At 64.8% G+C, this 55,673-nt stretch carries 55 protein-coding genes and 2 pseudogenes (2 of these 57 running past the window's edge); 30 read left to right on the top strand and 27 right to left on the bottom strand.

Annotation, left to right across the window (positions count from 1 at the left end; genetic code table 11):
• The 5 genes in view from AC5RUU_RS12155 to AC5RUU_RS12135 are tightly spaced (each overlapping or abutting the next) and all read left to right on the top strand, a layout consistent with a single transcriptional unit that may run on beyond the window.
• A protein-coding gene (locus tag AC5RUU_RS12155) for an SWIM zinc finger family protein (RefSeq protein ID WP_493975453.1) crosses the window boundary here: on the top strand, positions 1-661 show its 3' portion. 641 nt of this gene lie to the left of the window's left edge; 661 of the gene's 1,302 nt are visible here — the last part of the coding sequence; its start codon lies off the left edge, out of view; it ends in the stop codon at positions 659-661.
• The gene (locus tag AC5RUU_RS12150) at positions 658-2,106 is read left to right on the top strand and encodes a DUF5691 domain-containing protein (RefSeq protein WP_493975452.1); all 1,449 of its coding nucleotides are present in this window, start codon (positions 658-660) and stop codon (positions 2,104-2,106) included. Before AC5RUU_RS12155 ends, AC5RUU_RS12150 begins: the two co-directional genes overlap by 4 nt.
• Complete coding sequence (locus AC5RUU_RS12145) at positions 2,103-3,215, top strand: ATP-binding protein (protein WP_493975451.1); 1,113 nt, start codon at positions 2,103-2,105, stop codon at positions 3,213-3,215. Before AC5RUU_RS12150 ends, AC5RUU_RS12145 begins: the two co-directional genes overlap by 4 nt.
• Positions 3,212-5,461, top strand: a complete 2,250-nt coding sequence (locus tag AC5RUU_RS12140) for a DUF5682 family protein (protein ID WP_493975450.1) — start codon at positions 3,212-3,214, stop codon at positions 5,459-5,461. Before AC5RUU_RS12145 ends, AC5RUU_RS12140 begins: the two co-directional genes overlap by 4 nt.
• On the top strand, positions 5,458-6,642 hold the full coding sequence (locus tag AC5RUU_RS12135; protein WP_493975449.1) for a VWA domain-containing protein: 1,185 nt from the start codon (positions 5,458-5,460) through the stop codon (positions 6,640-6,642). The genes AC5RUU_RS12140 and AC5RUU_RS12135 overlap by 4 nt, the downstream gene beginning before the upstream one ends.
• A 10-nt stretch (positions 6,643-6,652) precedes the next feature.
• On the opposite strand, the gene AC5RUU_RS12130 is transcribed toward AC5RUU_RS12135, so the two are convergent.
• Positions 6,653-7,288 carry a dihydrofolate reductase family protein gene (locus AC5RUU_RS12130; protein ID WP_493975448.1) on the bottom strand — a complete coding sequence of 212 codons (636 nt, stop codon included), beginning with the start codon at positions 7,286-7,288 and terminating at the stop codon, positions 6,653-6,655.
• A gap of 114 nt (positions 7,289-7,402) precedes the next feature.
• Here AC5RUU_RS12130 and AC5RUU_RS12125 point away from each other — a divergent pair, with 114 nt between their 5' ends.
• Complete coding sequence (locus AC5RUU_RS12125; RefSeq protein WP_493975447.1) at positions 7,403-9,550, top strand: amylo-alpha-1,6-glucosidase; 2,148 nt, start codon at positions 7,403-7,405, stop codon at positions 9,548-9,550.
• Between the two features lie 7 nt (positions 9,551-9,557).
• On the opposite strand, the gene AC5RUU_RS12120 is transcribed toward AC5RUU_RS12125, so the two are convergent.
• Together AC5RUU_RS12120 and AC5RUU_RS12115 are read right to left on the bottom strand one after the other, a co-directional pair.
• The gene (locus AC5RUU_RS12120) at positions 9,558-11,558 is read right to left on the bottom strand and encodes a vWA domain-containing protein (RefSeq protein WP_493975446.1); all 2,001 of its coding nucleotides are present in this window, start codon (positions 11,556-11,558) and stop codon (positions 9,558-9,560) included.
• A 14-nt stretch (positions 11,559-11,572) separates the two neighbouring features.
• A complete protein-coding gene (locus tag AC5RUU_RS12115) occupies positions 11,573-12,961 on the bottom strand; it encodes a sigma 54-interacting transcriptional regulator (RefSeq protein ID WP_493975445.1) in 1,389 nt (462 codons plus the stop codon).
• A gap of 110 nt (positions 12,962-13,071) precedes the next feature.
• Between AC5RUU_RS12115 and AC5RUU_RS12110 the strand changes: the two genes are divergently transcribed.
• Genes AC5RUU_RS12110 through AC5RUU_RS12100 form a run of 3 tightly spaced genes read left to right on the top strand, consistent with a single transcriptional unit; the run spans position 13,072 to position 14,873 of the window.
• Positions 13,072-13,704: an MSMEG_4193 family putative phosphomutase gene (locus AC5RUU_RS12110; RefSeq protein ID WP_493975444.1), complete on the top strand. Its 633-nt coding sequence runs from the start codon at positions 13,072-13,074 to the stop codon at positions 13,702-13,704.
• 10 nt (positions 13,705-13,714) lie between these two features.
• A complete protein-coding gene (locus AC5RUU_RS12105) occupies positions 13,715-14,416 on the top strand; it encodes an SCO1664 family protein (protein WP_493975476.1) in 702 nt (233 codons plus the stop codon).
• A gap of 55 nt (positions 14,417-14,471) precedes the next feature.
• On the top strand, positions 14,472-14,873 hold the full coding sequence (locus AC5RUU_RS12100; protein WP_493975443.1) for a RidA family protein: 402 nt from the start codon (positions 14,472-14,474) through the stop codon (positions 14,871-14,873).
• Between the two features lie 50 nt (positions 14,874-14,923).
• Here the strand turns inward: AC5RUU_RS12100 and AC5RUU_RS12095 are convergent, their stop codons facing one another.
• Positions 14,924-15,556 carry a dihydrofolate reductase family protein gene (locus tag AC5RUU_RS12095; RefSeq protein WP_493975442.1) on the bottom strand — a complete coding sequence of 211 codons (633 nt, stop codon included), beginning with the start codon at positions 15,554-15,556 and terminating at the stop codon, positions 14,924-14,926.
• 134 nt (positions 15,557-15,690) lie between these two features.
• Here AC5RUU_RS12095 and AC5RUU_RS12090 point away from each other — a divergent pair, with 134 nt between their 5' ends.
• Positions 15,691-16,518 (top strand): DNA/RNA non-specific endonuclease, encoded by an 828-nt coding sequence (locus AC5RUU_RS12090; RefSeq protein WP_493975441.1) that lies wholly within the window; start codon positions 15,691-15,693, stop codon positions 16,516-16,518.
• An 8-nt stretch (positions 16,519-16,526) separates the two neighbouring features.
• Here AC5RUU_RS12090 and AC5RUU_RS12085 read toward each other — a convergent pair whose 3' ends face one another.
• Complete coding sequence (locus AC5RUU_RS12085) at positions 16,527-18,110, bottom strand: esterase/lipase family protein (RefSeq protein WP_493975440.1); 1,584 nt, start codon at positions 18,108-18,110, stop codon at positions 16,527-16,529.
• Positions 18,111-18,353: 243 nt separating this feature from the next.
• On the opposite strand from AC5RUU_RS12085, the gene AC5RUU_RS12080 reads away from it, so the two are divergent.
• Positions 18,354-19,385, top strand: coding sequence for a M12 family metallopeptidase (locus tag AC5RUU_RS12080; RefSeq protein WP_493975439.1), 1,032 nt, complete (start codon positions 18,354-18,356; stop codon positions 19,383-19,385).
• A gap of 443 nt (positions 19,386-19,828) precedes the next feature.
• Here the strand turns inward: AC5RUU_RS12080 and AC5RUU_RS12075 are convergent, their stop codons facing one another.
• Entirely contained in the window at positions 19,829-20,578 is a 750-nt protein-coding gene (locus AC5RUU_RS12075; protein ID WP_493975438.1) for an AfsR/SARP family transcriptional regulator, read from the bottom strand.
• Between the two features lie 295 nt (positions 20,579-20,873).
• The gene (locus AC5RUU_RS12070) at positions 20,874-21,704 is read right to left on the bottom strand and encodes a CAP domain-containing protein (RefSeq protein WP_493975437.1); all 831 of its coding nucleotides are present in this window, start codon (positions 21,702-21,704) and stop codon (positions 20,874-20,876) included.
• Positions 21,705-21,837: 133 nt separating this feature from the next.
• Between AC5RUU_RS12070 and AC5RUU_RS12065 the strand changes: the two genes are divergently transcribed.
• Positions 21,838-23,040 (top strand): cation:proton antiporter, encoded by a 1,203-nt coding sequence (locus AC5RUU_RS12065; protein ID WP_493975436.1) that lies wholly within the window; start codon positions 21,838-21,840, stop codon positions 23,038-23,040.
• Between the two features lie 67 nt (positions 23,041-23,107).
• Positions 23,108-23,617, top strand: coding sequence for a hypothetical protein (locus tag AC5RUU_RS12060; protein WP_493975435.1), 510 nt, complete (start codon positions 23,108-23,110; stop codon positions 23,615-23,617).
• Between the two features lie 750 nt (positions 23,618-24,367).
• Here AC5RUU_RS12060 and AC5RUU_RS12055 read toward each other — a convergent pair.
• The 6 genes from AC5RUU_RS12055 to AC5RUU_RS12030 all read right to left on the bottom strand — a co-directional run bounded on the left by AC5RUU_RS12055 (position 24,368) and on the right by AC5RUU_RS12030 (position 30,485).
• Positions 24,368-25,519: an ROK family protein gene (locus AC5RUU_RS12055; RefSeq protein WP_493975434.1), complete on the bottom strand. Its 1,152-nt coding sequence runs from the start codon at positions 25,517-25,519 to the stop codon at positions 24,368-24,370.
• A 240-nt stretch (positions 25,520-25,759) separates the two neighbouring features.
• Positions 25,760-26,689: an ABC transporter substrate-binding protein gene (locus tag AC5RUU_RS12050; RefSeq protein WP_493975433.1), complete on the bottom strand. Its 930-nt coding sequence runs from the start codon at positions 26,687-26,689 to the stop codon at positions 25,760-25,762.
• 185 nt (positions 26,690-26,874) lie between these two features.
• Positions 26,875-28,230: an aspartate aminotransferase family protein gene (locus AC5RUU_RS12045; protein WP_493975432.1), complete on the bottom strand. Its 1,356-nt coding sequence runs from the start codon at positions 28,228-28,230 to the stop codon at positions 26,875-26,877.
• Between the two features lie 29 nt (positions 28,231-28,259).
• Positions 28,260-29,399: a phosphotransferase gene (locus AC5RUU_RS12040; protein ID WP_493975431.1), complete on the bottom strand. Its 1,140-nt coding sequence runs from the start codon at positions 29,397-29,399 to the stop codon at positions 28,260-28,262.
• A gap of 98 nt (positions 29,400-29,497) precedes the next feature.
• The gene (locus tag AC5RUU_RS12035) at positions 29,498-29,767 is read right to left on the bottom strand and encodes a hypothetical protein (RefSeq protein ID WP_493975430.1); all 270 of its coding nucleotides are present in this window, start codon (positions 29,765-29,767) and stop codon (positions 29,498-29,500) included.
• Positions 29,768-29,810: 43 nt separating this feature from the next.
• Positions 29,811-30,485: a haloacid dehalogenase type II gene (locus AC5RUU_RS12030; RefSeq protein WP_493975429.1), complete on the bottom strand. Its 675-nt coding sequence runs from the start codon at positions 30,483-30,485 to the stop codon at positions 29,811-29,813.
• A gap of 454 nt (positions 30,486-30,939) precedes the next feature.
• Between AC5RUU_RS12030 and AC5RUU_RS12025 the strand changes: the two genes are divergently transcribed.
• The 3 genes from AC5RUU_RS12025 (at position 30,940) to AC5RUU_RS12015 (ending at position 34,661) form a co-directional block, all read left to right on the top strand.
• Positions 30,940-32,229, top strand: a complete 1,290-nt coding sequence (locus AC5RUU_RS12025) for an MFS transporter (protein ID WP_493975428.1) — start codon at positions 30,940-30,942, stop codon at positions 32,227-32,229.
• 276 nt (positions 32,230-32,505) lie between these two features.
• Positions 32,506-33,705, top strand: a complete 1,200-nt coding sequence (locus tag AC5RUU_RS12020; RefSeq protein WP_493975427.1) for a pyridoxal phosphate-dependent aminotransferase — start codon at positions 32,506-32,508, stop codon at positions 33,703-33,705.
• A complete protein-coding gene (locus AC5RUU_RS12015) occupies positions 33,702-34,661 on the top strand; it encodes a 2-hydroxyacid dehydrogenase (RefSeq protein ID WP_493975426.1) in 960 nt (319 codons plus the stop codon). The genes AC5RUU_RS12020 and AC5RUU_RS12015 overlap by 4 nt, the downstream gene beginning before the upstream one ends.
• An 86-nt stretch (positions 34,662-34,747) precedes the next feature.
• Here AC5RUU_RS12015 and AC5RUU_RS12010 read toward each other — a convergent pair whose 3' ends face one another.
• Positions 34,748-35,104 carry a hypothetical protein gene (locus AC5RUU_RS12010; protein WP_493975425.1) on the bottom strand — a complete coding sequence of 119 codons (357 nt, stop codon included), beginning with the start codon at positions 35,102-35,104 and terminating at the stop codon, positions 34,748-34,750.
• A gap of 195 nt (positions 35,105-35,299) precedes the next feature.
• Positions 35,300-36,232, bottom strand: coding sequence for a LysR family transcriptional regulator (locus tag AC5RUU_RS12005; protein ID WP_493975424.1), 933 nt, complete (start codon positions 36,230-36,232; stop codon positions 35,300-35,302).
• Between the two features lie 161 nt (positions 36,233-36,393).
• Between AC5RUU_RS12005 and AC5RUU_RS12000 the strand changes: the two genes are divergently transcribed.
• Both AC5RUU_RS12000 and AC5RUU_RS11995 read left to right on the top strand, forming a co-directional pair.
• The gene (locus tag AC5RUU_RS12000) at positions 36,394-37,698 is read left to right on the top strand and encodes an aromatic ring-hydroxylating oxygenase subunit alpha (protein ID WP_493975423.1); all 1,305 of its coding nucleotides are present in this window, start codon (positions 36,394-36,396) and stop codon (positions 37,696-37,698) included.
• The gene (locus AC5RUU_RS11995) at positions 37,695-39,107 is read left to right on the top strand and encodes a ferredoxin reductase (protein WP_493975422.1); all 1,413 of its coding nucleotides are present in this window, start codon (positions 37,695-37,697) and stop codon (positions 39,105-39,107) included. The genes AC5RUU_RS12000 and AC5RUU_RS11995 overlap by 4 nt, the downstream gene beginning before the upstream one ends.
• 15 nt (positions 39,108-39,122) lie before the next feature.
• On the opposite strand, the gene AC5RUU_RS11990 is transcribed toward AC5RUU_RS11995, so the two are convergent.
• The 6 genes and pseudogenes from AC5RUU_RS11990 to AC5RUU_RS11965 all read right to left on the bottom strand — a co-directional run bounded on the left by AC5RUU_RS11990 (position 39,123) and on the right by AC5RUU_RS11965 (position 42,186).
• The gene (locus AC5RUU_RS11990) at positions 39,123-39,281 is read right to left on the bottom strand and encodes a hypothetical protein (RefSeq protein WP_493975475.1); all 159 of its coding nucleotides are present in this window, start codon (positions 39,279-39,281) and stop codon (positions 39,123-39,125) included.
• A gap of 77 nt (positions 39,282-39,358) precedes the next feature.
• Positions 39,359-39,445: pseudogene (locus AC5RUU_RS11985) on the bottom strand (Na+/H+ antiporter NhaA); the annotation flags it as partial.
• A gap of 50 nt (positions 39,446-39,495) precedes the next feature.
• Positions 39,496-39,864, bottom strand: a pseudogene (locus AC5RUU_RS11980) (Na+/H+ antiporter NhaA); the annotation flags it as partial.
• A 71-nt stretch (positions 39,865-39,935) separates the two neighbouring features.
• Positions 39,936-40,325 carry a CBS domain-containing protein gene (locus AC5RUU_RS11975; RefSeq protein WP_493975421.1) on the bottom strand — a complete coding sequence of 130 codons (390 nt, stop codon included), beginning with the start codon at positions 40,323-40,325 and terminating at the stop codon, positions 39,936-39,938.
• A 29-nt stretch (positions 40,326-40,354) separates the two neighbouring features.
• On the bottom strand, positions 40,355-40,705 hold the full coding sequence (locus AC5RUU_RS11970; RefSeq protein WP_493975420.1) for a P-II family nitrogen regulator: 351 nt from the start codon (positions 40,703-40,705) through the stop codon (positions 40,355-40,357).
• Positions 40,702-42,186 (bottom strand): DUF1538 domain-containing protein, encoded by a 1,485-nt coding sequence (locus tag AC5RUU_RS11965; protein WP_493975419.1) that lies wholly within the window; start codon positions 42,184-42,186, stop codon positions 40,702-40,704. The genes AC5RUU_RS11970 and AC5RUU_RS11965 overlap by 4 nt, the downstream gene beginning before the upstream one ends.
• A 419-nt stretch (positions 42,187-42,605) precedes the next feature.
• On the opposite strand from AC5RUU_RS11965, the gene AC5RUU_RS11960 reads away from it, so the two are divergent.
• From AC5RUU_RS11960 to AC5RUU_RS11945, 4 genes are all read left to right on the top strand, one after another.
• Entirely contained in the window at positions 42,606-43,625 is a 1,020-nt protein-coding gene (locus AC5RUU_RS11960) for a HAMP domain-containing sensor histidine kinase (protein ID WP_493975418.1), read from the top strand.
• Between the two features lie 4 nt (positions 43,626-43,629).
• Complete coding sequence (locus tag AC5RUU_RS11955) at positions 43,630-44,283, top strand: response regulator (RefSeq protein WP_493975417.1); 654 nt, start codon at positions 43,630-43,632, stop codon at positions 44,281-44,283.
• A gap of 210 nt (positions 44,284-44,493) precedes the next feature.
• Complete coding sequence (locus tag AC5RUU_RS11950; RefSeq protein WP_493975416.1) at positions 44,494-45,855, top strand: hemolysin family protein; 1,362 nt, start codon at positions 44,494-44,496, stop codon at positions 45,853-45,855.
• On the top strand, positions 45,848-46,888 hold the full coding sequence (locus tag AC5RUU_RS11945) for a hemolysin family protein (RefSeq protein ID WP_493975415.1): 1,041 nt from the start codon (positions 45,848-45,850) through the stop codon (positions 46,886-46,888). The genes AC5RUU_RS11950 and AC5RUU_RS11945 overlap by 8 nt, the downstream gene beginning before the upstream one ends.
• Before the next feature lie 498 nt (positions 46,889-47,386).
• On the opposite strand, the gene AC5RUU_RS11940 is transcribed toward AC5RUU_RS11945, so the two are convergent.
• A complete protein-coding gene (locus tag AC5RUU_RS11940) occupies positions 47,387-47,494 on the bottom strand; it encodes an SDR family oxidoreductase (RefSeq protein ID WP_493975474.1) in 108 nt (35 codons plus the stop codon).
• 7 nt (positions 47,495-47,501) lie between these two features.
• Here AC5RUU_RS11940 and AC5RUU_RS11935 point away from each other — a divergent pair, with 7 nt between their 5' ends.
• Positions 47,502-47,870 (top strand): hypothetical protein, encoded by a 369-nt coding sequence (locus tag AC5RUU_RS11935; protein WP_493975414.1) that lies wholly within the window; start codon positions 47,502-47,504, stop codon positions 47,868-47,870.
• Here AC5RUU_RS11935 and AC5RUU_RS11930 read toward each other — a convergent pair.
• From AC5RUU_RS11930 to AC5RUU_RS11920, 3 genes are read right to left on the bottom strand one after another with little or no spacing between them, the layout of a single operon-like run.
• The gene (locus AC5RUU_RS11930) at positions 47,840-48,736 is read right to left on the bottom strand and encodes a ferredoxin family protein (RefSeq protein WP_493975413.1); all 897 of its coding nucleotides are present in this window, start codon (positions 48,734-48,736) and stop codon (positions 47,840-47,842) included. The genes AC5RUU_RS11935 and AC5RUU_RS11930 overlap by 31 nt on opposite strands.
• 22 nt (positions 48,737-48,758) lie before the next feature.
• On the bottom strand, positions 48,759-49,964 hold the full coding sequence (locus tag AC5RUU_RS11925) for a cupin domain-containing protein (RefSeq protein WP_493975412.1): 1,206 nt from the start codon (positions 49,962-49,964) through the stop codon (positions 48,759-48,761).
• A 3-nt stretch (positions 49,965-49,967) separates the two neighbouring features.
• On the bottom strand, positions 49,968-50,207 hold the full coding sequence (locus AC5RUU_RS11920; RefSeq protein WP_493975411.1) for a BatC protein: 240 nt from the start codon (positions 50,205-50,207) through the stop codon (positions 49,968-49,970).
• A 673-nt stretch (positions 50,208-50,880) separates the two neighbouring features.
• Between AC5RUU_RS11920 and AC5RUU_RS11915 the strand changes: the two genes are divergently transcribed.
• From AC5RUU_RS11915 to AC5RUU_RS11900, 4 genes are all read left to right on the top strand, one after another.
• Positions 50,881-51,186, top strand: a complete 306-nt coding sequence (locus AC5RUU_RS11915; protein WP_493975410.1) for a hypothetical protein — start codon at positions 50,881-50,883, stop codon at positions 51,184-51,186.
• Positions 51,187-51,312: 126 nt separating this feature from the next.
• Complete coding sequence (locus AC5RUU_RS11910) at positions 51,313-52,005, top strand: DUF4386 domain-containing protein (protein ID WP_493975409.1); 693 nt, start codon at positions 51,313-51,315, stop codon at positions 52,003-52,005.
• A 78-nt stretch (positions 52,006-52,083) separates the two neighbouring features.
• Positions 52,084-52,575 (top strand): cupin domain-containing protein, encoded by a 492-nt coding sequence (locus AC5RUU_RS11905; RefSeq protein ID WP_493975408.1) that lies wholly within the window; start codon positions 52,084-52,086, stop codon positions 52,573-52,575.
• Between the two features lie 419 nt (positions 52,576-52,994).
• Positions 52,995-53,543 carry an AMIN-like domain-containing (lipo)protein gene (locus AC5RUU_RS11900; protein ID WP_493975407.1) on the top strand — a complete coding sequence of 183 codons (549 nt, stop codon included), beginning with the start codon at positions 52,995-52,997 and terminating at the stop codon, positions 53,541-53,543.
• Between the two features lie 73 nt (positions 53,544-53,616).
• On the opposite strand, the gene AC5RUU_RS11895 is transcribed toward AC5RUU_RS11900, so the two are convergent.
• Positions 53,617-53,901, bottom strand: coding sequence for a hypothetical protein (locus AC5RUU_RS11895; RefSeq protein ID WP_493975406.1), 285 nt, complete (start codon positions 53,899-53,901; stop codon positions 53,617-53,619).
• Positions 53,902-54,403: 502 nt separating this feature from the next.
• Between AC5RUU_RS11895 and AC5RUU_RS11890 the strand changes: the two genes are divergently transcribed.
• The 3 genes from AC5RUU_RS11890 (at position 54,404) to AC5RUU_RS11880 (ending at position 55,242) form a co-directional block, all read left to right on the top strand.
• Positions 54,404-54,712, top strand: coding sequence for a hypothetical protein (locus tag AC5RUU_RS11890; protein ID WP_493975405.1), 309 nt, complete (start codon positions 54,404-54,406; stop codon positions 54,710-54,712).
• Complete coding sequence (locus AC5RUU_RS11885; RefSeq protein WP_493975404.1) at positions 54,709-54,885, top strand: hypothetical protein; 177 nt, start codon at positions 54,709-54,711, stop codon at positions 54,883-54,885. The genes AC5RUU_RS11890 and AC5RUU_RS11885 overlap by 4 nt, the downstream gene beginning before the upstream one ends.
• Positions 54,886-55,062: 177 nt before the next feature.
• Entirely contained in the window at positions 55,063-55,242 is a 180-nt protein-coding gene (locus AC5RUU_RS11880) for a hypothetical protein (protein ID WP_493975403.1), read from the top strand.
• A gap of 189 nt (positions 55,243-55,431) precedes the next feature.
• Here AC5RUU_RS11880 and AC5RUU_RS11875 read toward each other — a convergent pair whose 3' ends face one another.
• Positions 55,432-55,673, bottom strand: the 3' portion of a protein-coding gene (locus AC5RUU_RS11875) for a hypothetical protein (RefSeq protein ID WP_493975402.1). 94 nt of this gene lie beyond the right edge of the window; only the last 242 of its 336 coding nucleotides appear in the window; its start codon lies beyond the right edge, outside the window — the gene reads right to left on this strand; its stop codon occupies positions 55,432-55,434.

The raw sequence follows: 55,673 nt of genomic DNA, 5'->3' as shown, positions 1-55,673 counted from the left end.
GTGGGCACTTGCCAAGGCCTGGACGCAGCGGGACCGGCTTGCGCCCCATGAGCTGGCAGATCTTAGGGCGGCTGTGGGATGGCCCGTCCCGTCCGCCGAGGTGCAGGGATCCGAGGCGCTGCCCGGCCCCTGGCTGGTGCTCGGCGCCCACCGCAGCGACGACGGACGCCTCCAGCAGCAGCGCACGTGGCTGCGGGGGCCAGACGGCACGGTGGTGGTGATCCTCGATTTCGCCGCCCGCGGCGAAGCGTTCGCCATGCCCCAGCTGGCAGGGGCAATGTTGGACGGATATGTTGCCCGCTATCCCGGCACGCCGCCCCAGCGGGCTTTGTTCAACGCGCCGGCCGTACCGCAGGGTGTGGCCGAAGGGCTTGGTGCAGGCTGCAGCGTCGACCAGGCGCTGGAATCAGAGTCGGCCGCCGTTGCGGTCTCACCATGGCGGGAGCGGCACCCGGTGCTGCTGGCCGGGGTCCGGATCAACCCTATGGACCAAGGCTGGGTGCAGGACGGATCCGGCCACGGCTTGCCCCTGGTCGACGCGCGCCTCGACTATCTGCTGGCATTAACGGGCGGACACGCCGTCGATCTTTTCGGGGAACTGGAGGACGGGCACCTGCGGCCCCTGTCGGTCGTCGTCGGCGGGGCGGTGGTGGCCGCGTGAGGTGGCTCGCCGAGCTTCGATCGTCCGCGCTCGTGGGTACGGGACGCCACCCGGCCCCTGCACCGCCACCGGAACTCAACCTTCGGGTCCCCGCCGGCCTCTCCCCCGAGGAATCGCTGCTCGACCAGGCGGCGCTTGCCGATGTGGCCACGCGCGCGGCCCGGACTGCGATGCCCGTCCCAGGCGGTGAACTGCCCGTTGCACCGCCGGATGACGCCCCGCAGGCTGCGGGAGACGCGGCCCGGCTGCTGGAGCTGGTCCTCAGCCAGCCGCCCGTGGGGCCGGAGCTGAGAACCCGGCTGGTGGCCGACTGGCTTGAGTTGGCGGCGGGTTCGGGCCGGCGCGTTCCGCACCGCCTCTTGCCTTCGTTGTTCGCCCTGGCGGATTCGCAATCCCAGGTGGCAGGTCGGCTGGTCCCGGCCATTGGCGCCCGCGGCCGGTGGCTTCAGGACCTTCGTCGGGCTGGAACCGGCGGCAGCCTCCCCAAGGCGGCTCCTGAAGCCGAGGATACTGGTGCCAGTGCCGCGGCCCACCTGAAGCTGTTGCGGGGCACCGACCCGGCCGCCGCCGTCGGACAGCTCAGCGCGGACTGGCACAACTGCGGTGCGCGCGAACGCGCCAGCCTCCTGGCATTGCTCTCCACGAACCTCGGGCCCGGCGACGAACCGCTGCTGGAACGCGCCCTGGATGACAAGGCCAAAAGCGTGCGGGAGGTGGCGGCCGGCCTCCTTGACCGGCTGCCGGACAGTGCCCGGGCACACCGCATGGCTGCAAGGCTGCGGCCACTGCTGGGCACCAGGGGAATGCTGCGCAAACGGCTGGATATCGAGACGCCGCCCGAACCCGACGCTGCCGCCGTGCGGGACGGCTTATCCCCGGCGCCCCGCGCCGGCGAACCGGACCGGTTCCGGTGGCTGGAAACAATCGTCCGTGGCGCGCCCCTGGACGTATGGACGACGGCGGCAGGCCGGGACCCGGCGGGCACGCTCGCCCTGCTGAACGGGGAACCGCGCGTCATCGACGCCATCCTCGCCACCGCCGTACTCCGCGCCGACCGGAACTGGGTGCGCGCCCTGCTGGACATCCGTACCGACGCGCGGCTCCTGGACTGCCTGCCGGCAGAGGAACGTGAGGGATGGATCGTGCAGCACCTCCGAACCGGCGGCATCCAGCCGGCGGCGCTGGTTCCGCTCCTCCGCGACCTTCCAACGCCATGGGCACCCCCGCTGGCCGGTGCGGTCCTTGAGGTCATCGCGCGCAAGGAGAACGGCTACCTCGCGTCCATGCTGGCCTCCACCCTGCCGGCAGCGCTGCCGCCCGTGGCTGCGGACGAGTGCCGCCGCCTGCTCGCCCGCCCCGACGACGACGCTTCACGGCGGCGCGTACTGCGCGACGCCGTCCAGTACCTTTCGTTCCGACAATCACTGACGGAGGCTTTTCAATGACAGATGCCCACGGATCCGCAGGCATTGTCCGCGCCCACGCCGAGGAAGCCTACGCCGGGGAACTCGACGCCCTGGCCGCCGTCGACGACCGGCCCCGCCCGCCGAGCTGGCGGCTGTCCCCCTGGGCCGTCACCACGTACATCCTTGGCGGCACCCTGCCCAACGGCGTGGACATCACTCCCAAGTACCTGGGCTCGGCGCGTCTGGTGGAGATCGCCGTGGCATCCCTGGCCACGGACCGTGCCCTGCTGTTGCTGGGCGTGCCCGGCACGGCAAAGACCTGGCTGGGCGAGCACCTCTCGGCCGCCGTTTCCGGGTCCTCCACCCTGGTGGTCCAGGGAACCGCAGGCACGCAGGAGGAAGCCCTTCGGTACGGCTGGAACTATGCGCGGCTGCTCGCCGACGGCCCGTCCCGGGCAGCACTCGTGCCCGGGCCGGTCATGCGGGGCATGGAGTCCGGAAGCCTGGTCCGGGTCGAGGAGCTGACGAGGATCCCCTCGGACGTGCAGGATTCCCTGATCTCCATCCTTAGCGAGAAGACGCTCCCCATCCCCGAACTGAACACCGAAGTGCAGGCGCGGAAGGGCTTCAACATCATTGCCACAGCCAACAACCGCGACAAGGGCGTCAACGACCTCTCGTCCGCGCTGCGGCGGCGCTTCAACACGGTGGTGCTTCCGCTTCCCGACACGATCGACCAGGAGGTGGAGATTGTTACCGCACGGGTGCGCTCGCTGGGCAGCGCGCTGGAGCTGCCGGCGGATCTGTCAGCCCTCTCCGAGATCCGCCGGGTGGTCACGGTGATGCGGGAACTCCGGGCCGGCGTCACGCAGGACCAGCGCACCACCATCAAGTCACCGTCCGCGACGCTGTCAACGGCTGAGGCCATCTCCGTAATGACGAACGGCCTGTCCCTGGCTGCCCATTTCGGTGACGGCACCGTGCGGGCCGGGGACGTGGCCGCAAGCCTCGTGGGTGCCATCATCAAGGATCCTGTCCAGGACCGCGTCATCTGGCAGGAGTACCTGGAAACCGTGGTCCGGAACCGCCCCGACTGGAAGGACCTCTACCGTGCCTGCCGAGACCTCGAATCGCCAACTGGCCGATGACAGAAGTCCATGTCCTGGGGATCCGGCACCACGGTCCAGGGTCCGCGCGGTCCGTCGCCGAGGGACTGGCAGAGCTCCGGCCCGGCCTGGTCCTTGTGGAAGGTCCCCCGGAACTTGACCAGGTCCTGCCGCTGCTCGGCGACGCGGAGATGGTGCCTCCCGTGGCCGGGCTGATCTACGCAGTGGACGAGCCGGGGCTGGCCTCGTTCTACCCCCTGGCCGGATTCTCCCCCGAATGGGTGGCCATCCGCTGGGCCCTGTCCACCGGGGCGGCAGTGCGGGCCATCGACCTGCCGGCTGCCAACACGTTCGCGCTGCGCCGCGCGGCCGGGTCTGCGGGCCCTCTGGTCCCTTCCCACGAGCCGTACCGGCCGGATGCGATCGGAATGCTCGCCGGGGCGGCAGGGTACAGCGACGCCGAGCGGTGGTGGGAAGACGCTGTGGAACACCGGAACGGCGGCCCCCTGGACAGGTTCCTGGCCATCACCGATGCCATCGCTGAGATCAGGGCCGGGGACCCGAGGCCGGCCGACCACCCGGATATCGTCGAAAACAACCTGCGGGAGGCTGCCATGCGGCGTCTGCTCCGTTCCGCCCTCAGCGAGGGCCACCAAAGCGTCGCGGTCGTGTGCGGCGCCTACCATGCTCCCGCGCTGGTGCCGGCCAACTTCCCCCCGGCAACGGCGGACAACAAGGTCCTCGCCAATTTACCCAAGTCCAAGGTCACGGCCACCTGGGTGCCCTGGACGTCGGACCGCCTCAGCTTCCGCAGCGGATACGGTGCCGGTGTCACCGCCCCCGGCTGGTACCAGCACCTATACAACCACTGGAGGGTGAAGGACAGCGGCAGTGACGTGGCCACCACGTGGCTGGTCCGGGTGGCGCACGCCCTCCGCCGGGAGAACCTCGGCGCCTCCACCGCCTCCGTGGTGGAGGCAAGCCGGCTCGCCGCCGCCCTTGCCGCCGTGCGGGGACGGCCAAGTCCCGGTCTGGCGGAGCTCGACGACGCCGCGCAGGCCGTGCTGTGCGACGGCTCTCCCCTGCCACTGTCCGTGGTGCACCGCGAGCTCACCGTGGGTCGGGAGCTCGGCACTGTGCCGGACTCCGTGCCTACGCTTCCGTTGGCCGCCGACCTCGCCGCTGCCCAGCGCCGCCTCCGCTGGAAGCCGGGCGCCATAGAGGAAGTCCTCATCCTTGACCTGCGCAAACCGAACCAGCTGGCACGGTCCGTGCTGCTGCACCGGCTGCAGCTGCTCGGGGTGGACTGGGGTGTCCCAACCGAAACCGGGCGCACCACCGGGACCTTCAAGGAAGCCTGGACGCTCCGCTGGAAACCGGAACTCAGCGTGGCGGTGGTGGAGGCCAGCCGTTACGGAACCACCGTCGCCTCGGCTGCCGCAGCCGCCGCAGCCGAGCAGGCGGCGCAGGCCGGGAGCCTCGCCGACCTCAGCGAACTGCTGTCGTGGTGCCTGCTGGCCGATCTCCCCGACGCGATCAGCGCCGTGGTATCGGCCCTTGCCGAGCGCACCGCCCTCCAGCAGGACGTCGCTCCCCTGCTGGAATCTGTCGCGCCGCTGGCCCGGACGTGCAGGTACGGCAACGTCCGCGGCGTGGACGTCAGCGGCGTGCGGACGATCCTCGATGCGACGGTGGTGCGGGCCTGCGTAGGCCTGCCCACGGCCTGTGCGGGGCTGGATGACGAAGCGGCCGCAGCCATGCGCCATGCGATCGACACAGCCAATGACGGCCTGTCGCTGCTTCCCGACCTGCCACTCGACGACTGGCGGCAGGCACTGTCCGCCGTTGCCGGTTCGGACCGCATCCACGGAGCCGTCGGGGGCCGGGCCACCAGGCTGCTCCTGGACGCCGGATCCCTCGACGGCGGGAATGTGGCGGACAGCCTCAGCCGGCGCCTTTCGCTTGCCACGCCGGCGCCTGCAGCTGCCGCCTGGCTTGACGGTTTACTCTCCGGCGACGCATCCCTGCTGGTGTATGACCCGCGCCTCCTGGCAATTGTGGACGGCTGGATCAGCGGCGTGGGCGGGGAGGTGTTCGAGGACGTGCTGCCGCTCCTGCGCAGAACTTTTTCGGCTTTCAGCAAGGCAGAGCGGCGGGAAATCGGTGAACAAATCAGCCGTGCCGGCGGCGCCGAATTCGCTGCCGGTCCGGATGCGCTGGACTTTGCGCCGGCTGTCCCGGCGCTCCGGACCATGGCACGGTACCTGGGATGGGAGGAAAAAGCGTGACAGCCGCAGACCCGGAACGTAACCGGCTGGGCCGCTGGCGCCTGGTGCTCGGCGCGCACGAAGCCGACGGCATCACCACCCCCGACGGCGGCGCAGTGGTGCTTTCCGCCGACGACGCCCGCCGGGACCAGGCCCTGGAGGAGCTGTACGACAGGGAACGGAGCGCCCGCGGAGGCCTGGGCGGGTCCAGCCCGCGGGTGGCACGGTGGCTTGGTGATATCCGCGGCTACTTCCCGTCCTCCGTTGTCCAGGTGATGCAGGCCGATGCCATGGAGCGGCTCGGCCTGCGGCAGCTGCTTCTCGAACCGGAGATGCTGCGCACCGTGCAGCCCGACGTCGGACTGGTCAGCACGCTTCTCGGGCTCGGGCGGGTCATCCCTGAGCACTCCCGCGAGAGCGCCCGGGCAGTGGTGCGCCAGGTGACAGCGCAACTCGAGGAGCGGCTGAGGGCACGGACGGTCCAGGCGGTTTCCGGGGCGTTGAACAGGGCGGCCCGGACGCGGCGGCCCCGGCACCGGGACATCGACTGGAACCGGACCATTGCCGCAAACCTCAAAAACTACCAGCCCGGGTACCGCACCGTGGTGCCGGAGCGCCTGGTGGGCCATGCCCGGCGCAGCACCGAGATCCAGCGCGAGATCATCCTCTGCATCGACCAGTCCGGGTCGATGGCAGAGTCGGTGGTGTATTCAAGCGTGTTCGGGGCCGTCCTGAGCTCACTGCGCTCCGTCCGCACCCGGATGGTGGTTTTCGACACCGAGGTTGTTGACCTGACTGATGAGCTGGACGACCCCGTGGATGTCCTGTTCGGTGTGCAGCTCGGCGGCGGCACCGACATCAACCGCGCCCTGGCGTACTGCCAGGGCCAGATGTCCCGGCCGGACGAGACAATCCTGGTGCTGATCAGTGATCTCTACGAGGGCGGGATAGCGGAGGAGATGCTGCGGCGGGCCGCCTCACTTGTGGGCTCGGGCGCCACCATGATCGCCCTGCTGGCTTTGAGTGACAGCGGGCATCCCACGTTCGATGCCGGCCATGCCGCAGCGCTCGCCGGGATCGGGGTCCCCACTTTTGCCTGCACCCCGGATCTGTTCCCCGACCTCATGGCGGCGGCAATCGAACGCCGCGACGTCAGCGAATGGGCAGCCTCACACGACATACCCACCAGCCACGGGGACTGACTGTCCTTTGTCACGTGCGGCTCGTGCCGGGCGGCCCGCTGAGCACGGTAGGCACGTACTCAAGGAGCTGGAGCCGGCCGTCGAAGGTCCTGCTCTCCACCATCTCAAGGGTGACGTCCGGATACCCGTCGTAGATCCGCTCCTGTCCTGTGCGGCCTGTGATCACCGGGAAGACCACCACACGGAAACGGTCCACCAGGCCCGCGGTCAGCAGTGACCGGCAGAGGCTAAGGCTGCCCAGCGTGCTCAACGGTTGGGTCCCTGACTGTTTCATCTCCCGCACCGCCTCACCTGCGTCCCCGCGGACCAGCTCGGAGTTCGGCCAGGTCAGGGGTTCCTGCAGGGTGGAGGAGAAAACTACTTTGGGCACGGCGGCAAGCCCGGTCAGCGAGGCGCCCTCCTCGGCGGAGAATCCGGAGCCGCCGGCAGACGCTTCCTCGGACATGCCGGACATCAGCCGGTAAGTGTTGGCCCCCAGGAGGAAGGTGTAGTTCTTCTCCGCCTCCTGGTCCAGCCAGGCAAGGTACTCCGGCCCCTCCAGGCCCCACCAGCCCGGCCACCCCTCAGCGGATGCGTACCCGTCCAGGGAGATGATCAAGTCCACCATCAATTGTGCTGGTGACGCCTCCGCCGCTGTTCCGCCCATGGCCCGCTCCTCGATCCGATCGGCGCTGGTGTGGCGGCAATGCTATGCCCGGAGGTGTGCAGGTTCAAGGCCGTGCCCCTTTTATCCGGTCCGGCCCAGGCGTAGCGTCATTCCATGGCTGGATGGAATGCCGACACCGCTGCGGGGCCCCTGGGGGCCGGAACCGTCACCTTGGTGGAGGGCTCGTGCTTCTGCATCTCCTCTGCCAACGGTGACATCCATCCGGAACATCCCCACGGCGTCTTCCACGAGGACACCCGGATCCTGTCGCGCTGGAACCTTACTGTCAACGGGCAGTCCCTCGAGCCGCTGACTGCGGAGACGAAGGAACCCTACCGCGCACTCTTCATCGGCCGCGTTCCCCGTTCGGACGGGTATGCCGACAGCCCCCTGATCGTGGAGCGCCTCCGGGAGGTGGCCGCAGGCGTTGCCGAGGAAATCACCATCAGGAACTACTCATCCGACCCGGCAGAATGCCGTGTGTCAGTGGCCGTGGAGTCCGATTTCGCCGATCTCTTCGAGGTGAAGGAGGCAAGGGTCCATCGGCGTTGGGAGGAATCCCGGGGCATCGACGGCGATTCCCTCACCATCAGCGCAGCCTGGCACGGCGTCCGGAAGGCCGTACTGGTCCGGGGCGGCGGCGCCGCTGCCATCCCGGACGCCCTCACCTATCTGGCGGTGGTCCCGCCGCGCGGACAGTGGAGCACGCACGTGAGTGTGGTGCCCTCCGGCAACGGTGCGGCCCTGCCCGTCCGTCCGCCCGGGGGCGGGATTTCGCCGAGCGACCGCCGGCGCCAGGAATGGATGGCCAAGATCCCCCGGCTGCACATGACAAACCGCTCCATCGAGCGGACGCTCCGGCGCAGCTACGACGACCTGGGTGCCCTGCGGATCGAAGATCCCGCGCATCCGGAGCGGATCGTCGTGGCCGCGGGCGCTCCGTGGTTCATGACACTGTTCGGGCGCGACTCCCTGTGGGCCTCGGAAATGGCGCTTCCGGTAGACCCGTCCCTGGCGCTTGGCACGCTGCAGACGCTGGCCGACCGCCAGGGCAAAGTGGTGGATCCGATGAGCGAGGAGGAGCCCGGGAAGATCCTGCACGAGGTCAGGCTGGGGGTTTCCAGCGGACTGGCACTGGGCGGTAAGTCGGTCTACTACGGCAGCGTGGACGCCACTCCCCAGTTCGTCATGGCACTGGGCTCGGTCAGCCGCTGGGGCTTCGCCAAGGACACCATCGCTTCCCTCCTGCCCCACGCCGACCGCGCGCTGGACTGGGTACGGACATACGGCGACAAGGACGGCGACGGCTTTGTCGAGTACTCCCGCCTCAACGAACAGGGCCTTCTCAACCAGGGCTGGAAGGACTCCTGGGACGGCATCAATTTCGCCGACGGAACGCTGGCCGAGCCACCCATTGCCCTTTGCGAAGTGCAGGCTTTGGTCTACTCCGCGCTGCTGTCCCGGGCGTGGATGGCATACGACGCCGGGGACGCACCGATGGCAGCGCAGCTCACCGCGGAGGCGGCCAGGCTGAAGAAGAAGTTCAACGACGAGTTCTGGCTGCCTGACCGTGGCTGGTACGCGGTCGCCTTGGACGGCAACAAAAGGCCGGTGGACGCGTGCGCGTCGAACATGGGGCAATGCCTGTGGCACGGCATCGTGGACGATGACAAGGCTCCGCTCGTGGCCGAGCGGCTGATGTCGCCCGAAATGTTCAGCGGCTGGGGTGTCCGGACCCTTGCCAGCGATATGGGTGCCTACAACCCCGCCAGCTACCACAACGGATCGGTCTGGCCCCATGACAACGCGATCATCGCGGCCGGCCTGATGCGCTACGGCTTCGTGGAGGAGGCGCAGCGGATCGCTACGGCACTGCTGGAAGCGGCCGATTTTTCGAACGGCAGGCTGCCGGAACTCTTCTGCGGGTTCAGCCGCGACCAGGTTGCCGAGCCCGTGCCGTATCCCACCGCCTGCTCGCCGCAGGCCTGGGCGGCCACCACGCCCATCATGCTGATCACCAGCCTGATGCGGTATGACGCCCACGTTTCCCGCGGCGGGTTCTGGATGGACCCCGCCCTGCCGGCCTCCTACGGCGACCTGCATATCACCAACGCGCCCATGGCCGGCGGCCGGATGACCATCGACATCACCGGCTCCGAGCCCCGGGTGCAGGGCCTGCCGGAGGACCTGAAATTCCACCGTGGACACCGCCCGTGGCTCACCGAGCTCGTGGCGGAGGCAGGCCTGGGAAGCGAAGGCTAGGAAGCCCCTAGAGCGCCCAGTCGGCGTCGCCGTAGGAACTGCGGACGTGGGCGCGCAGGTACTCCCCCACCACAGCGGCACCAAGGCCACCCACGTCAGGCGCAACCACCCGCCCGTCAATCCGGCGGGCCATGCGCTGGACGAACCGTTCCAGCCCGGGATCCCCGCCCAAACGGAAGAACGTGGCCTGCACTCCCGCGCGCCCCAGGCGGTCGAGTTCGGTGACCGTGACCCGGATGGTTTCCCTGTCCGGCGGCCAGCAGAACCACGAGTCGCCGTCGGCCAGCAGGTGTGCGGTCGGTTCGCCGTCCGTCACCACCAGGAGGACATGCTGCATCGACGGGTGCTGGCGGAAGAAGCGGCCGGCCAGCAGCAGGCCGTGGTGGAGGTTGGTGCCCTGCTCCCGCAGCGCCGGCAGGGCGGTCAGCTGGGAAATGTCCATGGACTGGGCATACCGGCCGAACGTGACCAGCTGCAGCCGGTCACCGCGGAACCGGGTGGAGACGAGGTGGTGCAGGGCGAGCGCGGTGCGCTTCATGGGCACCCAGCGTCCCTCCGCCGCCATCGAGAAGGACACGTCCACGAGCAGGACGACGGCGGCCTGGGTCCGAGCCTCCGTTTCAGTTACTTCGATGTCCCCCACCCCCAGACGGAAGCCGCGGCCGGGATCTTCGCCGCCGGCCACTGTGCGGCGGATCGCGTTGGTCATGGTTCGCGTGACGTCCCATGGCCCGGCGTCCCCGAACTCCCACTGCCGGCTGGAGCCGGTCTGGTCGCCCGCAGCACCGGCGGCCCGGGTGTCCCGGCGCCCCTGCCGGCCGGACAGCTGCTTCGCGGTGTCCCGCAACAGCGACTTACCCAGCCTCCGCATGGCCTGCGGGGATAGCCGGAGGTCCCCGTCGGCACCCCGCCGCAGGTAGCCGCCGTCGTGCATGGCCCGCTCAATCTCGGCAAGGGTCCGCGCGGTCACGGCCGCGTCCTGCCCCAGTTGGCGGGCCAGCGCGTCCAGGTCAAGATCGTCCAGGTGCGATCCGCTGTAGGACTGGGAGAGCTGCTCGGCCAGGGTGTCGAGTTCGGCGACGTCCTGCAACACCCCGGTGCCGTCGCCCAGTCCCAGCCCCTCCTGGCCCTCAAAACGCTCGGATCCCGTCCAGTCCTCGCCGGGGCGCAGCGCCCGGAGGTTCGAGTCGAGCTGGTCGAGCTGGCCCATCAGTTCCGGCGACCCGAATGCCTGCGCGGACAGCCGCAGCAGTTCGTCGCGCTGCTCGGGCGTCATGGATTGCAGGAGCCGCTGGGCCGCCGCCGCCCGCTTCGCCAGGGCGTCGATCAGCTCCTCGACCGATTGCGGGTTCTCCGGGAAGAAGTGGCCGTGCGGTGCCATGAACTCCCGGAAGCCGGCGTCGGTGTCTTCGCCGCGGCGGTGCTTGTCGAGCAGTTCGTTGAGGTCGCGCAGCATCCCGTTGACAGCCTCGCGGTCCTCGTCCATGGCGTTCTCGAGCGCCTGCTTCATCCCGGCAAAGCGCTGGTCCAGGACTTCCCGGCCCAGCAAGTCCTTGATCCTTTCGTACGCTTCCCCGGCGGCACCGGACTGCCAGTCGTAGGAGGCCAGTTCGTTGACTGCCGCTGCTGTGGAGGCCGGGAGGTTCTGCAGCAGCATTTCCCGGAAGGCACGGTCCGTGTTGTCCATCATGGCGTCCCGGGCGAGCTGCTTGCGTTCCTCCAGCACCGCGGTGTCCAGCAGCTTCCGCACCTCGTCGAGGGTGCCGTCCAGCCGGTGGCGACCCAGCAAGTCCTTCCTGCGCTGCTGGACGCGGGCAGCCAGGTCGTCCAGACCATCCCGGTGGCTGCCGCCGCGGCGAAGGAACTCCTGCAGGGCGTGCCGGGGCGAGTAGCCGGCCATGACGTCCTCGGCCACCGCCTCCAGCACCTCGGCCAGGTCCACCGGCGGGGCAAGCGGGTCCGGCCCGCCGGCGTACCTGCCGTACCTGGAGCGGTGGTGCAGCGCCATGATGCCTCCTGCAGCTAGCCGTAGACCGTTGCCTCGTCGTCGGACTCCTTGGAAATCCGCCTGGCAAGGTAGAGCCCCTCCAGTGCCAGTTCGACGGCGGCTGCCCGCTGGCCGTCGTTCTCTGCACCCAGGCGCCCGCTGATTTCGTCATAAAGGCCGGACCCGTTGAGCGGAGGCAGGTTCCGGAGGAACTCCCCGGCGGTGACCTGGTCGCCGGTGGTCACGGTGGTGTGGCCGTCCAGCGCCGCCACCAGCGGCCCCATGTCGATGCCCTGGAAGTGCGCCCGGACGGCGTCGGCAGTGGCTGTGCGCAGGAGGTGGTCAAGGACGCCCTGCTCCCGCCCTTCCTCACCCGACTCGAACTCGATCTTCCCGGTCAGGACCTCCGCCGCGGGTTCCAGGTCGATGATCCTTGCCACCGCCTGGTCCTCGCCGCACACGCTCGCGCGGCGCAGGGCGGCGGCGGCCACTGTCTCAGCACCCGCGATGGCAAACCGGGCGGAAACTCCGGAGGTCTGTTTGATGGCCGGGGACTGCCGCAGCGCCCGGGTGTAGCGGGCCAGGATCTCAAGGATGACCGGCGGGACGTCCGCCACCAGCCGGCCCTCCTGCCGGATGACGGCCACCTCGTCCTCCAGCTCGATGGGGTAATGGGTGCGGATCTCGGCGCCGAAGCGGTCCTTTAGCGGGGTAATGATCCGGCCGCGGTTGGTGTAGTCCTCCGGGTTGGCGGAGGCGACCACCAGCACGTCAAGGGGCAGCCGCAGCACGTAGCCGCGGATCTGGATGTCGCGTTCCTCCATCACGTTGAGCATGGCCACCTGGATCCGCTCCGCGAGGTCCGGCAGCTCATTGATGGCGATGATCCCGCGGTTGGAACGCGGGACCAGGCCGTAATGGATGGTCTCCGGGTCTCCCAGCCGGCGGCCCTCGGCGACGCGCATGGGGTCCACGTCGCCAATGAGGTCGGCCACGGAGGTGTCCGGCGTGGCAAGCTTCTCAACGTAGCGTTCCGAGCGGTGGCGCCACGCCACCCGCAGCCGGTCCCCCTCGGTGAGCGCCCGTGCCCGGGACTGCTCGGTGATGGGCTGGTACGGGTGTTCGTTGAGTTCGGAGTCCTCGATCACCGGCGACCACTCATCCAGCATCCCGGCCAGGGTGCGCAGCAGGCGCGTCTTGCCCTGTCCCCTTTCCCCAAGCAGGACCACGTCGTGGCCGGCGATCAGGGCCCGCTCCAACTGGGGCAGGACAGTGCGGCTGAACCCGTACAAGCCTGGCCACGGATCCCGGCCGGCCGCGAGCGCGGCAAGCAGGTTGTCGCGGATCTCGTGCCTTAGGTCCTTGTGGAGATGGCCGGCAGCACGCAGCTCGCCGACGGTGAAGATATCGGGACGCTCACTCACCCCTCTACGGTAAGCCCGTCCTGCCGGGAGATCGAGGAAACTCCCACAATTCCCCGGTTCTGCCCCTGACCGGGCTTACCCTGGATGCCGCCACCGCTACGCTTAGCGTGATGGATGCGAAGAGCACACTTCTGCTGCTGGTGCGCCACGGCGAAACACCCACTACGGGAACCCTGCTGCCTGGCCGGGCGCCGGGCCTGCACCTGTCCGACCGGGGGCGTGGGCAGGCGGAACACGTGGCGGAACGGCTCACGGGCCTTCCCGTGGATGCGGTGTACTCCTCGCCGCTGGAGCGGGCCTGCGAAACGGCGGAGCCCACGGCACTGCGTGCCGGATTGAAGGTGCAGCCGGACGCCGGCCTGGTCGAATGTGACTTCGGGGACTGGACCGGGGCTGCGCTCGCGGAGCTGGCCGGCTTGCCCGAGTGGCAAGCAGTGCAGCACCACCCGTCCGCCTTCAGGTTCCCCAACGGGGAAAGCTTCCGGCAGATGCAGGCCCGGATGGTGGAGGCACTGGAGGTGCTCAGCGCAGCCAACCCGGGAGGCGTCGTCGCTTGTTTCTCCCATGCCGACCCCATCAAGGCCGCGGTGGCCCACGCACTGGGCACGCACCTGGACCTCTTCCAGCGGATCGTCATCAGCACCGGGTCCGTGTCGGCGGTCTCCTATTCCCCGGGGCGTGCGCCGGCCGTGCTCATGGTGAACTCGACGACCGAATCCCTGCGCGGACTGAGGGAGCCGTGACATGGGACGGGTGCCGGCACAGGAGCTGACGCTGCTCGGCATGGGCAGCGTCCAACTGCTGGGACGGATGCCGCGCAGCAGCAACGCCACTTTCCTGGTCCAGGTGGCCTGCGGGGAAGACGCCGCCCGGGCCATCTACAAGCCAGAGGCGGGCGAGCGGCCGCTGTCCGACTTCGAGCCCGGACTGTACAAGCGGGAATGCGCGGCGTACCAGCTCAGTGAATACCTGCAGTGGGGCATCGTGCCGCCCACGGTGGTCCGGACGGAAGCGCCGCTGGGGATCGGGTCCCTTCAGTGGTTTGTGGAGTGCGACTTCCGCGAGCATTACTTCACGCTGTACGCTGACGCTCCGGAAACCCACCCCAGCCTGGTGCAGATTGCCTTGTTCGACTACGTCGCCAACAACACGGACCGGAAAAGCGGGCACGTGCTGCGGGGCCATGACGGACGGGTGTGGGGCATCGACCATGGCCTGTGCTTCTCGGCCCTGTTCAAGCTGCGCACGGTCATCTGGGACTTCGCGGGTACGCCGATCCCGGATGCCCTGCTGGAGGACATCGCTCCCCTGGCGGAGGCGGTGCCTCCCGGGGTGGCCGGCTTCCTGGACCGGGGTGAGGCTGCCGCCCTGCAAAGGCGGGTCCAAGGCCTGCTCCTCGAACCGGTGTTGCCGCATGACCCTACCGGCATGCGCTACCCGTGGCCGCTGGTGTGAGCGACCGGCGGCGCGGCCTTCCCCGGCAGTCGCCGAGGGGTGGGACCATGATCGCATGGCATCCATCCAGCGCATTCGTCCCCAAGGCCTCGTTGTAAGCCCGGCGTTTAGCCACGTCGCAGTTGTTCCGCCCGGCGCAACCACCATCTACGTGGGCGGCCAGAACGCAGTGGACGCCAGCGGCGCCCTAGTCGGGCAGGGCGATGTGGCTGCGCAGTCGGCACGCGCCCTTGAAAACGCAAGGACTGCGCTCGCAGCGGCCGGCGCTACCCTCGGTGACGTCGTGCAATGGACAGTGCTCTTCGTGGAGGGCGCCGATATCGCGGCCGGGTACGGCGCCATCGCTGCGGTGTTGGCCTCCGATGAACCGGCCCTGGTGACCGCCGCGTTTGTCTCCGGTCTGGGGGTGTCCGGCGCTCTGGTCGAGATCAGTGCGGTTGCCGCGGTGATGCGGTAACAGGCCACTCTGTCGTCGGAAGGGCGCCGCTGGGGTCTAAACGGGCAGGCTCAGCCGGCCTGGTGCGGCAGCACCCTGTAGGTCACGTGCGTGACCTGGCGGGCGGCCCGGGAACTTATCTGTTCCAGGTTGAGGGGCGGGACGCCGTCGAACAGCCGCGTACCGGCGCCAAGCGTAAGGGGCGCTATATGCAGGCGCAGCTCGTCGATCAGCCCCGCGGCCAGGTACTGGTTGGCGGTGGTGGCACCGCCCTGGACCGCGACGTCCCCGCCGCCGGCCGCGGCGCGTGCTTGCGCCAGGGCCGACCCGATTCCGTCCGTGACGAAGTGGAAGGTGGTGCCGCCTTCCATTGGCTGCGGATCGCGTGCATGGTGCGTGAGCACGAAGACCGGGGCGTGGAACGGCGGGTTGGTGCCCCACCAGCCGTTCCACTGCCAGTTCCATCCGCCGCGCACGGGGCCAAACATGTTGCGGCCCATGATGAATGCCTTGGCGGCCCCGATCTGTTCGATCTCGGCACGGTTCTCGTCGGGGGTTTCGAACATCCATGCGTGCAGCCGGTCCCCCGAACCGTCACTGCCGTCGTCGCCGAAGGGACGCTGCTCCGTTTGGTTGGGCCCGGCAGAGTATCCGTCTGCTGTGATGGTGATGTCGCAGACCACCCGGCCGGTAGCTGTTGTCATGGCACTGTCCTCCTCGTGGCGGCCTGGCCGCCTCCCGCTGTGAACTTGTCCGCAGGCATCAGCTTACGGTCCGCCCGCCGTCCCGGCGAGCGCTGTAACGTCGGGATAACGTCCGCGGAACTAGTGTCCGCGACATGGCTGAGCAGCAGAATCTCCAGAACGGCGGCTACGCTTCAGGGTTCCTGGGCAATGAGTTGGAGCCGCCCGCGATCGATGCCGCCCTGCTGGACGACACGGTCCAGCTCAACGGTTCAGCCGTCATCCCCTATACCCACTTCTCCCTCGCGGTCAGCAAGTCACGGCGGTTCGCGCGCTGGGTGGCCTGGAATATCGACGGCGGCAGCATCAAGAGGGTGAGCCGGAAGGGCATCCCTTTCGTTAAGGACTCCCGGATTCCGGGGCAGTTCCAGAACGGCGACGAGCTTTACGGCGGCAACCGCCTGGACCGCGGTCACATTGCCCGCCGCGCAGACCTGCTGTGGGGCCCGCTGCCCGAGGCAAAGAGGGCCAATGACGATTCGTTCTTCTTCACCAACATCGCACCCCAGATGGACGACTTCAACCAAAGCGGGAAGGACGGTATTTGGGGACGGCTGGAAGAAGCCGTCTTTGCCGACGTGGAGGTCCAGGACCTGAAGGTCACGGCGTTCGGCGGACCCATCTTCCGCGACAATGACCGCGAGTACCGGGGCGTCCGGCTGCCACGGGAGTACTGGAAGATCCTCGCGTATATGGAGAAGGGTGAGTTTCGAAGCACGGCGTTCCTGCTCACGCAGAACCTGAATCCCCTGGAGGCGTTGGATTTGGACGAGTTCCGGGCCTACCAGGTCAGCATTCCTGAACTGGAGGAGCGCACCCACCTGCGGTTTGCGGGGCCGCTGCGGGGTGAGGACGGCCGTACCGCCCTGCTGGCAGCTGACGACCGGATGCCTTTGGGAAGTCTCACCGACATCCGATGGTGACAGCCGGATTATAGAGGCAGGGCCCTCGGTGTCACGCTGATCTGCAGTCCGGCGTTCCTGCCGAGAAGAGGCTTCATCACCTCCGGAACTTCGATGCGTCCGCTCCACCTGTTGGGTGTCCCGTCCCTGTCCAGCAGCCGGTCCCTGTCCCCCGGGTTCCAGTCCCGCAGGGCCATCGGGATGGTGCTGTTCCAGGCAGCCCAGGCCTTTGGCAGGGGCTGACCTGCGGACGGCGGTTCTATGTCCACCACCAGCGTGTCCTGCCAGTCCTCCGTCTGCTCCATGTGATCGTCGAAGAAGAAGCGGCCCTGCTTCTCGGCGATGGACAGCAGCCGCAGCATCAGCGCGTGCCGCAGCCTGGGCACCGTCCGTCCACCGACCAGCGGCCGGGGTGCCTGCGACGAGAGGAACGTGGTGAGCAGCGGCTGCGGTGAATCGATGGGATCGCCTTCCTTCCAGCGCTCGATATGCACCGGGCAGAAATGTGCGGCACTTTGCTCGTGGACCAGGACAGGCAGCCCGCGGATCGCCACGCCCACATCCAGCTGGAACTCGACCTCGTCCGGGGCGTCCCGGCCGACGGCGAAGCCGACCAGCTCAATCTGGATCTTCAGGTCTCCGAAGAGGAACCGTTGAAGGTTCTGGTAACCCTCTTCCGAGTTGACGATGCCGTACCGCCCGCTGTGGCTACGATGGACGATGGCCAGGGGCGCGCCACGGACGGCGGCATTGTCAATCTGCACCAAGCCGTCGCTGCGTGCACCGACGGCTTTGGAGGACAGCCCGAAGGCAACGTCATAGTCTTCGGGATTGGAGCCAACCAGGCAGAAGAGTTCGGAAACCGGGAACCCGTCGTCGGGCATTTCCGTACCCTTGAAACTTTCGCGCCGAAGGGTCCGCCTGCGCGCTGCGGGAGTGAGGTAGTCATACATGCGGTCAGGTCCGAAGATATCGGCACCCTGGATGCCCGTTGCGTCCCTGATCCGTTCCAGGAGCCCGTACCCGATGGCGAAGCTGATGCCGCCGTGGGGTGTGGCGTAGGTGAACACCCTTGCGACGTACTTTGCCCCGGCTGCGGGGTCGATTGTGCCGTCCGGATCCGCGAGTTCCTCGGGGATTACGCGTTGCAGGAGGGACCGGCAGACCAGCCCGCCCATGGAGTGCGCAACCAGGAAGACTTTGGGGGCTCCCGTCCTGTCGAGTACCAGCTTGATCAGCTTGAAGAGATCGCGGGCGGCCGCTTCGAAAGAGAAGCTTTCCGGGTCCTGGTCGAAGGTATCTGCGGAGTTGTCGTAGAAGCGGTGTATCCATACGGAGGCGGGATTGACGGCGCCCGGTTCCACGCCCTGCAGGAATGCCCATTGGTCTCCGTGGACGGGTACTTCATATTTGTGGTCGGTGATGAGGCGCAGCATTGGGGATTCGAACTGATGGAACTGGGCCCTGCCATGGCTGTCCGAGCGGACATGCACTGACCCCTGGCTGAAGCCGTAGAAGGGATCGTCCACCGCGCTGTTAATGGCGCTGCCGTTTCCGGCATACCCTCTCACATAGATGAGGGGCAGCCTGCCGTCGTCACCTGGATTGCCCACTGTCTGTCCCCTTTCCGGAGCTTCGGGTCCCGTCCGCGGACATGGTGGTCCGCGTGCGGTGCGGGCAGTTGAGCATGCGGGCCGTTACGACGGCGTTACACGCACCTGCCTGCCCTGCCGGGCCGGCCGGAAAGCGGTAATGCGGCAGTAACGCCGCAGCGTTCTACTGGGAGGAGACCGTCCTGCAATCCGTCTCCGGGGCAGCGGTTGGTTTACCAAGGATCACCAGCAAAGGGGGCAGACATGACCGCCGCAGAAACTGTCCGGCCGCACTGTGACACCAAACCACAAACACGCGCGGTGCTCCGGCCCGACCTGGAACCAGGCAGGGAGCGGCTCATCCGCCGACTTCGGGGGAAGTGGGTGAACGGCACGGTCCTTCACTACTGGTTCTTTGACGGGCCGGCGCCGCAGAAGGCGGCCGTGCGGAGAGCCTTCCAGGAATGGAAGGACCTGGGCATCGGCCTGAAGTTTTCCGAGGTGGCGGACAGGAGCGAGGCGGAGGTCCGGATTGCCTTTGATCAAAGTGATGGCTCCTGGTCCTATGTGGGGCGCGACGTTCTGGAGATCAACGCCACCGAGCCAACCATGAACTTCGGCTGGGACCTCACGGACGAGTACGGCCGGACCACGGCGCTGCACGAGATAGGCCACACGCTGGGCATGCCCCACGAACACCAGAACCCGTTCGCCGGCATCGTCTGGGATGAACCCAAGGTCTACGAATACTTTGGTGGCGCACCAAACCACTGGCCGCCGGAACAAACACTCCACAATGTGTTGCGGAAGATCGACGCAAACGAGGTGGAAGGCTCGGCCTGGGACCCCGATTCCGTCATGGAATATTGGTTTCCTGCGGGACTCATCAGGGAACCTGCGAGGTTTCAGGCAGGGTTGAATCCTCCCGGTGGCCTGTCGGAAGCGGACAGGGAATGGGTGCTGAAGTTTTTCCCGCCGATCAAGGCCGAAGTTCCCCTCCTTGAACCGTTCAAATCCGTGCCGCTCTCTTTGAGCCCAGCAGAGCAGGCGGATTTCGCGCTGGAGCCCGCTGCCTCACGGACGTACGAAATTGGCACCTTTGGGACGGCGGACACTGTGCTGGTGCTTTTCGAGAGCGTGGACGGCGAGCTGCGTTTCGTAGCCGGCGACGACGACAGCGGCGAGGAGCGTAATTCGCGTCTTTCGGCCAAGCTCTTCCAGGGACGGCACTACGTGGTGCGGGTAAGGCTGTATTGGGCCGGTGAGTCGGGCCAGACGGCCCTCATGTGTTGGTGAGCCCTCATCCATGCAGGTGCGGAGCCGGTTGTGGCACCACCTCAAGGCCATGCCGCGGCGCGTTGCTCAAGTTTGTCTGAATCTTTGATAAAGGGATCCGGCGACCGATCTGTTCTGGGGCAGGATGAGAGCAGTTCGGTTCAGTGCCCTGCATTTCCTGGAAGCACCGCGGCCGGCAGGACGGGTTGACGGCAGTCAGCCCGTCCCTTTAAGCGGGAACGGTCCCGGCGGAGAGTGGGGAGACGATGCGAGCGGACGACGTTGCGGCAGCACCCGGTAACGGGCAGGAACCTATTCAAGACGTTTCGGACGCCGGTACCTTGGTGATCCGCACCTGGCATGAGCATGCCGGACAGCCAGCCGGATTTCGGGCCAGGATCACCTACGGCCCTGCACTTGGCCACGAGCACACCACTGTTTCCGCTGCCGACCCGGACAAGGTCCTACACATTGTGCAACAGTGGCTGCGGTCCCAAACTGCCGCCCCAGGTGGGAAGTAGCTGCTCGGCTGCCCCTCGGGCCTGGGGTTTGACGACTTCGCTGATCAGTTGTTTGAGGGCCTCGGAGGGCTCGACGCCCATATCCTTCCGCAGTTGCTCCTGGTACTTCTCGTACGTGATCAGGGCGGAGGCGAGGTTTCCCTGGGCCAGTTCTGCCGCGACCAGGAACCGGACGGCACTTTCGTAGAGCGGTTCGATTTCCAGTGCTGCGCTCGCCGCTTCCGCAGCCGAACCATGATCACCCTGGCTGGAAAACTGCCCTGAAAGCAGTGTGAGGACGCGGAGCTGGTCGTGCCGCAGCCGCCCCTGCTCGAACAGCACCCAGTCCTCATACCAGCCGGGCAGGAATTCCAGGTCCCGCAAGTCCTGCAGCTGGGCTGCCGCCACAGCCCCGGCCGACAGAGCAGCCGCTTTCAGAAGGGCCCGGACCTTGTGGAGGTCAACCTCAACCCGTGCGTCCAGGGACAGCAAGGCTCCGTCTTTGACGAGCAGGCCCGGCAGTTGCCGCGTGACCAGGTGAACTGTAACCCGCAGGCTTTCCAGGGCTTTATCGTCCGGGTATTCGGGCCAGAGCATGCCGGCGACGTAGTTTCGGAGGCTGGCACCGCGGACCGCCAGTGCGGCGATGAGCCGCTGTTGGCGTGCTGCGACGTGAACAACTTCCCCGTCCCGGCGGAGCTGCCAGGACCGCATGAGGTCTAACTCAAAAACTCCATCATCGTCATTGCCCATGGCTACCCGATCTGAGCAGGGTTATTGCACTGAGTTTGTAAAATTGAGGATCCTCACGTTGAAAAAGAAAGTCAATCAACAAACCCCTAATTGTTTAGGGAGATGCGTCTCTCACACTCCTGCCGCTGCCGCGAGCCCCCAATGAGGTTTCCTTAAACAAGGAACGACGGCGGCCGCCGTCGTTCCTTGCGCCTGTACAGGACCTGCCCCCTGGACTCCCTGGACCAGGCTTGCCCGTAGGTTCGGGCGAAGGGGGCTACTTCGCGTAGGTGGCGAAATTCTGTGTGGCCACCAGCTGCGCCCCGTACGGCGAACCCCCGGAAAGCCGGGCGGCGCCGAAGCCGAAGTCCGTCAGTTTCGGGTTGAGCATGTTGGCGTTGTGGCCCGGGGAGGCCTTCCAGGCCGCGAAGAGGGCATCAGCGTCGGCGTTGACGGCGATGTTCTCCGCACAGCTGGTCCAGCCGGACGGGATCTGCGTACTTGCGTCCGGGTTGTGCCTGAAGCCGGCGCTGCCGGATGCGTTGATGTCATTCATCATGGTGTTTGACCAGTTCTGCGCCACGGTTTCGAGCCCGGTGTTGTAGCGCAGCGGAGTGAGGCCGTTGGCCGTCCTGTACTGGTTGATGAGCTCGAAAGAGCGCTGGGCAACCGCGTTCGACGCAGAGCCGGTGGCAGCGGCCGGCGCCGGGGCGGGCGCCGGCGCCGTTGGGGCGGCGGGAGCCGGGGCGGGAACAGCCTGTGCGGGAACAGCCTGTGCGGGTGCCGGAGACGAGGCAGCGGGAACGGCGGCGGCGGGTGCCGGGGCGGAATCGGACAGTGCCGGGGCGGGAGACGACGTAGCCGGCGCAGGTTCGGGAGACGCCGTCGTCGGAGCGCTGGGGGCTGACTCTACAGGGGCTGGTGACCGGGTCACGGAAGCGGAAGCGGTGCCGGCGGGTGCCGGGGACTGAACGCTGGCGCTGGTCCAGGCGGGCCAATCGAAGGGCCACGGAAAGGCGCCGGCGGAAGCGGAACCGGCGGTCAGCAGACCGCCGGACAGGACGAGGATGGACAGGGAGGCAGCGATGTGTTTCTTGTCTTTTCGCATCCGAAGACCGTACCCGTTGGTCCTGCCCGAGTGCACATTGCGTGACGGACGGTATATGGCGCCGGTACTGGCGTAGGCGGTAGCTTTGATGCACTCTTCCTTCACAGCAGCCGAGGTACCGGAGGTACCGCCGATGCATGGCTTGTCTACGTCACTGGTTTTGATTGCCGTGCTGGCTATCGTGGCTCCGCTCGCTGCCCGCTTCCTCGACCGTGTGGTCAAGGTGCCGATCGTTGTGTTCGAGATTGTCCTTGGAATCCTGCTCGGCCCCAGCCTGCTGGGTTGGATTCAACCCACAGAGTTCATCGACACACTCGCCCAGTTCGGGCTCGCCATGCTCTTCTTCGTTGCCGGCAACGAAATAGATTTCGCCCTGATCCGCGGACGGCCCGCCCGCCGCGCCTCTGCCGGCTGGGCAATCTCACTGGCGGCAGGCATTGGCGCCGGCTTTGTCCTCGCACCGTCCCCGGCGGCAGCGGTGATCATCGGCGTCGCCTTGTGCTCTACGGCGCTGGGCGCACTGCTGCCCATCCTTCGTGATGCCGGCGAATCGAAGTCCCCGCTCGGCGTCGCGGTCACTGCACTGGGTGCGGCGGGTGAGTTCGGTCCCCTGGTTGCCATCTCGCTCTTCTTCAGCGGCAGGCAGTTGGGGCCGGCAACAGCGGTCCTTCTCGGGTTTGTCCTCCTCACCGGGCTGGCAATTTTCCTCGCTTCCCGGGCACGGCATACCTTGCTCCATTCCCAGGTCACCCGGACCCTGCACACGAGTGGCCAGTTCGCCGTCAGGTCCATCATGTTCATCCTTACCGTGCTCGTGGTGCTCAGCATGGTGCTGGGGCTGGACATGCTGCTGGGCGCATTCGCCGCCGGAGTCCTCTGGAAGGTGGCTATCGCGCGCGCCCCCGGGCATGACCGCCACGTGATCGAGATGAAGCTCGACGCCATCGCTTTCGGCTTCCTGGTTCCCATCTTCTTCATCGACACCGGCATCGACTTCGACTTGCGCGCGCTCACAGCCAGCCCGGCCGCACTCGCCCTGGTCCCGCTGTTCCTGGTCCTCCTGCTGATCATCCGCGGTCTGCCGTCGCTGCTCGCGGCACCGGCGCGTTCCACGGCCGCCCTCAAACGCTCCATCGTCCTGTTTGGTGCCACGGGACTGCCGATCATCGTGGCTGTGACCGCCATCGGACGGGACGAGGGGCTGATCCCGAGCGGAATCTCGGCCGCCCTGGTGGGAGCGGGAATGCTCTCGGTACTCCTGTTTCCCCTGCTCGCACTCCGTCAGCGCCCACGTAAACCAGCGCTGAAGCCAACGGCGGACGCGGAGACGGGGTAGTGCCCTCTTCTATTCGAACACCAGGCCTATTTCGAACACCTGGCTGGCAAAGAAAGGGGTGGCAGCAATGCCTGCCATAGAAACGACCCACGGAAAGCAGACGCGCCTTCGGACGGGAGCGGCTCTCATGGCGCTGGCAGGGCTGGCATTCGTGGCGTACGCCGCAGTCTTCCTGATAGTCAACTTCACGGGGGCATTCCTTGAGCTGGGCATCGGTCCCGGCGAAGTGGACAAGGGAAAGACGGAAGTGGAGGCGTTCAGCCCGCAGCTGTCCCACTACATCAGCCACCTGCATATCGCGCTCAGCGGCTTCATCGCTGCCACCGGACTCGCCATCTCCGGCCTGGCCTGGTACGGCGTGCGGCGGGGAGAACGCTGGGCCCTCACTACCGCCGTAGTCGTCACGGTCGTCGCGCTCGGAGTGTCGGTCCCCGCGCACTACCCGTGGGGACTGGCCACGCCCGGCCACCTCGGCCCGGTGTATGTGGCCGTCGTCATTTTTCTGGCCGGGGTTGCTGCTGCCTACAGCGGGTTGCGGGCGCCACGATCGGCCGCCATTGACACAGGCGGGGGTTAAAGGGGTTTCCTCCGTGTGAAGGCTGGGGGTGAAGCGACTAAGAGTGGGCGTTCCTTCCGCCTACTTTGGTCAGCCTCACAACGGCAAAAGCCTGAAGGAACGCCCCCTTTTCTGACCTGCTGCTGGGTGACCAGCTTTCTGACGATGCCAAGGCCAGCACTTCGACGGGCGTTCTGGCATGAGGCGGCCAGCTCTGGATAGATCTGAACACGTCACGATTATGAACAGATAACGACACCGCCACGGGCCCTTCAATCACGAGTGAGTAACCCTTAGTCAGCGCATGGAGCATCCACCTCGCCACGCACCTAAACTTAGCCATGAGCACGACCGCGTCGTTGATCCTGATCTTCTGTGCTGCTTCGGCCTGGATCGGTTTGACGGTCCTCGTGCTAGTACGGCTGCGCCGTCGCCGGAACGGGTCGTCGCTGGTAGCTTCGGCTCAGCCTCCCGGCAAGCCCGTCAGCAACCTCCCTTACAGGCCCTGGCGCCGCGTCCGCCCTGTCACAAGTCAGACGTCGGCTGGCAAGCGCGGGAGTCAGACGTCAGCTGGCAAGCGCAGGCTGCGGCTCAGGAAAGTCCGCGGTTGACTCTACTCGCACAGCGGTCCGCCAGGTCCACGACAGGTCCCGGATGACGGATGCGAGGGAACGCTTCCTGCCCTCTTCGTACGGCGACGTCCGCAACCCGGTTCCTGGCCTTTCGCCAACGCCTTACCCAACCGGCGGTCTGTCAGGCAGCAGGCGCCTGCTACAGGCCTTGGTCCTCGCGCCGGGCCTCAAGCACCGATTCCCGGAGCCGGCACTTGGCCAGGGCAAGGGCGGCATACGCCGCTCCCCGGGCCACCGATAGTCCCAGCTCTTGCGACACGAGCCTGATCTCCGGGACGATGGGAAGGCTTTGCGCCAGTCGCTCCCGTGCTTCGGGAAGGACTTCGTCCACGAGCGGACTCAAGCGGCCGACAAAGTACACGGACTGCGGGTCCAGCGTCACCGCGACGGCACCGACGGCGGTTACTATCGCCGTCGTAAAAGCCTCCACTACTTCCGCGCGGGCCGACGCTTCCTGTGGCTGGGACCAGAGTGCTTCGATACCCTCCAAGTCCAGTCCCCGCATCCGGGCGAATTGGAGGAGACCCTTTGTGCTCAACAGCCCGTCAAGCGTCTCGTTCCCAACGCCGGAGAAGAGAACACGACCAAGATCGCCGAAAGCAGGGGTCCGCCCGTGGGCGATCTCATGGTCAGTACAACTGGCGAAGCTCAACACCGTACTAAGCATGAACAAAGCAGCATTCCCTATGCTCGCATCGTCCTTCAGGATCCCCCGCAGGGACGCACTGGCATCGCTCTCGAGGATCACGGGAGCCTTCAGTCGATCTTCAATAGTCTTCTGGAGCAGAGGATCCACAAAAATCTTCATTGATTCTTGTGTCCCGGACCGTCTAGTTCCATTCCGGACCCGGCCGGGCAGCGCGGCGACGATTTGGCGCAATGGCCCCTCTGCTGAATCGCTGGTCTCCAGAATCAAGTCGACCAGCCATTCGGCAGTGGTTCCGGCATCGCTTCCCTGGAGGCTCGGAACAATTACGTGCCTAACCTCGCGACCCCTCAGATCTGATACCAGGACGCAAGTGGTTTGCGCCCCGGAAGCGATACCGACAATGTGCCCCGCCGTGCCCGGTACATCCAGATATGTGGAGGGCCGACCACGGCGCACAACCAAATTGACTCCCTGCTCGACGACGAGACCCTCAAGACGAAGCTCATCCACCTTCCGGGACACCGTAGCCTGGCTCAAACGCGTCAGTTCGATCAGTCTGTTCCGCGTCAAAGGTGCCTCTGAGAGGACCGCATCAAGGACCGACGCCTTGCTGTAGTCACGCGCCGTGGGGCTGCTGCTCATAGCACAACCCTAAAGTCATTGAACCGGGAACAGGTACATGATGGCGATGCTCCGGTTTCGCCGATAGGGGCTAGATCTGTCCAACCGTCCGCCGGCCCCGGCAGAACAACAAAACTGCCGGGGCGTACTGGTCGGTCGGTCCGGAGGCCCATTACGGGCTCGGCCTGGGTACCGGATAGATGCTGCCTGGCGCGCTCAACTCCCAGGGAATCGTACGGAGTATTCACGCATCGATTGGTACTAGCGCATCTTGGCTTCAGTGATGGCTGATTCTTCCAGGCCCCAGTATTCCAAGGAGTCCTTGTATTCCGGGGTTTCCAGGACGGACTGGATCGCTGCCTGGAGTGCCGGTGTCAGCGGTGATCCTTTCTTCACACCCATGGCGACGTTGGTGTCCGTGCGCGTATCCATCCTCGGCTCCAGGATGGTGAAGTGGTTGGGCTGCTGTTCGTTGGCCCAGGCCAAGGCGCTGGCGTCGTAGAAGACGCCGTCGATCCGCTTGGAGTCCAGCTGCGTCAGTGCCTCCTGGACGTTGGGCAGCGTGATGGCGTTGATGGCCGGCTGGCCCTTTTCCTCGCAGGTCCACTTCGAAACGTTCGGCAGGTGCTTCAACTGCTGGGTGGAACCCTTGGTCACGCCAATGTTCTTGCCGCACAGAGTCTCGTTGGTCAGATTGAGCGGGTTGCCGTGGGGCACGGCCACCGCCGAGCCGCCCTTGAGGTAGTTGATCATGTCCAGCACCTTCAGCCGCTCCTCGGTGGCGGACATGGTGGTAGCGGTGAAATCGTACCGGCCGCCGTCGATACCTGGAATAATCGTGTCGAACGCCGTGTTCTCGAACTTCAGCTTCAGCCCCAGCTTCTTAGCCACCAAACGGGCGAGGTCCGGGTTCACCCCAATCGGGGTGGTGTTGTCCTCCGCCAGGAACGTCATCGGCGGGGAACTCAGATCCATCGCAACCGTCAGTTCACCCCGGGCCTTATACGACTCGGGCAACAGTGCCACCGCCGCCGCGTCCGGCTGGACACCCTCAGAGACGTCACGAGTGTTCTGCGTCTTGGGGATGTCCGTGTCCTGGGTGCTCGTTGCTGCCGTGCCGCCACAGGCAGTCAGGGTAAGCAGGACAGCAAGCCCTGCAGCCGCAGTCTGGATTTTGTTTCTGGTCTTCATGGTGCTTCCCTTCAAATGCTTTCAACTGAAGTAATCCGCTGATTGAATGAGATTTTTTGGTACATTGACGTTCGTACTCCTGCCGGGACAGGGGCCGACACTGCGTTGGCCCATCGCGTTTGTGGGCACCTACTCTCTTTGTGCTCCGTGTTTCACTGGTTATCAAGGACCAGCGGATCCTGGCCTTAGCGCAGTGGTTTGAAAGCACGGCCCATTCCTTCGAGCAGGCGATCGGCGTCGTCACTGGAAAAGGGCATTGGCGGGCGGAGCTTCAGGACGTTGCCTTGGGCGCCACAGGCAGAGATGAGAATCCGGTCTTGCCGGAGGGCATTTACGATGCCAGCGGCAGCCTCCCCGTCGGGTGTAAGTGTGGATCGATCAGTCACGAGGTCTACACCGACGAAGAAGCCCGTTCCGCGAACTTCTGCAACCCGGTCCATGCCCTCGGTAAGGTCTTTCAGTCCAGTGAGGATCTTTTCGCCCACCTTCAGGGCGTTTTCCATCAGTGATTCCTCGCGGATAGCGTCCAGGACGGCCTGGGCAGCGGCGATGGCGACGGAGTTTCCGCCGAAGGTGTTGAAGTAGCGGATGTTCTTCCCGAACTCCACCAGCAGTCCGGGCTTGAAGATGGCTGCCGCAACGGGAATGCCGTTACCCATGGGTTTGCCGATGGTCACGATGTCCGGAACGATTCCGTGGCGTTGGAAGCCCCACCATTCCTGGCCGGTACGGCCGAAGCCAGGCTGTACTTCATCTGCGATGTAGAGGCCGCCTGCGGCATGAACCTCTTCGATGATCGGGCTGAGGAAGCCCGTTGGGCCTGCGAAGATACCGTCGGAAGAGAAGATGCTGTCAGCGATAAAGGCCGCCAGTCCGATGCCGTGCCGGTGAAGATCAGCGATGGCGGCACGCACCTGATTCCGCAGGTGGTCCTCCAGGGATACTCGATCCGATGAGTATCGCAGGGCGTCCGGCGCGTCGATGACCCGCACATTTGTGCCCAGGGGCACACCGGCGCCCAAGGACGGCGAGAATGATGCTACCTCGGCGGTCAAACCGTGATATGCCCCGGACGTGACGATGATGCCCTGGTTTCCGGTTGCGTATTTAGCCACGCGCATGGCGAGGTCATTGGCTTCGGAGCCGGTGCAGGTGAACATGACATGGCCCAGCTCGGCCGGGAACGTGGACAGGAGCTGCTCGGAGTAGTCCAGGATCGATTCCTGCACATAACGGGTATTGGTGTTCAGCGTCTGCATTTGCTCGTGGACAGCGGCTATGACCCGCGGGTGTGCGTGGCCGACAGAGGGGACGTTGTTGTAGACGTCGAGATACTCATTTCCGTCCCGGTCGAACAACGTGACGCCCTTGCCGCGTACTACCTCCACGGGGGTGTCATAGAAGAGCCGGTAACCGGGTCCGAGGCTCTTGTCCCGGCGCAGGATGTTCTTCTGCATCTGGTCTGGGAGCTCGCCGAGGCGCTTGGGATCAAAGCCGTTGATCGTGGCTTTGGACGGCTTGCGAATTTGGGAAGTATCCATGGATTCTCCTGAAGGCTTGTTGGTCGGGTTCAGAATGTGAAAGGCAGCTTTGGTGCAGGGGCTGCGACTGTGAAGGCGAGCCGGTCCCAGTCCGGTTTTGAGTGGGAGAGGAGGTAATCGCGCCTTTGAGGCAGTTGGCTTGCCCGCCATTGGGTTATCAGGGCCCGCAGGAGGAGGCGGGCCTGGGCCGAGATGATCAGGGCCTCCAACTCCTGGGCGGGCAGCGGCCGGACGCTCCAATAGCCTTCCATGACGTCAAGTGCATGCTCCCAGGGCCTGGCGGGGTTTGCGCCCAGCAGGTTGGCCATGGTGACGCTGAGGTCGAAGATCACCGGGGTTCGCACGACGTCTCCGAAGTCGATAATCCCAGCCACATACTCCTGCCTGTCCGGGTCGACAAGGACATTGAACGGGCTGAAATCCCCGTGCACGACCTGCGAGGTCAGGGAATGGAGAAGCGGAACCACCGTCTGGTCGAACTGGTCGAATATGTGCTCTGCCATGGCGCGTTTTTGCTGCCCATCCACAAAGTCAAGGAACGGCCGCATCCGGTAAAAGTGCTTGAGGTCCCAGAGGAGCAGGCGGTCGGCTCGAGGATGGTCGAAGTCCTCCAACGCAAGGGCCAGACGGGCGAGGCTTGAGCCCACCAGCTGAAGCTGAACCGCCGAGGCCTGGTGATGGGCCAGCAAATCACCCGGCATGAAGCGCATCACCCGAAGTACCCGGTCAAAGGGTCCGTCAGGCGCCGGGATGAGGACCTGTGGATCTCCGCCAAGGCTCCTGACAAGACGCTGGACGGGAAGATCCGTGGCAGTCCGCTCCAAATGCTCCATGCATGCCGTCTGAAGGTGGACGATCACCGGATCCTCTTCGGATGAGGACACTTTCACCAGATACGTTTCCTCGCCGTCCCGCAGGCGGAAAGTCTCGTCCTTCTCGGTGGGAATCCGAACAAGCCTCCCCTTCAGGGCGTAGGACTGTTCAAGGAGTTCCATGACAGTCGAGTCCGGGAGCTGGGATTGCTCTGCCAGGAGTCCACTCTCCAACGCAACGGCGTCGATAAAGGCAGAGCCGCTATTGGCGTCCCCGGCCGCCTGCGTGCGGCCGCCGTCCCAGGTGGCCGCAGCCAGGCCGGTATGAAGTGCGGTGGGGTCAAGAGAGGAACTCATCTCACCCTTTCAGTAGTCGAAGGAAGTCAGGAGGACGGCTGTCGCGAGCTGAAACGTTCGGGTCGGACGAAGCATCCTTCGTGTTTCTGTCTGCGCCCTCAGGTAGCCGGGCATGGGGCGTTGGGACCAGCGCCGGAGGCGACTTTGACGTTCTCGAAGGTCCAGGACTTCTGGCGGGAGGTGATGGTGACGCCGTCGGAGGTTTCGGCGATGCGGAACAGGCCGGTGTCCCCGCCCCCGGCGCTGCGGCCGTGGGCGGGAGAAGCGGCTTCGAATCCGGTGACGGAATCGGACAGGCGGGAGGCCTGCCAGAGGCCCATGCTGCCGATGTTGCCCAATCCAACAACGGCCAGGTTGCCATCCGTCATTCAGATCAACTTCTGTTCAAAGACGCTTCGCACAGGAACCGGTTTAGAGACCGAGGTGCTTGTTCAGTTCGTCCAGGGACTTCACGGTGGTGTAGTTGTAACCCTCGGTGATGGGGTCATAGCCACGGTCCAGCAGAATGGTGTTCCGGAAGCCCATGTCGTGCATCGGCATCAGGTCGTACCGGGTGTGCGAGGACACGTGCAGGAAGTCCTCAGGGTTGGCGTTAAGGGTGTCCAGCATGTACTCAAAGGCCTGATAGCGCGGCTTGTAGGCCCGGGCCTGTTCAGCGGTGTAGACAGCGTGGAAGTCTGCACCGAGCCTCGGAACAGTGATGTCCAGGAAGCTGTCGTCCGCGTTGGACAGGATCACCAGCTGGTAGTTGTCGCCCATCGTCTTCAGTGGAGCCGGCACGTCCTCGTGGGCAACCCAGCCGCGTACGGCATCAGTGAACTCTGCGCCGGCTCCTTCGGTCGGCTCCAGACCCCACCGCTTGCAGACCCGGTCAAAGGAATCCTGGAAGATCTGCTCGTATGGCTTGTAGTCGCCGCAGACCTCGTCGTACCGGTACCCGCGGAACATCGCCTTGAAGGCAGGCCACTGCTCTTCAGAGATACGGCCATCCAGGAGGCGACGGGTGGTGGGATCAATGTTGAAGTTGACGAGCGTGCCATAGCAATCAAAGGAGACGTACTTCGGCCGGAAATTGGTTGTAGCCATGATTAGTCCTTCATTGAGGTGTTAGGTCATTGAGGTGTTAGGAGAAGGCGGCGGCTGTTGTCAGCTCGTCTGCTGTCCGCAGCGGCCGAGCCGCGCTTTTTGATCCACGATGAATCTAAATCGCGGAGCTGTCGATTGTCAACAACTTTCTGCGATTATTCCCGCGGAGGTCCGCGTGGAAACCCAAGTGGCTGGCCGAATGCTGGGCACCTCAACTATCAATGGAGGCCCGGAGGCGGCTATAGCTGGATATACTTCGCCGGAACCCTATTATTGCGAATGATTCTTGATAAGATGGTCAGCAATCCCCTACCCCACCCCTGATGTAAGGAATCAACATGCTCCCCGCCCTGCCAGTAGGCTGCAAGAGATGAGTCCGACGGCGGCGCGGAACTTGCGCTTGAAACCTACGCGTCGGCGTCCTGCCAGAGTTGAACCTGCGCCGCAACTGCTGTTGGCCAGCCAACTGGTCTTCAACATCGGCTTCTATGCAGTAGTGCCGTTCCTCGCGGTAGCTATGCGGAACGACTTCGGAATGGGCGCGATGGCCATCGGGATCGTTCTTGGCGCGCGAACCTTCGCCCAGCAGGGTCTTTTCCTTTTCGGTGGGGCACTTGCCGACCGGTGGGGAGCCCGGCAATCCATGATTACCGGATGCCTGGTCCGGATTGCCGGCTTTCTGCTGCTCGCTTGGGCCGCAGACTTCCCGCTATTCCTGATCGGAGCCATCGTCACCGGCATTGGCGGGGCGCTGTTTTCGCCTGCACTGCAAAGCCTCGTTGGCGCTGCCGCCGAGCGCAGCACGACCGACGAAGGCGACCGCCAGGATCGGATATCCCGGGAGGCCGACCACAGCGGCGGCGAACGGCAGAACAACAGATCCACCCTCTTTGCACTGCTGGTGGTCTGCGGCGAAGTGGGCGTAGTTGTCGGTCCCCTGCTGGGATCCCTTCTACTCGATACCGGCTTTGACACTTCCCTGCTGGTCGGGGCCGCCGTCTTTGCCGTGATGGCTCTGGTCTTTTGGCTGTTTCTGCCGAAAACCCCGGCTCAAGCGCCCCAAACCTCAGCCAAGCTGCCAAACGACTTACCGCCGTCGGACCTTTGGTCCTGCCTCAGGGAGAAGAAATTCATAGGGTTCGCAGCCTTCTTCAGCGTCAATCTCCTGGCGACCAACCAGTTGTATTTCGGGCTTCCGGTGGAACTTGAACGCAGCGGTGCGGGTGTCCAGGCCCTGGCAGTGGTCTTTGGCTACGCATCCATCCTGACCATCACGCTTCAATGGCCGATAGCGCGGCTCATGCGCAAGGCCGGTCCGAAGGTTGCGCTTTCCCTGGGCTTTGCTTTGCAATCCCTCGGCTTCGCCTCACTCGCTGCAATGGCCGTAGTCCCGCCGCCCAGCGGACTCCCCACACTACCGGCCTTTTTGCTGGTGACAGGTCTTGCACTCGGCAACATGTGCGTGCTGCCCATCGCCATGGGGCTGGTGCTGGAATTTGCGGCCGGACGTCCCACTGGCGCATATTACGGACTGCTCGCAAGCGCCGGAGGCCTAACGGTCGTCATCGGCAACACAGCCCTCGCCCCGCTGTACGAACTCGCCTACACGCCATCAGTCAATGCACTCGCCCCCTGGCTCCTCCTGTCCCTGCTCGGGGCAATAACGGCAACCTTCATCCGCCGGTTCATCCCCGGCTCCCCCAGCCGCGTCGAGATTCGACGGGGATCCCGGGCTGCTGCCTGAGAACCGGCATTCCGGAAATCCCGCCCAGCGCGCCTTGCAGGACGCAGCCGGCAACCGCTTCACAGGCCACCCGCCGTCGTCCGTTTTCTGCCTGCGCACCCGCAGACGTTCCGCATAGCCGCCTAAGCGGGTCGGGAGCCTTCAACAAGACGCATTTATGCCATTTCAAGCTTGATGCCGCCCACCTGATATATTAGTTCCACCTCCCGTGTATATTAGCTCTGGATCTCAGCTCGCCTGAGGAAATGATCGTCAACTCAATGAGGAGTGAACAGCATGCAGCAACTAGCGAACCGGCTCGAGCGCCTAGGCACCGAAACGGCCTTCAGCGTCGCACAAGCAGCCGCCGCCTGGAAGGCGAAGGGGAATCTGGTGTACCCCTTCCATCTCGGGGATATCAACATTCCCACCGCACCGAACATCGTTGAAGCGATGAACCGCGCGATCGCGGACGGCCACACTGGCTATTGCCCCGGCCCGGGCATTCCGCAGCTGCGCGAAGCCCTCGCCGACGACATCGGTTCGCGCCGCGGTATCAAGTTTTCCCCCGACAACGTGGTGGTGATGACGGGCGGCAAACCGGTGATCACGAAGTTCCTGCAGGCGGTCATGAACCCCGGCCAGGAAGTGCTTTATCCCAATCCCGGATTCCCCATCTATGAATCGCAGATCGAGTACTTGGGCGGCTCCGCTGTGCCGTACCGGTACGTCCCCACGAGCACGGGCTTCGCCATCGACCTCGAGCAGATTCGCTCGTCGATCACGCCCAACACGGTAGCCATCATCTACAACGACTTGCAGAACCCCATCTCAGCCGAATCGACTGCAGCAGAGCGGGAGGCCATCGCACAGCTCGCAATCGAACATGACCTCTGGGTACTCTCCGACGAGGCCTACTTCGAGACCCGGTATGAAGGGGTGTCCAGCTCGATCGCCGCGCTTCCCGGCATGGCCGAGCGCACGGTCATCCTCTACACGTTCAGCAAGAAGTTCGCCATGACCGGATCCCGCCTCGGCTGCGCTGTCGCCCCGCCCGAGATCGCCCAGGTGCTCAGCACGCTCAACACCAACGACGAGTCCTGCACCACGCACTACGTGCAGTGGGCCGGCGTCGAGGCACTCCGTGGCCCCCAGGAATCTGTGCAGCAGATGCTTGACACCCTGCAGAAGCGCCGGGACACGGCCTGCGAACTCGTAAATGCCATCCCCGGCGTGCACGTCGCCGTGCCACAGTCGACGTTCTACCTGTTCCCCGACGTCACGGAGGCCATGGAGCGCATGGGTTACTCGGCAGTCGGCGACTTCGCCACGGATGCCCTGTACAAGACGGGTGTCTCCTTCTGCACGCGCGAGCACTTCGGCCGGCGCCTGCCCGGCGAGGAGCGGCAGTACATCCGGCTTGCGTACTCAGGCATCGAGGTGGCTGATATCCGAGACGGCCTCGGACGCCTGCGCGAGTGGATCGAGACGGCATGAGCCGGGTAGTCGTCACAGGGCGGGTTCCCGAGGACGCGCTCGAAAGGCTTCGGGCCGAACACGAGGTTGATGCCTGGACCGGCCCCGAGTCCATTGGCCGCGACGAGCTCCTGCGCCGGGTGGCCGGCGCCGATGCCATCGTGAGCCTACTCACCGAACGCATCGACGGTGAGCTGCTCGACGCGGCAGGCCCGCAGCTCAAGGTCGTCTCCAACGTCGCTGTCGGGTATGACAACATCGACGTGCCGGCCTGCACAGGACGGGGTATCGTCGCCACCAACACACCCGGCGTGCTGACCGAGGCGACGGCCGACATCGCGTTCGGGCTCATCCTCATGGCCACCCGCCGGCTCGGTGAGGGCGAACGGCTCATCCGCGCCGGCCAGGCGTGGAAGTGGGGCATGTTCTTCCTGCTCGGCAGCAGCCTGCAGGGCAAGACCCTCGGTGTCGTGGGCATGGGCGGCATCGGCCAGGCGACGGCGCGCCGGGCCAAGGCCTTCGGCATGGACATCGTTTACCAGTCCCGCAGCGAGATCGATCCCACGGTCGCCGCGGAACTGGGCGCCCGCCGGGTCGACCTCGACGAGTTGCTGACTGTTTCCGATGTCGTTTCGCTGCACTGCCCCTACGGAGCCGCAACACACCATCTGATCGGCGCCGAGCAGCTCGCAGCGATGAAGAGCTCAACATACGTCGTCAACACTGCACGGGGACCAATCATCGACGAAGCGGCCCTCGCCGCGGCGCTTCGCGATGGCGTCATCGCAGGTGCCGGGCTCGACGTCTTCGAACACGAGCCCCAGGTGCACCCCGAATTGCTCGACCTGGAGAACGTGACACTCGTGCCGCACCTCGGCTCGGCAACCGTGGAGACGCGCACCGCCATGGCAGTGCTCGCCGCCGACAACACACTCGCCGTGCTCCGGGGTCAGCGGCCACCCACTCCGATCGGCTAGTGGCGACGGGCACACCAGAACAAAACGAGTACGGGCCCCGTCCAAAGGATGAGGCCCGTACTCGTTGTGCCCGAGTCTCCGTCGGCTTAGCCGGACCTGTCAACTGACCGGCGGATACCAACTATTCTGACGGCGACTCCCGTCAGGACCAGGCTGATTCCCAGCGCCATCAAAATCCAGACAGGCACCGCAGCGGAGTCGATGTTCCGGTAGCACTCTGCGGCCAACCCGGTAGTCTGCATCTGTGAATCGGCCATTTCAGCTGCGTGGCTGTGCGGGAGCAGAGGGCTGCCGCACAGCGGCCCTACGGTCTTCAGCCCGATAACGAAGCTCAGGATCTGCAGGGCGAATCCGACGGCGACTGTCAAAATCCAGCCGCGCCGCTGAGCAAGTTCCTGATTGATGTCCTTGGTCGCATCTCCGGGAGAATCTCGAACCTCCATGTTTAGAGCTTAGTGGGAGTCCCGCTTTCCCTGATTCGTCATTATTCAGGCCGAGGCGACCCGTGGAGTTAATCCGATGTCAGAACATCAGGGCGTACACCGTCACAGGTCTCCGCTCATGAACGGGACCGGCTCATCGATGGATAGAACACTGTAAAGTCGGCCCGTCGGCAAGGGAATTGCGACCCTGCGATTTCAGAGATCGTCTTCGGGTCGGGCGGCGAGGATCCGGTTGGCGCGGACCTGCAGGATGCCGAGCGACTCCTGGATCAGGGGCGATGCGATGCTGCCCCTGCGCACCGCAGCGACAATACGGCGCGCGGGCTTCCCCTTGCCGGTAATGCGCAGTCGAACCACGTTTTCTGCACTATGCAGGGGTGCCAGTCGCGGCAGGAGGCCCACGCCCAGGCCGGCACCAACGAAGGCGATCTGGGTTTCCCACTCAACGGCCTCATGGGCAATCCGCGGCGTCACCCCGACTGCCGTGAACGCCGCAGTGAACAGGGAATGGTAGGTGGAGCCTGGAGCCTCGGTGATCCAGGGTTCCGATGCCAGCTCTTCGAGCGTCACCGTTTCCCGCGATGCCAACGGGTGGTCGGAAGGGATGATCACGTCCAGGGGATCATCGAGCAGAACGGTCTGCTCGAAGCGCAGATCATCCTCAACAGAGGTGTCGGACTGCATGGCGACGATGACCGCGAGGTCGATTCGCTCGGCAACCAACAAGTCGAAGCAGCGGGCCGGGTTGGCCTCGAGTACCTGCACCTCCAGCAGGGGGCGTTTTGAGCGCAGCGTCGCGGCCAGCGGCGCGAGCAACTGGGCGGCTGCAGTGGAGAATCCGCCGAGGCCAAAATGGGACTGCACCTGGTCGCCGGCCTCCATGGCTGCGGCGCGCAGGCTCTCCCATTCGGCAATGAGGTTGTCCGAGCCCGCCACGAGAAAGCGGCCCGTGGCGGTCAGCCGCACACCCCGGCCGTCCTTCGTCAGCAGCTGCATCCCAAGCACGCGCTGGAGCTCCCGCAGTTGCGCGGAGACGGCAGAGGGGGAATAACCTGTGAGCTCCGCGGTCGCGCCTATGGTGCCGCAACGGGCAAACACCCGAAGCGTGAGGAGCCTTGGATCTATCATGCACCTATTGTGCAGGGTTATCTTCTGAATGTTGCGCTTTTATTGCAGTTCCCATGTGCCTAATCTCATGACTACAAACCTTTTCAACATCGCTCAGTTGCACCCACCCACCCGTGGTCCCAACGCATTGCACACTACCCAGGCCCCCCGGGAGGAAACCCATGTCCGTTCCAGTGAACTTGTCCCTCAACGCCCGCGGAAAACTCGCTTCATCATTGCCTGCAGAGCAGTTGGCGGAGATCTCCGAGTTGTTCCATTTCCGCCGCGCGGGATATTCCCTCGATGCACCCTTCTACACCGATCCGACGATTTTCAACGTCGACATGCAGGCCATTTTTGGCAAGCACTGGATTTTTGCCGCCAGCATCGCCGAGCTCCCGGAGCCGGGCGACTACGTCACCGTCGACTACGGGCCCTACTCGCTGATCGTGCTGCGCAACGACGACGGCGGCGTGAACGTCCTGCACAATGTGTGCCGCCACCGCGGCGCCCGCGTCCTTACCGAACCCGCGGGGTCAACGGGAAACCTTGTCTGCGGCTATCACTCCTGGACCTACTCCCCCAACGGCGACCTAATCCATGCCTCGGCACCGGGGGAAACGAAGTTCGACAAGGGCTGCTTCGGCCTCAAGCGCGCCCACAGCCGCGTGTATGCCGGACTCATCTTCGTCTGCATTGCGGATGAACCGCCGGCGGATTTTGACGAAACCGGAAAGATCTTCGAGCCTTACCTCGCGCCCCACGATCTGGCGAAGACGAAAATCGCCTACCAGCAGAACATCATCGAGGAGGGCAACTGGAAGCTCGTCATGGAGAACAACCGTGAGTGCTACCACTGCGACGGCCACCCGGAGCTCGCCTGTTCTCTCTTTCCCACCTGGGGCCTGACGGAGGGCTTGGTCCCGCCCCATCTCGAGGAAGTGTGGGACCGCAACAAGGAAGCGCAGTCATCGCTCGAGGAGCGTTGCAGGCGCTATGGCCTTCCCTATGAGGTCATTGAGGAGCTTGACACGCGTATAGCGGGAATCCGCATTTCACGGGAATCTCTTGACGGTGAAGGCGAATCGTTCTCGCCCGACGGTCGCAGGCTTTCCAAGAAGCTGCTCGGTGACCTGCGGGACTTCCGCCTTGGCCGCTGCTCGATGCACCTGCAGCCCAACAGCTGGTTCCATTTCCTCGGGGACCACGTCATCACGTTCGCCGTCTTCCCCGTCAACGAACACCAGACACTGGTACGCACCACCTGGCTGGTGGCTGACGACGCAGAGGAAGGCGTCGATTACGATCTGGAGAAACTCACCTACACCTGGAAGCAGACAAATCTGCAGGACAAGGCGTTCGTGGAGCTGTGCCAGAAGGGCGCCAGCAGCCCCGCTTACGAACCCGGCCCGTACATGAAGAGCGAATACCAGGTCGAAGCATTCATCAACTGGTACGTGCAGCGTGTCCAGGAGCACTTGGCATGATTGAACTCGGCACCGAAACGGCAATCCAGGAACCACAGCGCATTCGCGGTCTTGAGATGCCGTGGAACAGGGTGATGGGCAGCAGCGAGGGACCCGCCCGCGCCGCCCACGCACTAGGTCCGTGGCATCCGCAGGAGTTCATGGCGGAATGCGTCGAGACCGTTCCCGAAGCGGGCGGCATGATGACGTTCGTGTTCCGCCGCTGCGACGGTGCGCCCCTGGCGTTCCGTGCGGGCCAGTACGTGAACGTCGCCTTTCCGGTGAACGGCGAGGACCAGGATCCGGTGGACCGCAGCTACTCGCTGTCCAGCTCGCCCACGCAGCCGTGGACCTTCAACATCACCGTCAAACGCGACCCCACGGGACTGGTCTCACCATGGGTGCACCAGAACGTCAAACCCGGCACCGTCCTGGAGATGCTCGGACCGGTCGGGGCGTTCCACCTGCCTGACGCCGACCGGCGAGCACGGTACCTCTTGCTGGCCGCCGGCGCAGGCATCACCCCCATCATGTCGATGGTGCGGACCATCCACTCCTTGCCCGGACAAGCCGATGTCGTGGTGCTCTACCACGGAGCTGAGGCCGGAGGATATGCCTTCCACCAGGAGCTGGCCTACATCGCCTCGGTGGACTCGCGAGTCAAGGTCTTCTACGCCCTGGGCGACCGCAGTAAGCCCGAAGGGTGGGAATGGCTCAGCGGAAGGCTGACGGCGGCCATGCTCGACGAGGTTGCTCCCGATGCCAACGGCCGCCAGGTCTATGCCTGCGGCCCCGAGGGGTACCTGAACACCGCCACCGAGCTCCTGGGGAAGGTCGGCGTCGACGATACCTCCATCAACATGGAATTCTTCTCGGGAGACCGCCAGACACTCCTTGAATACCAGGCGGAGATCGCGCTTGCAGTGGACATTGCAGAGGAAATCGCCGAGGAAATCGCAGATTCTGCCGAGGACTACTACGAAAGCCAGCCCACAGCGTTCGGACTCTACGAGCCCGGTTACGACGCCGAGGGACCCCTGAAGGCCACGGGGCTGCCGCTGGAAACCATCGACGTGGACGCCCCCTCCGAAGCCTCCGACGGCGGTCCGGACGTCGGGCCGGAGGCCATGTCCCCTGATGCCTCGAGCTTCGACACGGTCGGAACGGGAAGCCTCACCCTGTCCTTCATGCGCACTGGCATCAATGTGCGCATCGACCCCGCCGAACACATCCTCGGGGTGGCCCAGCGTGCGGGCGTCAGGATCGGCGCGAACTGCAAGGAAGGCATGTGCGGCTCCTGCAAGGTCGTCAAACTGTCCGGCGAGATCGAGATGAACCACCAGGGCGGCATCCGGGCACGGGAAATCGATGCAGGCAAGTTCCTGCCCTGCTGCTCCACGGCGCGGACCGATCTGGTGATAGATGCCTAGCCGCTCCCAACTGCTCTAGGCCGGACAGCATCCGTGCCTCCGCGGGTGGTGCCGGTTCCTGGGCAGCAGGACCGCAGCAGCCAGCAGTGAGGCGCTGAGGGATGCCGCCAGGACCCCTGTCGTCGCCTGGTCACCGTAGTTGCCGCCGTGGCCGAAGCTGAGCTCCGCGACCAGCAGGGAAACGGTGAATCAATCCCGCCGAGCGAACCCCCGAAAATATCGATCCATTCGATGGAGCGGTCCAGTCTTGCCCGGGTGGCCTTGGTAAGGAGCCAGACGGCTCCTAGGATCCCGATTGGTTTGCCCACGACCAAGGCGATGATGATCCCGACGGTCATATCAACCACGGCGAGTGTCAGGAGGAAAATCCGCAGTGCCCCGGGCAGGCCCCACCGGCGGCAGCGGCAACCGGAACGACCGACTTGCTGGGCTCGCGCAGATCCCCGATCAGGAACTCCCGCTTAAGTTCAAGGCCGACAAGGAAGAAGAAGATGGCCAGCAGACCGTCCGACGCCTACTCGCCCAGGCTGAGCTCCAGATGCCACGGCCCGTATCCGACCCGGATATCCCGCAGCTGGAAGTAACCGGCAGACAGCGGGGAGTTTGCCCAGATCAGCGCGATGACCGCTGCCGCCACCAGCAGCGCACCGCCGACAGTCTCTTTGCGCAGGATAGAACCGATGCGCAGCACCTCAGCAGAACTTCCTCCTCCGAACAGGAAGAAGCGGGGGCGGGCATCCGGTGAGTTCTGGTCCATTCGGTGCGTCCTCGGGTTGTCCCGACAAAAAGCCCCGTGCCGTCGTCCCGGTCAGCACGGCCCGGTGAATGTCACGTTAGTTCCTCCATGAGCCGGGCGAGGATGTCATTCATGGCGAGCAGCCCGACGAGCTGATTGCCTTCCACCACGACGAGCCGGCTGAGGTGGTAGCGGCTCATCAGGGCCGCGGCCTGGCGGACGGACAGGTCCTCGTTGACGGTGATTGCAGGGATCGTGGCTGCATCATAGACGTTCAGGAGGTCCACATCCCCTTCCTGCGCGACAACGGTGTCCAGAAGTTCCCTGTAGCTCAGCATGCCGTAGGCGTCGTGGGCGTGCTGCCGTTCCACCACCAGGCTCTTCACCTGGCGCTCCTTCATCATGGACAGCGCCTCCCGCAGGGTGCTGTAAGGGGAGATCGTGACGACCTCTGGGACCATGACATCTTTGACAGTGAGCATCTCTTCCTCCTTGTAAAGTGCTGGACCGGCTAGGCGCCTTCGCGGCGCAGATGCTCCTCGAATCTGACCACCTGGCGCATATCAATCCCTGTCAGGTGTTCGATGGGGATCGCGAAGGCCAGGCCACGGGATTCCGTTCCCTGAACCAATATCGAGTGAAGTTCCTTCAGGATCGGCGCGGTCAGGTGTGTCCCCACGACCATCAGCAGCACGGACTGAGTCCCTTCGAAGGTGAGCCCGAAAAACGTCTTCCTGGCTTTGCCCCCGATGCCCTTGCCCGGCAGGATGGTCACACCTGTGGCGCCGGCCCGCTGGGCGTGTTCGATCACCTTGTCTTCAAGCTCGTCCGGGGCGATCACGATGACTGCTGTGAATTTCATGCCGGTTCCCTCCTTGGGCGCGGAAATCTCTCCATCACCATGGCATACACGATGACGGAGATGACGGGGAAAATGGAGGCATACGCGATCAGGCCAAACCCGTCGATCAGCACGTCCCTGCCCTCCACGGAGGCAGCAAGGCCGATCCCGAGGGCGGTTACCAGCGGCACGGTGACCTCCGACGTCGTCACTCCGCCGAGGTCGAAGGCCAGCGCAATGATGTACTTCGGGGCGAAGAACACGAGCACGATAGCGACGGCGTAGGCGGCCATGATGAAGTAGTGGAACGGCCCTCCCACCAGAATGCGGTAGACACCGAACGCTATCCCTAGGGCTACACCGACGGCGACAATTACCCGGACGACGAATGCGCTGATCTTGCCCGGAGATGCGTCCTCGGCCTGTTCTCCGATGGCCACCAAGGCAGGTTCGGCCATGGTGACCGCAAATCCGATGAGCAGCGCGAACAGCAGGATCAGGGCCGGCACTCCCTGCGCGATCAGCTGCTCCGCCATTAGCGTGCCGAGTGGGAACAGCCCGAGTTTGAGTCCCACGACGAAGGCATAGAGTCCTACCAGGACCATGATGAAGCCGATGACGACCCGCAGCGGGTGGGGCAGCCTGCGCCGCAGGGCGACCCATTGGAAGAAGAGGACCACCGCGACAATGGGCAGGACCTCCCGGATCATTGAGGCGAGGCCAAGGATCATGCCGACTACCCAATCCGTTGGGTCCTCCCCGGTGCCGGTGACCGGCGGAGTATTCCCGGCATCACCGAAGGTGTAGACCCAGATGCCGTAAAGCTGGACGCCGATCATTGGCACCATCACGCACAGCGCCACCAGGCCGAAGCCATCGGCGAGCAGGCTGCGTCCCCTGATGGAGTTTGCCAGGCCGAGACCGATCGCCGCGATCAGCGGGACACTGACGATGTTGGTGGTAACCCCGCCCGAATCGTAGGCAAGACCAATGATCTCCGGCGGGGCGATATACGTCAGTCCCAGCGCCATCGCGTAGCCGGCTATCAGCAGCTTGTACACCGCCCAACCCCGAAGGACACGCAGGACGCCCAGGATCAAGACCAGCCCCACCGACACAGCGATGACGACGCGCAGCACCAGCCCATTGATCCGTCCATCACTGACCACTTGGGCCTGCTCGGCGATAGCGATCACCGCCGGCTCCGCGACAGAGGCAGCGAAGCCAATGGCAAACCCAAAGGGCAGCAACAACCCCAGGGCCCCGCTCCGGACGAACTGGTTAGCCAGGTTCTTACCGACAGGGAAGATACTCAGATCCAGGCCATATAGGAACAGGGCAATGCCCACAGCCACGATCAGGAGCCCCGCCATCAGTACCAGCGGATCATCGGGCATGGAGCGGAACACCAGCAATTGGAATAGAGCTACGACGATAACGATGGGCAGAAGGTTCCTGAGCGCCTTAAGGAATTCGCGGGCGAATCGGCTGAGGTGATCCATCGGGTCCTCTCCGGGAAAGATCCTGCGAGTACCTGGCTTTTTCAGTCCGCCGGTCCAGCCCAATCGCATTTACCAACCGAGTCTCGGGTGTGAATCGACGACACACGCGGGTCCACGGTCATCATCTCCGGCTCCCTGCGAGCCGGGCGACCCGGCGTTCAAGCGACGAGGATGCGGAATTGCTGACCGTCGCGGGTCTGGCAGTCGTGCAGCACCCCCGCGCCAGGCACAGTGAAGTGAGTGCTCTCCATTGGGCCCTCCGTTCCGTCGGTTCTCGGGGTAAATCCAGTCTCCAGCGGCGGTCAGGAAGGTGCCATTGGGCCTGACACCCATTTCCGGTGCGCCGCAGGCCCGGGACTCCGCGCCCATGGGTGCCAGCCCTCATGGACAAAGGACGCGCGCCGCGTAAGGCTAGTCGGATGCGGACTCCGCTCGAAACCAAGGCTGTTGGCGCGAACGCCGGCCTGCCTCCGAAGGGACCGGCACAGTTGCTGTTCTGGCGACTGTTCATCATCAACGGATTGCTCTTTGCCATCGGCACGCTCGTGTTGGCGCTTTCGCCGGCGACGGTGTCCTCTCCCGTCCTGCTCACCGAGGTACCGGTCCTGCTCGTAGGACTGGCTCTCATCCTCGCCGCGAACGCCGCCCTGGTCCGGGCAAGCCTGGCGCCGTTGGACGCGTTGACGACAGTGATGCGCCGCGTGGGACTACTGCGGCGCGGGGGCGATCGGGCGACCGAGGCCGGCAACGGCGACCTGAAGCACCTTATCCGCACCTTCAATGAGATGCTCGATCGGCTGGAGGCAGAGAACAGCGCGAGCAGCGCCCTCGCGCTGGCCGCGCAGGAGGGAGAACGCCAGCGGATCTCGCGGGAACTGCACGACCAGATCGGCCAGAGCCTGACCGTCGCCCTCCTCAGCCTCAAACGAGTCGTCGACCGAGCTCCCGACGATCTGCGCGAGGAGAGCCTTATCGCCCAGGATGCGGTCCGCTCAAGCCTGGAGGAGGTCCGACAGGTGGCGCAACGCCTGCGCCCGGGCGTGCTCGCGGACCTCGGCCTGCAGAGCGCGCTGACCTCCCTGGGCACGGAGTTCTCCCGCTCAAGCGGGATCCCGGTGACCTGGGAGATCGATGACGAACTCCCCGAACTCAGCGGGGAAATCGAGCTGGTGCTATACCGCATTGCGCAGGAGGCACTCACCAATGTCGCCCGGCACGCGCACGCCACACGGGTCGATTTCGCGCTCACCTCGACGACGAAGGGGCTGACCCTGCGGATTCTCGACGACGGACAGGGCGGCGACCTCCGGGAGGGCGCGGGCATTCGCGGGATGCGCGAACGTGCCCTGCTCATCGGTGCCGAACTGACGATCAACGCGCGACCGGGCGGGGGGACCGACGTTCGACTCGTCGTGCCAAGAGTCGAAGCGAGGAGTTGAACCGATGGGCGAACCCACCCGCATCCTGCTCGCCGACGACCACGCCCTGGTCCGCCGCGGCCTTCGCATGATCCTCGACGCCGAACCCGACCTCACGGTCGTAGCTGAGGCGGCCGACGGCGCCGACGCCGTCACCGCCGCGACCGCCGGCGGGGTGGACCTCGCGGTCCTCGACATTGCCATGCCCCAGATGACCGGTCTCCAGGCGGCACGGCAGATATCGCGGAGCGCACCCGACGTGCGGATCCTCATCCTGTCGATGTACGACAACGAGCAGTACTTCTTCGAGGCACTGCGCGCCGGGGCCTCGGGTTATGTGCTCAAGTCGGTCGCCGACCGCGACCTCATCGAGGCGTGCCGAGCAGCGATGCGCGGCGAGTCGTTCCTCTACCCCGGCGCAGTCACCGCACTCATCCGCGACTATCTCGAGCGCGACCGCCGCGGCGACCGGATTCCGAACAGCATCCTCACGCCCCGCGAGGAGCAGATCACAAAGCTAATCGCGGAGGGAAACACCGCAAGGGAGATAGCCGAAGTCCTCAGGATCAGCGTAAAGACCGTCGATCGCCACCGGGCAAATGTCCTGCAGAAGCTGGGATTGCGGGACCGGCTGGACCTCACAAGGTTTGCCATCCGCACCGGGCTCATCGAGCCCTGAGAGGTCCCGACCATATCCGGGAAATCACTTCACGGTGGGCATGCGAGGCAGGAGCAACTGCGTGGAGGCTGCGCTGTGGGCATAGTGCCCTGAACTGTGCTGGTCGGGCAGATAGGATGATGTGCATTATGGATGACCCTCCTTCACATATGCCCTGGCCCCTCCACCTTCTGGCCGGTTCGCCGGTCATCACGGGAGAGGGGCGCCCGAATGTATGAATGGATCATGCTCGGCATCGGCCTTGTCCTGACAGTCGGTACCGGTTTCTTTGTTGCTTCCGAATTCGCGTTGGTCAACTTGGACCGCGGCGACCTTGAATCCCGGCAGGCGCGCGGCGAAAAGCGCCTTGGGCCCACCATCAAGGCCCTCAAAATCACTTCGACCCACCTGTCCGGCGCGCAACTGGGCATCACGCTCACCACGTTGTTGACCGGCTACACGTTCGAGCCGGCCATCAGCCGGATGCTCGGCGGTCCCCTGCTGGCCGCCGGACTCCCTGAAGGTGCCGTGCCCCCGGTGGGTTCCGTCGTCGGAATTATCCTCGCCACCATTTTCTCGATGGTGATCGGCGAACTGGTGCCCAAGAACTTCGCCCTGGCCCTGCCGCTCGCCACTGCGAAGGTGGTGGTGCCGTTCCAGGCACTCTTCACCGCCGTGTTCAAGCCGGTGATCCTGCTGTTCAACAACACGGCGAACGCGATCATCCGGTCCTTCGGTATTGAACCCAAGGAAGAGCTCTCCGGTGCCCGCAGCGCCGAGGAACTTAGTTCCCTGGTGCGGCGCTCGGCGTTGGAAGGCGTCCTGGACGCCGACCACGCCGTGCTGTTGCACCGCACCCTGCGCTTCTCCGAACACTCCGCCGCGGACGTCATGACACCGCGGGTGCGGATGACCGCCGTCAACAGCGATGACACCGCGGAGCAGGTCCTGGCCCTGGCCAGGACTACCGGCTACTCCCGGTTTCCCGTCATTGGCGAAGACCGCGACGACGTCCTGGGAGTCCTGCACGTCAAACAGGCCTTCGCGGTGGCACTGGAGGAGCGCGAGACTGTGACGGCAGCAGACCTGATGATCGAGCCCCTGCGGGTGCCCGAGTCCATGGGCGTCGATTCGCTGCTGATCCTGCTGCGCAAACAAGGCCTCCAAGTAGCGATCGTGTCTGACGAGCACGGCGGCACCGCCGGCATCGTGACCCTTGAGGACCTGGTGGAAGAGATCGTGGGCGAGCTCGAAGACGAACACGACCGGGCGCGCGTGGGCGTGGTCCGGGTGGGCCGCTCCCTCACGTTCGACGCCTCAATGCGGCCGGACGAGCTACTGGACCGCACGGGCATCGCCGTTCCCGACGGCGAGGACTACGACACCATCGCCGGCTTCGTCTCGGACGACTTGGACCGCATCCCGGAACTCGGCGATGAAGTGAAAATTGACGGCGGCACGCTCCGGGTCGAGCGGGTCCTGGGAACGCGCGTCGAACGGATCCGCTTCACACCGGACGAGTCACAGGGAGCGCCCAAGAACCCGCATGACCGCCTCATTGACGACCTCACGAAGGAGCTGACCCATGAGTGAATACCTGCCCGGCATCGTTTGGCTGGTGGTGCTCCTGGTGGTTAACGCGTTCTTTGTGGGTGCCGAGTTCGCCGTCATCTCCGCCCGCCGCTCGCAGATCGAGCCGAAGGCCGAGGCCGGCAGCAAGGCCGCGAAGACCACCCTGTGGGCGATGGAACACGCGACCCTGATGCTGGCCACCAGCCAACTGGGCATCACCGTCTGTTCGCTGGTGATCCTGAACGTCTCCGAACCGGCAATCCACCACCTTCTGGAAATTCCGCTGGGCCTGACGTCCCTCTCCTACGAAGCGATCAGCATCATCGCGTTCGTCACAGCGCTGCTGCTGGTGACCTTCCTGCACGTGGTCCTGGGCGAGATGGTCCCAAAGAACATCTCCTTCTCCGTCCCCACCCGGGCGGCGCTGATCCTGGCACCGCCGCTGGTCATGGTGGCGCGCATCTTCAAGCCCGTGATCTGGACCCTGAACGGCATCGCCAACTCCATCCTCCGCCTGTTCAAGGTGGAACCAAAGGACGAGGCCACCAGCGCCTACACCCTGGACGAGGTCGCGAACATCGTCGAGCAGTCCACCCGCGACGGCATGCTGACCGACACCACCGGAACCCTGACCGCCGCCTTCGAATTCACGGCCAAAACCGTGGCCGACGTCGAGGTCCCCATCAGCGAGATGGTGCTCCTGCCCTCCTCAGCGACACCGGCAGACATCCAGCGCGCCGTTGGTGAGCACGGCTACTCCCGGTACATCCTCACCGATGACGACGGCGTCCCGTCAGGCTACCTGCACCTGAAGGATGTGATGGACCTGGTGACACCGGAGAAGTTCGCCCGACCCGTTCCGGCCAAGCGGATCCGCCGGCTCGCGTCCGCCTTCAGCGGCAGCGAACTTGAGGACGCACTGGCCACGATGCGCCGCACGGGAGCCCACGTGGCCCGCGTGTTCGACGCCAACGGCAACACCACCGGCGTTCTCTTCCTTGAGGACATCATCCAAGAACTCGTAGGCGAAGTGCAGGACGCCACCAGCACATGACGGAACACCCGTCTTCTACGGAAGGGCGCCCCTCGTGTTGGTTGGAGGAGCGCCTTCCGCCTTCGATCGATACCTGGTGGCGACGGACTTTCCGATGAGCACCTCGCCGGTGGGAACGAGCGCCTAGGCGTGAATACGGTGGAGAAGATCAGGGCGGGGAGTGGCGATATCTGTCCGCTAGGTCGTGTCGAGTCCAAGGAACGTTAGGGGTACTCCCCCTGGTAAGGACCCCACATCATGCATGGGATTTGCCCAAGAGAACGGCTTCGTTGGTTGTGAGACTTGCCTCCTGCCAGTCAAGAGACTGGACGGGAGAAGCGTTCATAATTGGCCAGTTCGTTGGCGTCGAAGAGGCCCGTGATGAGGTTGCCCGGATGGGACCAGTGATCTTGCGATAGAGGATGCGGTGCAGTTGCGGATGCAGTTGTTCGATGATGCGCGCGGCTATGGGGGTTGTCAGCTACATCAATTTCATCTGGGGCGGTTCAGGGTCCCCATTCATAGATGTGCTCCGCCTGCCACGTCGAGTGTTACCCCGGTGATGTAGCGGTTGCCCGGATCGGCGAGGAATAGGAAGGCGCGGGCGACTTCCTCGGGTTCGGCAATCGGCGCATTGGCAGTTGTGCCGCCCGCTTGGCGCGGTTGGCGGCCGCGTCAGGGCCTGACCGCACCACTGATCGCCGCCGCATTTGTCGGCGCCGGACAGCCCATGTTCGTTGCGTATTACATGATCGCCATTGTCTCCCTCAGTCTCATCGTCTACTTCACGCTCCCGGAAACTGGCAGCAAGGGCCGTCGTGTCACCGTCGCACCGGCCAAGGCCAGAATAGGCCACCGCGGCGGCCAGGCAACAGCCCGCGCACCAGCGTCAGAGGGACGCCACCACAAGCTTTGTAAACACGATAAAAACAAAATCCCCGATAAAGGTATTGCCTTCGGTAAACCCGTCCTTTATTTTTCGCGGATGGAAATGAGCTCATAGACCATGGCCGAGCTCGTCGCTGGTCCGCGGCAGGTTAACCGGCATCGCGGGCCGGGGTGAGCACGCAGTTCGATGTCGATACGCGCCGGGTGAGGAGGGGATCCCGTGATGCGGATCCGCCAATGATCACCGTTGCGGGAGGTCTCGACCACCCTGTAGTCATTCCGGCCTGCCGGGCCGAAACGCCTGAGCGTGGCCCCGACAGCGGTCTGCTGTGCTGGGAATAGATCCGTGTATCCGCGCAAATACTCCGCGTGGATGCGGCCCGCGAGGTGTTCTTCGATCGTGGCGACGGACGACTCCACGTCCAGATTTCCGTAATAGACACCGTCGGGTGCAACCACGACGTTGGCTGCGAACCTGTCACCGCCTACATGCGAACATTCCCACACCAGCTCCGGCCATCGCTCACTCAGCGCACGTCCAACGGGCCGTCCCCACACGGCACAGCATTGGTCATGTTGACTGTGAGTGCAGACCAGGATAACCGGCGGATAACCGAGCGTTCCGGGGAGGCTGAGGGCCCTGGCGATCTCCGCCAGATCCTCATCCTTGCCCCACGTTCCCCATTGCTGGCGATAGGCGCCCGAATCCTCATGGTGCAGTACTGCCCAATGGCTCAGACCCTCGCGGCGGCGGGGGCCGGGCCGTCTCACCAGCAGCACCCGCGCCCGCGCCGCCTTCGCGGCGGAGAGCACGAGTGCTTTGGTCTCAGGCTCGAGATCAAGCCCTTCGAAGCCATTGAGAGGCCACCCGCCCCGGTACTCGATGAGGACCCAGACGACGCCGTGCGACGCTGTGCCTGCAATCGGGTCGCCGCGCAACCGGGCGCCTTCGGAGCAGAAGAAGCGCTCGGTGGCCGCCACTGTGGCGAAGTCACTGTCTAGATCACTGTTCAACGGGAACGAGGACCCCCGCGCGCAACAGTCTTTCAACGAGTTCGACGCCGAGATCGCTCGCGGTGTGAATCTCCCCGTCGAGCAGGCGCGTTACAGAAGGCAGATCGGTCGCTGGGAAGTCGAGCCAACCGACGCGCGTGGTAAGGCGCAATCCCTCTAGCCGTGCTTCCAATGCATCGCGAAGCCGGACCACAGACTCGGGGTTTAGGCCGTCGACAGCCGCGAGCTGGGCCAGCGGTCCCAGCGGTGCCGGTCGGCCCTGTCCTCGCCGGGTGCGGTGGAACAAAGAACTGGTTTCAGCCTCAGCGACAGCAGCGGCGAGCCGCCCACGGACGACGTCGATTTCCCCGTTTGGTCCGTCGACGCCCAATGGCAATGTACGGCGCATCTCGGGATCGTTGGACAGCTCTGCGAGCGCGGCCTGGGCGAGCTGTTCGGCCAATGCGTAGCGGGTCCAACTGTGGATTCCAAGCGTGAGGTGGATGGAGACCTCGCCCTGGGCCCGGGCGGCATGCAACCAGCCGCGCGGCAGGTAAAGGACATCACCTGGCTCAAGCACCGTGTTGAGATAGGCCTCGCCTTTCGCGGCCTCGGCCACGGTGGAACGGCGATCGGTCCAGGGTTGATCACGCAACGGGTCCGGGTGGACCGGCTCATGGATGATCCAGCGCTTTGTCCCCTCGATCTGCAGGACGAAGACGTCGTGCACGTCGTAGTGATCGTCGAACCCACGGTTCTGAGGCGGCGTGATGTAGGCGTTGGCCTGCACCGGATGTCCGAGCTCGGTGCTTAGCCTGCTGCTGAAGTCCGTGACAGGCTCCCATGTGCGGTGCAGTGCCTGCAGCACGAGCGTGGCACCGTCCGCGAATTTGCGCCAAAGCGCTGTGTCGTCGAGCTGGTCAGAGATGGTGGCGCCAACGCCGGCGGAGGACGTGAATGACGAGTCGGGAAATGTAGAGCCACCCTTGGCAACGCGGAGAAAAGGCGTGCGCAGTCCGCGGCGCGAGACCAGTTCGTCGACGGCCTCGGCAGAGAACAGATCGGAGAAGTCGCTTGCGCCACGCGTGAGCAGCGCCGTGCGCCCCCAGACGTCGTCGGCGAACCTCTCACGCCCAATCTTTATCAGGCGTGCCTCCAGGACCCCGCGGCTTTCCCAGGCGTCGGGGTCCTGAAAGTCCGTGCGGGTGGTGCTCAAAGTTCAGATGCCCCGTTCCGCGGCTCCCCCATCGGCTCCTCCGTCAGCTCCCCCGTCGGCACCGCTGTCAGCTCCCCCGTCGGCACCGCTGTCAGCTCCCCCGTCGGCACCGCTGTCAGCTCCCCCGTCGGCACCGCTGTCAGCTCCTCCGTCGGCACCCCCATCATGCTTGCCGGGGACGCCGGCCGCGCCACCGTCCGCGGGGCCTTCCTGCTGGTTTGGATCCTGCTCTGGACTGGTCATGCTTCCTCCCGAGAATCGAATTGCTAGGATCAGCTCCGTTACCGGCACCTGATCACCCACCCGGGCGATCCTTCATCGGCACCGCCCGTGATCACCTTAACGGCAGGGGCCCAGCCCTGGGAACAACCCTCTTTTTACAACTTAGATAGATTCAGAACTGGGACAGTCCTATTCGGCTGCCCGGCGCGGAGTCCAAGGTCGGTCCACGCTTGCCATCGGCATCAGCTAACACGCCGTCACGTCGGACGTTGAAAGGCTGAGCAAACAAGTGAACTGTGGTGCGGGGAGCCGGTGGTTATACACGGGACGCTCGTGATGCCAACGGTGCTGATCGAACGTTGTACCGCTCAGATTTTGACACCTACTCCGAACTTTCTGAGCAACGCTGGGCGGGTCCTCCAACGCCACCAGGACGCTGCGCGCCAGCCCCCCAAGTTTCACTCGGCCCCTCCACCCAGCGGGTGGTCCCCTACCAGTACGACGCCCACAACCAACAACCGCCGAAAACGCGCCAAAACAAAGGGTGAAGGAACAGGGGTTATGGAAAAGCTCACGACCACACCACCATCAGATGTCCTCAGCTTCATCGGGCACACCCTCGGCTTCTGGCCACAGGAAAACCTCTTCGACGTCTGCACCAGCGAAGCCGCCAGTCCTGGCCAGGCCAGACCCCATGCCGGCACAATCGCCCGCGCTCACTGGAGTCCTCGCCGCACAGGGCATCACCTTCAGGGACGGACTCTTCGTCTACCGCGGCGGCGTCGTCGAACCGTCCGACCGGATCACCCTCCCAATCACCAGCCAGGCAGCAGCCAAAGCGACCGCCGTCGAACACCACATAGCCATCATCGCCACCCAGCCCACCGATACCACGCTGCAGCAAGGCCTGAAACCCTACTGTCTGTTGGGCGGGTCGCACGGAACGCTCTGCTTACGACACCACCCTGGCGACGTGACTGACAGGCCGCTGGCAACGTGAGGAATGCGCCCCATCCATCCGAAACTGCGCATGCAATCTACAGAACCCGCCCGAGAGTCCACGCTCATGCCTCTGGGGGGCTAGGCTGTGGCCAAATGCAAGAACCATCCCACGAAACGAGTCGCTTTGGATGCAGTCAGGAAGACCGCGCTGATCGCGGGAGTGTTCTACCTCGTTACCTTCGCCAGTTCCATCCCCGCCGTCTTCCTTCTGGGGCCTGTATTAAACGACCCGAACTACGTCGTCAGCGCCGGCAATGACACCAGTGTGATCTGGGGCTGCCTGCTTGACCTGATCAATGCCTTCGCCTGCGTGGGCACTGCCGTGGCCCTGTTCCCCGTAGTAAAGCGGCAGAACGAGAGCCTGGCGCTCGGCTTTGTCACCGCACGCGTGTTCGAGGCTGCAGTCATCGCCATCGGGGTCGTCAGCCTGCTGGCGGTGGTGACAATGCGGCAGACAGGAGCTGCCGGGGCAGACCCACACTTACTGGTCAGCGCCGGCCAGGCACTTGTGGCAGTCCGGGACTGGACGTTCCTCCTGGGCCCCGGCACTATCCCGGCCCTCAACGCGCTGCTGCTGGGTTACCTTTTGTTCCGGTCGAGGCTTGTACCGCGCATCATCCCCATCCTGGGACTGGTCGGAGCCCCGCTGCTGCTCATATCAGCCATCACGACCATGTTCGGTATCAACAGCCAGGTTTCCGTCCTGTCAGCGGCTGCGACCCTGCCCATCTTCCTATGGGAATTGTCCCTGGGGCTGTACCTGACGTTCAGGGGCTTCAAGCCCTCGCCCGTCCTTGCCGGAATTGCCGCAGGCTAAGTAACCCGGCGCTTTAGTCGCCGCAGTCCCATCCTGTTTTGAGTACCCACCCGGAGGCCGCAGTCCTATCATGACCGTATGGACACACAGGCTGGCCCTCACGTTGTCCGCGCAGGCGAAGGCGACGTCACTGGAGAACTTGGATTTTTGGACCGCTACCTTCTTGAGAGCGCAGCTTCCTCCGGCCGGGTGGCCCTGGTCGAACACGTGCTCGGCCCAAAGATGCTGGCAGCCCCGATGCACCGGCACAGCCGCGAAGATGAGTACACGTTCGTGCTGACCGGCACGCTCGGGGTAATCGAGGAGGGCATCGAGATCACTGCCACGGCGGGCGATTTGGTTTCGAAACCACGGGGACGCTGGCACACCTTCTGGAATGCCGGCGACGACGAACTCCGCGTCCTAGAGATCATCGTTCCAGGCGGCATCGAGGCCCTGTTCCGCAGACTAGCCGAGCCAGGCGGCGAATACTCCCCCGAGACACTCCCAGCCCTCGCAGCCGAGTACGGGGCCGAGGTGGACTTCGAGGCAACCATGCCGCTGGTCGAGCGGCACGGGCTGGTGGTCTAGGGCAAGTCCTCTAAGGGACAAGGTCGCTGGTCGTTCGAGCCCAGTTTTGCCAGCACCATGGGGGGCACGGTTCTGCCCTGCCCCTGAGAACACACCCCAATCTGTGGTGGGATTGCGTCGAAGACTCCGCGCCATCACGGCAGATCCCGACGGCACCCCCGTAGAGAACCCCTCGGGAGGCTGAAGCGGCAACGGCGACGGCCTAGCGCCGTTATCAGGCATAACGGCGCGGTTCAAAAACGGCACCGAAACGGTTAAATCGGCCGATAACTAACCCCCGGGTTTACTGGCGCGTGACCCCGATGCGGTGTTCTTTACGGTTCCGCCCCGAAGCGGCAACAACCCTCGTTTTGGGGGCTTGGCACTCCTTAATCTTGAGCTGTCCAACCGCACCACACCACTCCCCTTGGATGGCACCAATGAAGAAACTCCTCCTCTGGCTCACGGCGCTCCTGGCGGCCCTCGGGCTGGGCATCGTGGCGCCGGGGCCCGCCTCGGCAGCCACATCGTATTGCGGTCTCGAATGGGGATCTCAGGCTAAATCCGCGCCTGAGATGAGCACCGCCTCCGTCACCAACGTCCGGACAGGGCAACAATCCTGCTTCGACCGGATGGTGGTTGACCTCAATGGTCCGGTAACGGGCTACACCGTCGGGTACGTTCCGGAGATTATCCAGGACGGCTCCGGCTTCACGATCCCGGTGTACGGCAAGGCACGTCTGCAGGTTACCGTGAACGCACCCTCATATGACGGCAACGGCAAGCTCACCTACAACCCGGCCGCAAAGGCTGAGCTGTCCAACGTGGCCGGATACCAGACCTTCCGGCAAGTGGTTTACGCCGGAAGCTTCGAGGGTTCCACCAGCATCGGCCTGGGCGTTCGCGCCCGACTGCCCTTCCGGGTCTTCACCCTAGAGGGGCCAGGGTCCGGTTCCCGGCTGATAGTGGACGTTGCCCACTTCTGGTGACGGAATCGAGAAGGTGCCGCACGCCCCTAATCCGGCGTGCGGCACCTTTCTATCCGGCCCGGCTGCCCAGAGGCTACATCTGAAGCCGGAAGAAGCTCTTCGGGTCCCCAGCGCCCAGCAGGTCGTGGTGGAAGACGATGGCGTCCACCGGGCGGATGTCCACGAACAGCACAGCGACCGTCCGGGAGTGAACCACGGTGTAGAGGGTGAGGTCTTCCACCCAGGAATGGATCCCGGCGTACTCCTGTACCTCCAGCCCGTCGCCGAGCAGGCCCATCTCCTCCAGCAGGTCATAGACAACGTTCCAGGCGAGATCCATCAGTTCATGGATCACCGCCTCAACCGTTGGAGCCGTCATAGGACCATGGTCCTGCCGGGTACTGACAGTCCTCGGGAGCCGGAGGGCGTGTCCCCAAGCTGGTGACCAGCTATAGCTAGACTGAGCCGGGTAAGGACGGATTGGGGGATCCACGGCGACCATGTCGTTGTTCCGCTGGTCCTAGCCAGCGAACAAAGGATGACCGTGACCTTCTTCCAGGATCTGCCGACGCCAGAGCCGTTACCCCGCGGCCGGACTGTCAGGTATGTGCCCCCACCGTGGGCCGGTGCACCGCCCCACGAGCTTCCGAGAGTTGTCCACATCGGGCGATACCTGCACCGCACCCGCACCTTCGTCATGGCCGCTGAGCTGGGCAAAAGTGTATTCGACCGGTTGCTCTCTTGATCTGACGTGGACACTTCGACGGGGTGAGGAAGACGACGAAGCCTGGGCTGAGCTGAACGGAGCATTCTTTGGCCATCCCCACAGCAGGCAAGCCGTCCACCGGCGTCCCTTTGCAGGTCTCCTTTTCGGAGTCCAGTTGGCGGACGGATCGAAGGTACGGGCGGACTCCACACTGCATGCCCGTTATCCACCCGGCACCGATGAGCAGCCCGATCCGCCGGTCCTCATCCTTCGAGGGAATGGAGGCGAAGGCGGGGACGACGAGATGTCTGGCAAAGCCAGCCTGTGGCTTTGGCCTCTGCCTCCGGCCGGCGACCTCCAGCTGGTAGTCCAGTGGGCAGAACTCGGTATGCCAGAGTCGTCCACTACGATCGACGGCGGCAAGCTCCGGGAGGCCGCAGTAGGCGCCGAGAGGTACTGGTCGGAGGAGGGCGGGCAGGAATGATGGATCTCGACAGCCTGGTCCTGACTGTGGTCTTTTCGGCGATCTTCTTCTACGTCCTCTACGGCGTTATTCGCGCCGGCGTCCGCGACGGCATCGGACAGGCGGACGAGCGGCGCGGGCGGATCGATGGGAACATGCAGGCCTGGCAGTTCAACGAAAGCCGGAAACAGTGAGCGCCTCCGCTGCCGTCATGGCTCTCGTCGGGACCGTGTCCGCCTTGTTTGTCCTGCCGTACCCCCGAGCCGCTTTTGGGGTGGCTCCGAACGGGACTGAAACAGTGGTGCTTGTCGCCCTGCTCTGGGTCGGCTGCTGGATTGTTGGCCGCCGACGCGGTGCGAAGCGGGGGATCGGTGAAGTTCACCCCCTCCCCGCAGCAAGCGGCAGCCCTGTTTGATGCGAACCTCATCTTCGTTGAGGACTTCCAGGCATTGCTGCACAGTGGCTCGCGGACGGCAAAGACTGCGAAAGCCTCCGGCTCCTTGCCGGCGCTGACCATGACGACCGCGACGACATTTGGGGATGGCGGGTGAAGGCCTGAACGATCTCCGCATCAAGGCTGGCTCTGCGGAGGAGCGCTGGCAGCACGTGTGGAGCTATGAACGGACGGGGACGCGTATCTTGGTAGCTTCAGCAGGCCAGGCTGACGTCACGCACGATTTGCTGTCCCTGCCTGGGCTTTAGTGCCGGTGGGCTTCTTGGTGTCAGGTGACGTGCGCCCTTCAGCGGCCAAGAAGTATGTCGGCGATAAGCGCGCCTATGACTGCAAAGACCAGGGGCGACTTGGCGCCTTCCACCGCCATATGCAGTATCAAGGGATGCCCCTCCGGAGCGTTGATACGAGGCCCGGACGCCATCGGGACGGCCATCAAGACGAGCACGGCGAGAGTCGCCAGAGCGGTAAGGCGGGCGAATGTACCGTGGATGGACACGCGGTACACCATGACTGCTGCCACGGCGAGGA

The organism is Arthrobacter sp. K4-10C (assembly GCF_059090085.1).
This window is presented reverse-complemented; position numbering and strand designations above follow the sequence as displayed.

Coding starts and splice junctions, on each gene's coding strand:
- AC5RUU_RS11960 (WP_493975418.1), top strand. CDS start 42,606: ATGCGGACTCCGCTCGAAACCAAGGCTGTTGGCGCGAACGCCGGCCTG.
- AC5RUU_RS11900 (WP_493975407.1), top strand. CDS start 52,995: ATGAAGAAACTCCTCCTCTGGCTCACGGCGCTCCTGGCGGCCCTCGGG.
- AC5RUU_RS12120 (WP_493975446.1), bottom strand. CDS start 11,558: ATGGCGCTGCACCACCGCTCCAGGTACGGCAGGTACGCCGGCGGGCCG.
- AC5RUU_RS11895 (WP_493975406.1), bottom strand. CDS start 53,901: ATGACGGCTCCAACGGTTGAGGCGGTGATCCATGAACTGATGGATCTC.
- AC5RUU_RS12045 (WP_493975432.1), bottom strand. CDS start 28,230: ATGGATACTTCCCAAATTCGCAAGCCGTCCAAAGCCACGATCAACGGC.
- AC5RUU_RS12070 (WP_493975437.1), bottom strand. CDS start 21,704: ATGCGAAAAGACAAGAAACACATCGCTGCCTCCCTGTCCATCCTCGTC.
- AC5RUU_RS11995 (WP_493975422.1), top strand. CDS start 37,695: ATGATTGAACTCGGCACCGAAACGGCAATCCAGGAACCACAGCGCATT.
- AC5RUU_RS11915 (WP_493975410.1), top strand. CDS start 50,881: ATGCCGGCACAATCGCCCGCGCTCACTGGAGTCCTCGCCGCACAGGGC.
- AC5RUU_RS12065 (WP_493975436.1), top strand. CDS start 21,838: ATGCATGGCTTGTCTACGTCACTGGTTTTGATTGCCGTGCTGGCTATC.
- AC5RUU_RS12020 (WP_493975427.1), top strand. CDS start 32,506: ATGCAGCAACTAGCGAACCGGCTCGAGCGCCTAGGCACCGAAACGGCC.
- AC5RUU_RS12015 (WP_493975426.1), top strand. CDS start 33,702: ATGAGCCGGGTAGTCGTCACAGGGCGGGTTCCCGAGGACGCGCTCGAA.
- AC5RUU_RS11950 (WP_493975416.1), top strand. CDS start 44,494: ATGTATGAATGGATCATGCTCGGCATCGGCCTTGTCCTGACAGTCGGT.
- AC5RUU_RS11975 (WP_493975421.1), bottom strand. CDS start 40,325: ATGCTCACTGTCAAAGATGTCATGGTCCCAGAGGTCGTCACGATCTCC.
- AC5RUU_RS12125 (WP_493975447.1), top strand. CDS start 7,403: ATGGCTGGATGGAATGCCGACACCGCTGCGGGGCCCCTGGGGGCCGGA.
- AC5RUU_RS11885 (WP_493975404.1), top strand. CDS start 54,709: ATGATGGATCTCGACAGCCTGGTCCTGACTGTGGTCTTTTCGGCGATC.
- AC5RUU_RS11965 (WP_493975419.1), bottom strand. CDS start 42,186: ATGGATCACCTCAGCCGATTCGCCCGCGAATTCCTTAAGGCGCTCAGG.
- AC5RUU_RS12055 (WP_493975434.1), bottom strand. CDS start 25,519: ATGAGCAGCAGCCCCACGGCGCGTGACTACAGCAAGGCGTCGGTCCTT.
- AC5RUU_RS12140 (WP_493975450.1), top strand. CDS start 3,212: ATGACAGAAGTCCATGTCCTGGGGATCCGGCACCACGGTCCAGGGTCC.
- AC5RUU_RS12010 (WP_493975425.1), bottom strand. CDS start 35,104: ATGGAGGTTCGAGATTCTCCCGGAGATGCGACCAAGGACATCAATCAG.
- AC5RUU_RS12060 (WP_493975435.1), top strand. CDS start 23,108: ATGCCTGCCATAGAAACGACCCACGGAAAGCAGACGCGCCTTCGGACG.
- AC5RUU_RS12035 (WP_493975430.1), bottom strand. CDS start 29,767: ATGACGGATGGCAACCTGGCCGTTGTTGGATTGGGCAACATCGGCAGC.
- AC5RUU_RS12075 (WP_493975438.1), bottom strand. CDS start 20,578: ATGCGGTCCTGGCAGCTCCGCCGGGACGGGGAAGTTGTTCACGTCGCA.
- AC5RUU_RS12095 (WP_493975442.1), bottom strand. CDS start 15,556: ATGACAACAGCTACCGGCCGGGTGGTCTGCGACATCACCATCACAGCA.
- AC5RUU_RS11920 (WP_493975411.1), bottom strand. CDS start 50,207: ATGACCAGTCCAGAGCAGGATCCAAACCAGCAGGAAGGCCCCGCGGAC.
- AC5RUU_RS12000 (WP_493975423.1), top strand. CDS start 36,394: ATGTCCGTTCCAGTGAACTTGTCCCTCAACGCCCGCGGAAAACTCGCT.
- AC5RUU_RS12080 (WP_493975439.1), top strand. CDS start 18,354: ATGACCGCCGCAGAAACTGTCCGGCCGCACTGTGACACCAAACCACAA.
- AC5RUU_RS12050 (WP_493975433.1), bottom strand. CDS start 26,689: ATGAAGACCAGAAACAAAATCCAGACTGCGGCTGCAGGGCTTGCTGTC.
- AC5RUU_RS12100 (WP_493975443.1), top strand. CDS start 14,472: ATGGCATCCATCCAGCGCATTCGTCCCCAAGGCCTCGTTGTAAGCCCG.
- AC5RUU_RS12090 (WP_493975441.1), top strand. CDS start 15,691: ATGGCTGAGCAGCAGAATCTCCAGAACGGCGGCTACGCTTCAGGGTTC.
- AC5RUU_RS11905 (WP_493975408.1), top strand. CDS start 52,084: ATGGACACACAGGCTGGCCCTCACGTTGTCCGCGCAGGCGAAGGCGAC.
- AC5RUU_RS12130 (WP_493975448.1), bottom strand. CDS start 7,288: ATGGGCGGAACAGCGGCGGAGGCGTCACCAGCACAATTGATGGTGGAC.
- AC5RUU_RS11970 (WP_493975420.1), bottom strand. CDS start 40,705: ATGAAATTCACAGCAGTCATCGTGATCGCCCCGGACGAGCTTGAAGAC.
- AC5RUU_RS12145 (WP_493975451.1), top strand. CDS start 2,103: ATGACAGATGCCCACGGATCCGCAGGCATTGTCCGCGCCCACGCCGAG.
- AC5RUU_RS12110 (WP_493975444.1), top strand. CDS start 13,072: ATGGATGCGAAGAGCACACTTCTGCTGCTGGTGCGCCACGGCGAAACA.
- AC5RUU_RS12030 (WP_493975429.1), bottom strand. CDS start 30,485: ATGGCTACAACCAATTTCCGGCCGAAGTACGTCTCCTTTGATTGCTAT.
- AC5RUU_RS12005 (WP_493975424.1), bottom strand. CDS start 36,232: ATGATAGATCCAAGGCTCCTCACGCTTCGGGTGTTTGCCCGTTGCGGC.
- AC5RUU_RS12040 (WP_493975431.1), bottom strand. CDS start 29,399: ATGAGTTCCTCTCTTGACCCCACCGCACTTCATACCGGCCTGGCTGCG.
- AC5RUU_RS11955 (WP_493975417.1), top strand. CDS start 43,630: ATGGGCGAACCCACCCGCATCCTGCTCGCCGACGACCACGCCCTGGTC.
- AC5RUU_RS11945 (WP_493975415.1), top strand. CDS start 45,848: ATGAGTGAATACCTGCCCGGCATCGTTTGGCTGGTGGTGCTCCTGGTG.